This window comes from Streptomyces sp. BBFR2, from assembly GCF_044497305.1.
In the GTDB taxonomy this organism is placed as follows: domain Bacteria; phylum Actinomycetota; class Actinomycetes; order Streptomycetales; family Streptomycetaceae; genus Streptomyces.
The window spans coordinates 687736-744856 of the sequence record NZ_CP172415.1; the positions used below are offsets into that span (position 1 = coordinate 687736).

The window sequence follows — 57121 nt, forward strand, 5'->3', positions numbered from 1 at the left end:
GAACGCCTCGGCGACGCCTGCTACGACATCACGGCGGGCAATCCGCTCCAGGTCCACGGGCTGATCGCCGACAACCGGCGGACGGACCCGGCGGACGGCGCACCGGCCGTCGACTCCGGCTACACCGCGGCCGTCCTGTCGTGCCTGCACCGCTGCGGCGACGAGGCGCAGACGCTGGCCCGGTACGTCGCCCTGCTCGACGACCCGGCGAGCACCCGGCTGCTGACCCAGCTCACCGGCGTCGACACCACCACGCTGATGCGGACGGTCAACACCCTCAACAACGCGGGGGTGCTCTCGGGCAGCCGCTTCCGACACCCGAAGGCACGCGCAGCGGTGCTCGACAACACCGCGCCGGCGGTACGGGCCGCGCTGCGCGGCCGGGTCGCGGAGGTGCTGTACCGCAGCGGCGCGGCGCCCGTCACCATCGCCCGTCAGCTCCTGGCCGCCTCGCCCGTACCGGACGGCGACTGGACGGCGGAGATCCTCGACGAGGCGGCCCGGACGGCGCTGCGCGGCGGCGAGCCGGAGCTGGCCCACGACTGCCTGGTGCGGGCCAGGGAGCTGGAGCCGTCCGACGAGAAGCTGCGGGCCTCCATCACGGCCACGCTGTTCGACATCGAGTGGCGGACCGATCCGTGTGCCGCCGTCCGCGGTCTCCCGGCGCTGGCGCCCGCCCCCGGCGCCCCGGCGGGAACGGACGAGGGCGCCCCGGCCACCGCCCCGCTCTGGCTGGGCGATGTGGAGTCGGCCGTCGCCGGGCTCCAGCGGATCAACGCCGCGCCGGAGGTGTACGCACCGGGCGCGGCGGCCCACGTCCAGGCGTCGCTGCAGTGGCTGCGGCTGGGCTATCCGACCGCGACGGGCCGGTGGGAGCCGGTCGACGTACCGGAGGGCACGGCCCCCGCGACGCCCTTCAGCGATCCGCTGAGCCCGGAGGTCCAGGGAGCGGTGCTGCTGAGCCGGCTCAGCGGTACCGGCCCCGACGCCGCCCTCGCCGACGAGGCCGAACGGCTGCTGCGCCGCTACCGGCTGACCGAACGCAGCTTCCCGGTCCTGCTCTCCGCGCTGATCACGCTGCTCTACTCGGACCGGCTGGAGGCGGCCGACGCCGCCTGCCGCCGGCTGACCGCCGAGGCACCGCTGATCCCGGCGCAGAACTGGCAGGCGCTCTTCACCTCCGTACGCGCCGAACTCGCCCTGCGGCGCGGCGCGCTGGCGGAGGCCATCCAGCTCGCGCACACCGCGCTGTCGGCGACCTCGCAGGACAACTGGGGCGTGGGCATCGGGATGCCGCTGGGCACCCTGATCACCGCGGGGGTCGCGTCGGGACAACTGGAGATCGCGCGGCGGGCGCTGCGCGTCACGGTGCCGGACACGCTCTTCGAGACGCCGATCGGGCTGCACTACCTGTGTGCCCGTGGCCGGTACCAGCTCGCGGCGGGGCAGCCGCAGGCCGCGCTGGACGAGTTCTCCTCCATCGGCGCGCTGATGGAGGAGTGGGAGATGGACGTACCGGCGCTGGTGCCGTGGCGCAGCGAGGCCGCCTGGGCGTGCCTGGCCCTCGGCGACCGGGCACGCGCCCGCACCCTGGCGCAGGCGCAGTTGGAGCGGTGCACCCCGCTCCAGGTCCGGGCGCGCGGCGCCGCCCTGCGGGTTCTCGCCGCCTGCGCCCCGCAGGAGCGGCGGGCCGCGCTGCTGGAGGAGGCCGCGGCGGCGTTCACGGAGTGCGGGGCGCTGCGGGACCGGGCGGCCGTACGGAAACAACTGAACGGAATCGGGCCGCACACGGAGCTGCGGACGTCGGGAGAGAGGTACACGGTGATGGAGCGTCAGGAAACCGGAGCGAAGGACTCGGCGGAGGCGGCGGCGCGCGGCCGGTCCGCGGCGCCGCCCGCACAGCGCGGCGGTGCGCGCCCGGGGCAGACCGTGCCCCAGCCCCGGACCGCCGCCGACGCCTCGCGCACCGCGCGGCAGCAGCCGTACGTACCGGCCGCGCGGCCGGCGCACGGCGGCCGGCCGGACGGGGAGTGCCGGTTGCGGGCGAGTCTGAGCGACGCGGAGCGCCGGGTGGCCGAACTCGCGGCCCGCGGCCACAGCAACCGGCAGATCGCGGCCCGGCTGTACATCACCGTCAGCACCGTCGAGCAGCATCTGACCCGCGTCTACCGCAAGCTCCACGTCAAGCGCCGCACCGACCTCACGGCGATGCTGCGCCCCCGCCCCGCCCCCCTCGCCCACGCGGCGAACGGCGTGGCGCCGCAGGGCCAGGACTCCGCCGCGCGGTGAACGGCACACCGGTGGCGCGGGCCGGAGGGGGCACCGCCGCGCGGCGGGTGCCACCGCCGCTCGCGGCGGCCCGGGACGCCACCGGCCGCCCCCTTTCGAGCGCCGGGCGCCCCGCGCGGCGCGGCCCGTCGGCGGCCCCGGCCGCACCGTCCGCTCCCGGGCCCGCGCCGAACCCCTAGGGGCCCCTGAAAAAAGAATTCACGGCACCTCGCCCGCATGGCTTCCAGGTACACCGGAAATCATTCGTCCGCGACCACACAGCGGTATGACGGACCTCCGGCCCCACCTCCCGTTCCGACCGAACGACGGAAGAAAAGAAAAGCGGACGACGGCCACTCCCCGCGCACCGAACAGCGGGTGAACACTTTCCGTCATCTCTCGCCTTCCCCCCGGCCGGATCGGCACCCTTCATTCCGTCCGGGCCCCGCACACCTGATCCGGTCACCCATGCCGGAATTCCGGAGCACGACATATCGCGGACCGCACACCACCACGACGCGGTATTTGACGAACAAGCAGGAAAGAGAGCCGGATGAACATCGCAGTGATAGGCGGCGGTCCGGCCGCCGTACTCCTCCTGGACGCCCTCGCCCAGGCCGTGGGTTCCCTGCCCGAGGGGGAGGTCACGGTCTTCGACTGCGGACGCCACCTCTGGCGCGGCCGGGCCTACCAGCGCGACACCGACGAGGTGCTGGTCAACCACGTCCCGCAGGACATGTCGGTACGCATCGGCGACCCGGACCACTTCCCCCGCTGGCTGAACGCCCACGGGAACACCGGCGACGCGGACACCGCCGACGGCTGGTACCCCTCCCGCACCCTCGCCGGCGACTACTTCGCGGACTCCGCCCGGGAGGCCATCGCCCGCCTCACCGCACACGGCCGGCCCGTCCGCGTCATCGCGGACCAGGTCACCGGCGTGGAACTCGCCGGTGACACCACCTACCTGCTCACCCGCTCCGGTGGCCGCCACGCCGCCGACCGCGTCGTGCTGACCCCCGGCGGCGGCACCCCGCCCGACGCCTACGGCCTCGCCGCGGCGCCGCACTACATCGCGGACCCGTACCCGCTGTCGGACACCCTCGCCGCACTGGACCCCACCGCGCACGTCGCCGTGGTCGGCAGCGGTCTGACCGGCGTCGACGTGGCCCTCGCCCTCCGGGCGCGCGACCACCGGGGACCGGTCACCTTCCTCTCCCGCTCCGGCGCGCTGCCGGCCGTCCGCCAGCGCCGCGCCCGCCTCACGCTCACCCACCTCACCGCCGAGAAGGCGGACGAACGCGCCGCGGGCGGCACCCTGACCCTGACCGATATCGTCGAACTGGCCCGCGCCGAACTCGGCCTGAGCACGGAGGAATTCGAGGAATTCGGCCGGCAGCTCACTCTCGCCGCCTCCCCGCTCACCGATCTCAAGAGCCAGCTTGACGCGGCGGATTCCCCCGACACCCGGCTGCGGACACTGCAATTCGCCGCCCGCGCGGTCGGCCAGGACCTGTGGTATCTCCTCGACGACGAGGGAAAGGCCGCTCTGCTGGCCTCGCATCAGCGGCTGCTGCTTTCCCGATGTTGTCCCATGCCGCCCGCCAACGCCCGTAAACTCCTCGCCATGCACGAGAGCGGCCATCTCCACATCCGCGACCGCCTCGTCGATATCACTCCGCTTTCCGGCGGCACTTTCTCCGTCGAAACCGCCGACGACTCCTTCACCGTCGACGCCGTCATCAACGCGATGAACACTCCGGTGAAGCGCTCCTCGGGCGCGGCCCGGGAAATCACCGACGCCCTGGTGGCCGCGGGCGTCGCCGAGCCCCATCCGTCCGGCGGCCTGCGCATCGAACGGCACAGCAGCAGGCTGCAACGCGACGGCCGCGCCGACCGCCGTTTCTTCGCCTTCGGCGACATCACCAGCGGCGCCGTCTTCTTCACCTTCGGCATCCCGGTCATGCAGCTCCAGGTCGAGCGGATCCTCGCCGCCCTCGTCGCCGAGTGCCGCACGGCCGGCCCCCGCACCTGACCGCACCCCGCCCCGCCCCGCCCCGCCCCGGACGGCTTCCCGCCGCCCCATCCGGCGCATCCCCCCGGTGACCGGTGAACGTCCGCAGCGCACAGATCGGAAAAAGATGTACGACACACCCAGTTCCCACCCGGCCGGCGAGCAGGTCCTCACGGAAGCCGTCGCCGCCTACCGGGAACGCTTCGGCCCGCGCCTGCTCGCCGCCTACGCCCTGGGCAGCCTCGCCCACGGCGGCTTCAGCGAGCTGGTCAGCGACGTCGACCTCGGACTCGTCCTGGCCGACCCGCACACCCCCGCGGACGCGGCGGAGGTGGACGCGGTCACCGACACCGTCAAGAACGGCGGCTCCCCGCTGCACAAGCGGCTGTCGGTCTTCTGGGGCACGCCGTCGACCCTGTCCGGCGCGAGCGACGGCGGCCGCTTCCCGCCCTACGACCGCCTCGACCTCCTCGAACACGGCCGCCTCCTGGCCGGCACCGAGTCCCGCCGGGGCATCCCCCGCCCCGCACCGGACGAACTCCTCGCCATCGGCGCCGAACTGGCCCTCACCTTCCTCGCCGGCCGCTCGTACGACCCGACGACCACCGCCACCGGTCTCGGCCCGATGCCCGCCGCCGACCGCACGGCCCTGGCGGAGATCCGCGACCCCCGGCTCCTCCTCGACCACGGCCCGCGGCGCCTGACCAAGGTCGTCCTCTTCCCCGTCCGCTTCCTCTACACCGCCGCCACCGGCTTGGTCGGCACGAACCAGGGAGCCGCCGAACACCACGCCGCCGACCCCCAGAACCCCGGCGCCGCCCTCGTCACCGCGGCCCTCACCTGGCGCGACGCACCCCCCGAGGACCCCGCGGCGGCGCTCGCCCTCCTGGAGAAGGAACTGCTCCCGCTGTACCTGCACTACGTCGACGACCACATGGCGCGCCTGACCGCCGCCGGCCGCCCCGATCTCGCCGACGGCTTCCGCGAGTGGCGCGGTCAGCTCCTGAGCTGAGCACACCGTGCGGCCCGGCCGGCACCACGGCCGGGCCGCACGGCACGCCCGCGGCTCCGGGACATACGGAAAAGAGTCCGCCGATCCAGGTTTCCCCGGACCGGCGGACTCTTCCGACAACTGTCGGGACGACAGGATTTGAACCTGCGACCCCTTGACCCCCAGTCAAGTGCGCTACCAAGCTGCGCCACGTCCCGATCGCTCGCCCGGCCGGTTCCCCGGCTGACCGCGCACGAGAACAATACCGCATGTCAGAGGGTGCGTGTTGCCGGATTCCGGACGGCACCGCGCCCCGCCCGGCGGCCGCCGGACCAGGCCGCTTCCGGGCCCGGCGGCACGTGGCGCCCCGGGCGCTTCAGACGCGGGCGTCGAGCCAGGCCAGCAGGTCGCGCTGGACCTCGTCACGGTTGATCTCGTTGAGGAGCTCGTGGCGGGCCTCCGGGTACGCGCGCCAGGTCAGGTCCTGGACGCCGTGGTAGCGGTAGTCCTCCAGCATCTCGCTGACGTGCGTCAACCGCTGGTTGCAGGGGTCCTCGGCGCCGACGACGAGGTGGACCGGCAGATCGCGGGGCATCCGGGCGAGGTGCGCCGGATCGTTGATCTTGCGGACCGCGCGGACCCAGTCCAGGCAGAGCCCGGCACAGAACGGGAATCCGCAGTCCTCGTCGGCCACGTACCGGTCGACCTCGGCGGTGTCGCGGGAGAGCCATTCGAAGCCGGTGCGGTGCGGGAAGGCGTCGTTGAAGGCGCCGAAGGCGCGGGGGATGAAGGCGGACGGGGCGGTGCGTCCCCGCTCGGCGATCTCCGCCTCCAACTCCTCGATGACGGAGTCGAGTTCCATGCCGGGCAGGGTGCGGAACGTGCCGGAGAGGATCAGTCCGGCGAGGTCGGCGCCGTACTCCTGGGCGTAGTCGCGGGCGAGCATCGAGCCCAGGCTGTGGCCGAGCAGCACCAGCGGGACGCCGGGGTGCGCGGCGGCGGCGTGGTCGCCGACGCGCTTGAGGTCGGTGACGATCGCCCGCCAGGCGTCCTCGCCCACCACGCCGCGGCCGCCGGTGGACGCGGCGGTGGCGCCGTGGCCCCGGTGGTCGGAGGCGAGGACACCGAAGCCGCGGGCGGTCAGGAAGCGGGCGAACCGGTCGTAGCGCCGGGCGTGCTCCGCCGCGCCGTGCGCGATCTGGACCAGGGCCCGGGGTTGCCCGGCCTCCGGCAGCCAGGTGTACGCGGCGATCCGGGCGCCGTCGGGGGCCTCGTGGAACTCCGGCTGGGGGACCTGCATGGGGCATCGTCTCCTGACTGCGGGGCGGGGCCGCCCGGACGGCGGCGGGTCCGGCGGGGCACCCGCACCGGACCGCACCGGATCCCGGCCACCGGACCGGCGCCCCGCCGCACGCCACTCTCCCTCCCGCGCGGCGCCCCGCCAAGAGCCACGCCCCGGCGCGTGTTCCGGGATGTTCGGGGCACCGCGCCGCAAGCGGGACACCGCGGGCGCCCCGGGGTCAGAAGGTGTCGCTCAGCCCGTCCTCCCGGCGGTGGATCCGGGTGACCAGACCGGCCGCCGCCTCCTTGATCGCCTCCAGACCCTCCCGGCCCCACGGCCGCGGTTCGAGGTCCACCACGCAGACCGTGCCGAGCGCCAGGCCCGTCCGGTCGATCAGCGGGGCGCCGAGGTAGGCGCGGATTCCGGACTCGTCGACGACCGGGTTCCCGGCGAACCGCGGGTAGTCGCGGACGTCCTCCAGCGCCAGGGCCTTGCGGCGGACGACGACGTGCGGGCAGTAGCCGTGGTCGCGGGCGATCACCCGCAGGTCCCCGCCGAGGGCGCGCGGCGCGCCCGGCACCCGGCCGCGCGGCGGGGTGTACAGCCCGGCGAAGTACTGCCGTCGCTCGCCGAGGAGGTTCACCACGCCGTACGGCGTCCTCAGCGCGCGGGCCACCTCGCGGGCGTACGCGTCGAAGGCGGGCACCGGGGCGTCGCCGAGGCCCAGCTCCCGCAGCCGGGCCGCGCGCTCCGTCGCCCCGGTGTCCACCGGCGTGCGCAGCAGATGCCGGTTCGGGTCGTACGCCGCGGACCGGCTCACGGCAGCTCCCAGGCAGCGGCGGCGGGTACGGGCGCGAGCAGATGCTGGACGAGGGCGACCAGGACGTGGGTGGCCGAGGCGCAGCGCCGGGCGTCGCAGACCACGACGGGCACGTCCGGGCCGAGGTCGACGGCGGTGCGTACCTCCTCGGGGGCGTAGTGGTGGGAGCCGTCGAACTCGTTGACGGCGACGATGAAGGGGATGTCGCGGCGTTCGAAGAAGTCGACGGCGGCGAAGCAGTGGTCCAGGCGCCGGGTGTCGGCGAGGACCACCGCGCCGAGCGCGCCGTGCGACAGCTCATCCCACATGAACCAGAAGCGTTCCTGGCCGGGGGTGCCGAAGAGGTAGAGGATGTGCGACCGGTCGAGGGTGATCCGGCCGAAGTCCATGGCGACGGTGGTGGTGTCCTTGTCCTCGACGCCGAGCAGGTCGTCGTGGCCCACGCTGATCTGGGTGAGCAGCTCCTCGGTGGAGAGCGGTTCGATCTCGCTGACCGCTCCGACGAAGGTGGTCTTGCCGACTCCGAAGCCGCCCGCGACCAGGACTTTCACGGCGGTCGGAAAGACGGCCCCGTCGTCCGGCGGGGTCAGGGGATCACAGCCGGGTGCGCAGTCCATGCAGCACCGCCTCCAGAAGTGCTCGGTCGGTCCGGGGTGCGCCTCCCGCGGGCGCGGGGGCGTGGGCGGTGAGCGCACCGCAGTCGACGAGGTCGGCGAGGAGCACCTTGGTGACCACGACGGGCAGCCGCAGGTGGCCGGCGACCTCGGCGACGGAGACCGGCACCCGGCACAGCGCGAGCGCACGGGTGTGCTCCGGCCCCTGCTCGTCGGCCCGCCGCCCGGTCGCCCTGACCAGCGTCAGGAGGTCGAACGGGGCGGTGGGCCGGGTCCGCCCGTTGCTGACGGTGTACGGGCGGACCAGACGGCCCGCCGCGTCGTCGTACCACGCGGGCTCCCGGCCGCCGTCCCGGCTGCGGTGGCGCAGCGCCATCGTCAGCGTCCACCCGCCGGCATCTGCCGCCGCGCGGGGGTGATCAGGTACGGGCGGACGCTCTTGACCAGCATCCCCATCTCGTAGCCGAGCACCGCCACGTCGGCTTCGCGGCCGGCGATGACGGCCAGGCAGGTGCCCGATCCGGCGGTGGAGACGAAGAGGAAGGTGGACTCCAGCTCGACGACGACCTGGAGGACGTCGTCGCCCTCGCCGAAGCGGACCCCGGCGCTGCGGGCCAGGGAGTAGAGGCCGCAGGAGAGGGCCGCGAGGTGGTCGGCGCTGTCGGGGTCGAAGCCGTGGGCGGCTTTGACCAGACCGTCGGAGGACAGCAGGAGCGCGCTGCGGGCGTGCGGGACGCGCTGGACGAGGCCGGTCAGCAGCCAGGAGAGGTCAGGTTGCGGACCGGTGTGCAGCGGGGTGTGCGCCTGGGGGTGCGCCGGGGTGTGGACCGGTGTGTGCAGATCACTCACCATGATGGGGCTCGTCTCCTCGGGGGCGGGCCGTCGGGGCCTCGGGGTCGGTGGGGCGGGGGTCGGTGGTGTCCGGCCCGTCGAAGGCCGGGCTCAGGGTGGGGCGGAAGGCGTCGCCCCCGGCCGAGTGCCCGGCTTCGAAGGCGTCGTCGGAGAGGCTGATGCCGCGCCGGAAGGCGGCCATCAGCCCCGGGTCGTGCTCCGGTTGGGATCCGGCGCGGTCCGCGGTGGGCCGCAGGATCGGTTCACCGCGCAATTCGGGCACCAGGTGTTCCTGACGCCGGCGGCGCGGCAGGGACGGCCGGGGCCCGGCGGCCCGCGCCTCGGACGGCTCACCGGCGGCATGCTCCGGCGGGGCCGCGCCGGTGGTGGGCCGCGCGCCGCTCCCGTCGGCCGGGGCGTCCTCCGGCGACGCGGCCGGGCCCGGCGCGCCCGTACGGGGGGCCGTCCCCGGCGTGGGGAGGGGTCCGCGTGCCGCCGGGATGGCCGGGAACTCCGCGGCCGGTCCGGACGCCGTGCCCGGTGGGGCGTACGGCCCCTCCGGGGCGGTCGCGCCGTACCCGCGGTCGGGTCCGGGAGCACGGTCCGGTCCGCGGACGCGGTCAGGCCCCGGCAGACGGTCCGGTCCGGTCACGGCGGGGAGTTCGCCGGTGGACGGGCCGGGCGTGTGGCCGTCGCGGGCGCCGGGCACGGCGCCGTCGAGCGCCCCGGCGTCCTGGCACTCCGGTCCGAGCAGGTCGCGCGGGAGGACCAGAACGGCCTGCACGCCACCGTAGATGTTGCTCTCCAGGCGGACCGCGATGCCGTGGCGCCGGGCGAGCGAGGAGACGACGAACAGTCCGATCCGGCCGTCGGCCAGCAGTTCGTCCATGTCGACGTGGTCGGGGTCGGCGAGCAGCCCGTTCATCCGGGTCCGCTCCTCCGGTGTCATGCCCAGGCCCCGGTCCTCGACCTCGACGGCGAGCCCCGCGGTGACGAGCTGGGCGCGCAGCAGGACGTGGGTCTGCGGGTCGGAGTAGACCGAGGCGTTCTCGACGAGTTCGGCGAGCAGGTGGATGACGTCGGCGACGGCGTGGCCGCGCAGCGTCCCCTCGATCTGCGGGACGAGCTTGATCCGCGGGTACTGCTCGACCTCCGCGATGGCCGACCGCAGCACCTCCGTCATGGCGACCGGGCGGCTCCACTGACGGCGGGAGAGGGCGCCGCCGAGGACGGCGAGATTCTCCGCGTGCCGCCGGGTGCGGGTGGCGAGGTGGTCGACGTGGAAGAGGCCCTTGAGCAGGTCCGGGTCCTCGACCTGGTTCTCCAGGTCGTCCAGCAGCTCGATCTCGCGGTGCACCAGGGACTGCAGGCGCCGGGCGAGGTTGACGAAGACCTCGACCTTCTGCTCCCCGGCGGCGGTGCTCCGGGTGAGTTCGACGGCCTCGGCGACGGCCGCCGAGGCGGCGTCCCCGGCCGCCGCCATCTCGTGGGCGAGCAGGTCGAGGGCGTCCCCGTCGGGCGCCGCCGCCGGTTCGGCCGCGTGGTGTGCGGGGCGTTCGCCCTGGCGCACCCGGTCCACGAGGGCCTGGAGTTCCGCCCGGTCGCGTGCGCAGCGGCGGCGCAGCGCGGTGCAGCGGTCGGCGGTGGCGCGCGCCTCGGAGGTGGCCGCGGCGCCCGCCGCGACCGCGACCGCGCAGATCAGCACCAGTGCGGCGAGCAGCACCGGCCAGGCGCGGCCGGAGAGGGCGGCGGCGCCGGTCTGGAGGAGGCAGACGACGGCCGCCGCGCAGACCGCGGTGGCGACGGCGCAGGGGACGACGGCGATGCGGACCAGCCTGGCCCGTATCACCGCATCGGCGGCCGAGCCGGGGAAGGCGGCCCGTCCGTGTCGGCCGCCCTCGCGGTCCCGCCGCCGCACCCCGGCGGGTACGGCGGCGGCCCCCGGGGAAGGCTCGGGTCCGTGGGACCCCGTTTCCTGGGACGTCTGGCGCCCCTGGGGAAGTGCGGTAGGCATCGTGCCCTCCGGATCGGCCATCGGCAGTTCGCAAAGCACGCACGGTAGTTGTTACCGGGGTGGGGTCCGGACCACCTTGCACCTTTCGCCACCCTCCGCCACCTCCGTACGGGGGCACCGACCGGACGCCCGCTCGAAGGGGTACGAATCGCCGTTCCCATAAGGGGTGCGGAAACATTCCTTACGGTGACCGGTGCCGGAGGGGGCTCAGGGCGGGTGCCGGGAGAGCGGCGACTGTCCGCGCACGCCACGCCGCCGGGAGGACCGGACAGGGGGCGGGGGGCGGACCCGCAAGCGCACTCACCCATTCAGAAGTGGCGTGTGGAGAAGGAGGATTGACGTAGCGTCACACACGCCCCGTACCCGGGTGCGTGACGCCCGCGCGCCCGTTCAGGTGACGGAGAGTCAGAAGTCGGGGAAGCGGTGCCGGGGTCTACGGGCCGGGGTCGAAGTTCACCCGGACGTGGCGGTTGCCGGTGCGGATGAGCAGGCCGTCGCGGAGGGTGGACGGGTCGGCGCCGCTGGTCAGCCAGAGGTTCACGGCGGCGCCCAGCAGCAGCGGGTCGAGCCGGGGGCGCGGGGTGCCCCAGGGGCGTTCGGCCACCGCCTCCAGCAGCAGTCCGTTCCGCAGCCGCACCAGGCACCGGTCCTCGGCCAGCGCGGCGGCGAGCACCCCGAGGCCCGGGAGCCGCTCGGCCTGCTGCGCGGCCCAGTCCAGGGGGCCGAGTTCGGCGTCGGCGGTGGCGCGGGCCAGTACCTCCGCGCTCTGCCGCCAGCGCAGGTTGGTCTCCTCCGCCGCGACGGCGTAGAAGCCGCGGGCGGCCTCGTGGTGCCGGGCGACGACCGGATGGCGCCGCAGATCCACCGCGCCGTCCGGATGGGCCGTCCCCGTCACGTCGAACGTGGTCGGCGGAGGGTGCTCGACCGGCTCCGGCGCGGGCACCGGCTCGGGCGCGGGCGTATGGCTCGGCCCCGCGATGCCCCGGTGGGCGAGGAAGCCGTACATCTGGCGTTGCAGCAGCTCGCCGGAGCGGTGCGGGGCGCCCAACTGCCGCTCGATGACGGGCTCCAGCAGCGCCGGGTCGTAGCTCTCCGCGGCCTCGCGCAACTGGGCGAGGAGGTCACCGGCGGGGTCGAGGCGGACGGCGCTGCGGCCGAACTCGGCGGTCGGGGAGTCCGGGTCCAGCTCGTCCAGACCGGTGGCGGCGAGGAGGACGGCGCGTTCCGCGGCCGCGGAGTACAGGGAGGTGCTGCCGTGGTCCCCGACGACGAGATCGCTGGCGACGATCGTCGCGCGCCAGCCCTCCTGCGGCGGGATGACGAGGAGTCCGGCGGCCATCGCCGGGCCGAGGTGTTCCAGGACGCCCGCGGGGCTGTGCCGGGCCCAGACGTTGGGGTGCAGTACGGCGGCGACGGCGAACTCGTCCGCCGGGAGCGCGGTGACCAGCCGGAGCGGGAGGTCGGGGTGGCGGCCCAGCAGGGAGTGCTCGCTCCAGGTGGAGTGCAGGGCGACCAGCCGGCGGCCGCCGCTGACGCCGAGCCGGGCGCGGTAGTGGTCCCGCAGCGGGAGGCTGCGGCGGATGCGGTCCATGCAGCGGTCGCCGATGACGGCGGCGCGCGGCACCGCCTCGGGGCAGATGCGGGCCAGGCGGGTCAACTGCTCCTCGTGGGAGACGCCGATCGCGGCGGGGACGAGCTTGCCGCGGGCCATGAGTTCGTACCGGGAGAGGCCGACGGGCGCGGCGTCGTCGCCGGTCGACTCCGTCACCAGGCGGTTGTACCCGGCGCCGTGCGGCATCACCATCAGCGGGGCGTGGAGATGGCGCATGGAGCGGTGCAGGGAGCAGGCAACTGCCAGGTCGAAGGGGCGGCGCAGCGCCTCCTGCCAGGTCAGCAGGCGGTCGCCGAGGCCGAGGGTGTCGAGGTAGGTGTCGAGTCCGGCGTCGAAGGCGGAGCCGGGGTTGACGGTGTAGTAGGTCTCGATGCCGTCCTCGCGCAGCAGCAGCGGGAGGACGTCCAGCAGCCGGGTCGCGGAGGTGAGGGTGCGGGCGACGCCGAGGACGTGGGCGCGGGCCGGGGACAGCGTGTTCCAGCGGGGCAGCAGACGCCGTGCGTGCTGCCGGGACCGGTGCGCGGGCACGGGCAGCAGTCGTCTGGGCAGCAGGGACAACGGTCACTCCGGGGCTACGGCGGGCGGGCGCGGGGATCACGCCGGGGCGGGACGGGGCGGGCGGCGGGTCAGCCGGTCGGCGGGCGGTCGTCCGCCCGGCGGTGCAGCCGTGCCATCTGGTCGCGGCAGGCGGTCCCGAGCCGGGTGTCACCGGTCCGCGCGGCGAGGTGGGCGAGCCGTTCCAGCGCGTCGTGGAGCTTGGCGGTGCGCCGTACCTCCAGGGCCTTCTCGGCGGCGAGCACCGCGTCGTCCACCGCCCGGTCGAGCTGCCCGAGACCTTCCCGCGCCCGGGAGCGGACGAGCGCGAGGCCGGGCAGCATCGGGGCGTCATCGGTGCCCACGGCGGTCTCCCAGGCCGGCGCGAGGACGTCGAGGGCCCGCTGCCACTGCTCGCCCGCGAGGTGCGCCTGGGCGAGGTTGTAGCGCTGGACGACGGTGCCGTGCGGGTCACCGGCGTTGGCCGTCAGGGCCTCACCGAAGAGGCCGAGGGCCGCCTCCCACCGGCCGCGGGCGAGCGCCACCAGCCCCTGGCTCTCCAGGATCACACCGCGCACCCGGGTGTCGGGGTCGGCGTCGGCCAGCGGCAGGGCACGGGCCAGCTCCCGCTCCGCCTCCTCGTACTCCCCCAACTCGTGGTGGGCGCGCGCGAGTTGGTTGCGCATCCGGACCTCGACGCCGGGCCGCTGCTCCCACTGGGCGGCCTCGATGCCCAGGTGGTGCGCCTCGATGGAGTCGGCGTGGTGCTTGCGGTCGTGGTAGAGCGGCCAGAGCGATTCGCACAGCCGCCAGACGGCGTCGTACCAGCGCTCCCGCTCGGCCATCCGCATCACGGCCAGCAGATTGCCTCGCTCGGCGTCCAGCCAGTCCAGGGCCTGCGCCTTGCCGGTGAACAGCGGTTCGCCGGCGGTCAGTTCCTCCGGGGTCCGGCCGGGGGCCTCCTGGATACGGAAGCGGCCGGGCGAGACGGCGCGGTCGGCGTGGGAGGCGGCGGCCACGTAGAAGTCGGTCACCGCCCGGCGGACCGTGCGGACCTCTTCGGTGGGCAACTCCCCGGCCAGCCCGCGGGCGTGGCTGCGGGCCAGGTCGTGCATGCGGAAGCGGCGCGGTCCGGCGGCGCGGCCGTCCGGGTCGGCGGGGACGACGAGGTGGGAGGTGAGGAGGTCGCCCAGCGCGTCGTCGACGCCGGGGGCGCCGGTGGCGGTGACGACGGCGCGGACGAAGGTGGTGCCCGGCAGGGCGCCGAGCAGCCGGTAGACCCGCCGGGTGTCGTCGGACAGTTCACCCAGTACGGAGTCGAACACTCTGTTCACCGTCCTCGTCAGGTCTCCGGCCGCGGATCCGCCGTCGTCGCCGCCCGGTCCGGTGGGCGGCTGCTGTCCGGCGCCGAGGCGGCGTACGGCGTCGCCGACCTGGAGGTGGGGGCGGCCCGCCAGCCACTCCCCCGCGGCGCGCAGGGCGAGCGGCAGTCCGCCGCACCGGCGCACCAGTTCGGCGGCGGCACTCTCAGAGGCGGCGATCCGCCAGCCGTGGATCAGTTGGATGCCGGCCGCCTCGTCCAGCGGATCCACGACGACGTGCGCGGCGCCGTCCATCTGGAGGCCCGGCATCCGGGCGCGGCTGGTGACCACGGCCAGTCCGGAGGTGGGCACGAGGGGGCGGACCTCGGCGGCGTGCTGCGCGTTGTCGATCACCACCAGCACCCGGCCCCCGGCGGTGGCGCTGCGGAACAGCGCCGTACGGGGGCCGAGCCCGGCGGGGATGAAGTCGGGCGGGACACCGAGCGCGTGCAGGAAGCCGCCGAGGACGTCCGCGACGTGGACGCCGCCGTCCCGCCGCAGATCCGCGAGGTCGACGTAGAGCTGCGGGCCGGGGCAGCGTTCGCCGAGGTCGCGGGCGACCCACTGGGAGACGAGCTGGGTCTTGCCGACGCCGCCCAGGCCCGTCACCACGATCACCGGCGCGGGCTCCGCCGGCCGTCCCGCGTCGTTCTCCCGGACGGCCGCGGCGCGGCGCAGCTCCGCCAGCTCGCTGCGGCGGTTGACGAAGCCCTGATGGGGCGGTGGCACCTGGCGGGGCACCCAGGACGGTGCGGCGGGCGCCACTTCGAGCCGTTCGATCCGGCCCGCCTGGATGACCGGCCCGGTGACCACCGCGCCGGTCGCCACCGTGTTGTGTACGTCCGCGGGCTCCCGCGTCCGGCGGTCGTTCACCGGCGTTCCCTCCTGCCGCTCCCACACCCCTGTGACCCCAGCGTATTCCCTCCGGGGAGGCGGGCGGGGGTTTCCCGGGAAGCCCGCGGCGGGCGGGGCGGGCGACGGAGCGCGGCGTCAACTCCCGTGCCGGTGGAGCGAGTCGGGGCACGGGCGGACACCGGGATGTACCGCGGGTCGGCGGCCGGTCACCGGTGGGCGAGGACGGTGCGGGGCGGGGCGGCGGATTCCTCGGGGGCACCGTCGCCGGGTGCGTCCGGGGCGTCCGGGGCGGCGGGGCGCGGCCGGTGGTCCGGGGCCGGGAGCGCATCCGAGGGCGGCGCCTCCTCGCAGGCGCGGCGGCAGGCCCGTTCGAGGAGGGCGGACCGCGGGGTGTCGTGGTCCGCCGCGGGCCGGGCGAGGCCGAACGTGCACGGCACCAGGTCGGTGACGGGGAGGTAGCGGACGTCGGGGCGGGGGTACAGCTCGGCGGCGACGGCGGGGAGGAAGGCGCAGGCGCCGTCGAAGGACACCGCGGAGAGGAGGGATTCGACGCGGGTGACGTGATGGTCGGTGTAGCGCACCGGGGCGCCGTCGGGGCGCGGGTCCGCCGCCCAGAAGGCGCGGCCGGTCCGGGAGGTCTCCGGGGTCAGGCTCACCATGGGGCGGTCGGCGAGGTCCGCGAGGGTGAGCGAGGCGCGCCCGGCCAGCGGGTCGGCGCTCGATAAACACGCCACGCGTGGCTCCGTGGTGAGCGGGTGGACGTGGAAGCCGTCGTCGACCGGCAGATAGACGAAGGCCGCGTCGATCCGGCCGGTGGCCAGCCCGGTCGCCTGCTCGACCAGGTCCACCACGCGCAGGTCGATCTCCAGGCCGGGGTACAGGGCGGTGAGGGCGGCGATCACCCGGCGGGTGGGGGCGAGCGCGGTGGCGCAGTCGGTCAGGCCCACCCGCAGCCGCAGCGTGTCGCCCGCGGCAGCCGAGGAGAGCGCCGCGTCGCGGAGTTCGTCGGTCGCACCGACGATGTTCCGCACCAGGGGCAGCAGCGCCCGGCCCACGGGGGTCACCTCCACCCGGCGGCTGGTGCGGGCGAACAGCCGGACGCCCAGCCGGCGCTCCAGTGTCCGGATCTGGAGGCTGAGGGCGGGCTGGGTGAGGTAGAGCCGCGCCGCGGCCCGGCCGAAGTGCAGCTCTTCGGCCAGCGTCAGCAGTGACCGCAGTTGCTGGACCGTCGGATCGTAGACACCAGCCATGGACGAATTCCCTCTCATTGATCAATGGGCGGCCCGCCGTCATCCATCAGGGATGTTAATCGATGAATGCTTGCGTGGCGCCGCGCCGGAGGGAGAAGCTGACTTCGCTTCAGCGTGCTGCGGGGGAAAGAAGCCGCTGAGTGAGAGGGTTCCGGAATTCTTGCGTCCTGCCCTCCTCTTGACCGAATCTGCCCGCAGGTCTGCGGAAGTGCTCCCGGGCACCTCATCCGGGAGCAATCGTCGAGCCGAACGCGGGGGATTTCCGTTGCCGTAGAGAAGCTCCGCCGAACTGGTGGAATCTTTGCGTCCAGAACGTCGGGGGAACGCAGCACCGCGCCTGGCGCGCGAAGTACGGGTCCTGCCCCTCCGTTGCCCTCCTCGCGTCCTGCTCCGTACCAGTGGCCGGCAGCGGTCACGGGGATGCCGGAACGCATCCCCTCCAGAGAGTGTCGGACGAATTCGCTCTGCCCGGCGCCCGGCCGTGACCGGGCGCGGACCGAGCCATCCAGATTTCTCGGAGGAACGGTGAACGACACCACGATGGAGGCGCCGACTTCCACGCAGGTTTCCCAGCGGGTCCTGGAACTCCTGTACCGGTACCGGCGTATGGACGAATCCCTGGTCGAAGCGGAAGGCGACTCCGCGGACGAGCCCTGTCTGGCGTGTTGCGAGGTACATCGGAGAAGAATGGAGTATTTCATCGGACGCGATGAGCCGATCCACTTCGTGGTCCCGGCTTTCCCGGCGAAATCTCCGAACCGCAGCAAGGTGCTCGGTGCCCTCCCGGACCTCGGTGAGCATCTGGCGCTGGGATTCCTGCAGTCGCTGTGCGACTACGTCGGCCACTTCTACCGTCCCGGCGCCCGGGTCACGATCTGCTCGGACGGCCATGTCTTCGGCGATGTGGTCGGCGTCGGCGACACCACGGTGACCGAATACCGGGAATCGCTGACGGAGATGATCGGCACCGCCCGCTGTTCCGGGATCGAGATGTTCGGACTGAACGACGCGCTCGGCGGCATGGACTATCCAGGGATGCGGAAGGTCCTGGAGGACGACTACTCCGCCCCTCTCGAAGAGTTGCACCAGAAGGTCCGCAGCGACCGCAGGACCCGCTCACTGTTCAACGGGATCCACCGGTTCATGTTCGAGGACGCGGTGGCCCGGCGCGGCGAATCGGCGTCCCGGACGAAACTCCGCAACGACTCGAAGGAGACGGCGTACCGGACCATTCTCCGCAGTAACGCGTGGAGCCGGTTGGTGGCCGAGAAGTTTCCCCGGGCGATACGCCTGTCGATACACCCGCAGCCGCCGCACTCGGAAAAGCTCGGGCTCCAGCTCATGCCGACCAGGGACGGCTGGCTCACCCCCTGGCACGGCGTGGTCCTCGACGACGGGGTGACCTGTTCCCTCGTCAAACGCTGGGACGCCGAGAAACTCAACGCCACCGTCGTGTGGCGGGACGGCCGGCCGAGCCACTTCATCGCCCCGCATCTCTCCGCGGGCACACCGGAAAGGGCTTCGTGACATGACACATCCGACGGCATCGCACAGCGGGTTGGTCCACACTCCGCTGCGGCCCTTCGGCCGGGTCGTGGAATCTCCCGGCGGTGTGCGCCTCGGCGACATTCCGGTCGAGGTGCTCGCCAGGTGGACCGAGGAATCGCGCGTACTGGTACTGCGCGGTTTCGACCTTCTGGAGAGAGAGGAATTCGCGGCGTACTGCCGCCGCTGGGGCGAGGTACTGAAATGGGAGCCGGGCGAGGTCATCGACCTGGTCGTCGAGGAGAATCCGAAGAACTACCTCTTCGCCAGCGGCGATGTGCCGTTCCATTGGGACGGCGCCTTCGTGGACGCCGATCCGCGGTACTTCTTCTTCCAGTGCCTGGACGCCACACCCGGCGCCGGCGGGGAGACGGTCTTCTCGGACACCACCGCGGCGTACCGGGACGCCGATCCGGAACTGCGCGCGCAGTGGGGCACCCTCAGCCTGACCTACACCACCGAGAAACTCGCCCATTACGGCGGTGAGGTCACCGAACGGCTCGTCTCCCAGCATCCGGCGACCGGTGTGCCGGTACTGCGCTTCGCCGAACCCCTGGACCCGGAGCTGTACAAGAATCCGGTCCGGGTCCGGGTCGACGGATTCGATTCGGCGGACGCCGAGGAATTCCTCGCCTCGATGGCGGAGCGGCTGCACCGCCCCGAGTACTGCTACGCCCACGACTGGCAGGCGGGGGACATCGTGATCGCCGACAACTACGCGCTGGTCCACGGCCGTAACGCGTTCACCGGCCCGACGAACCGGCACCTTCAGCGGGTCGAAGTCATCTGAAGACGCGCACAGGACCTTTTCCCGTCCCCGCACCGGTGGAGCGAAAGAATGAGCATTGGCATTGTGGGTGCCGGAATCTCCGGCCTGCACCTGGCACTTCGGCTGCAGCAGTTCGGTATCGCGACCACGCTGTACACGGCCCAGGAGCCGGACGGAATACGCAGCGGTCCGCCGCTGAATTTCGTCACCCGTTTCGACTCCACCAGGAGGCGGGAGAAGGCCCTCGGCGTCACCCGGTGGCTGTCCGCCGCGTACGACAACGCCTGGATGCACATGAGCGTCGAGGGTCCCGGCGGGTTCGTGCTGCGGGGCCGGCTGCCCGCACCGGCCAGTTCCGTCGATTTCCGGATGTACCTGGCCGAACTGCTGGAGACGTACACCGGGCGTGGCGGTGACACCGTGCTGCGGCGGCTCGGGGGCGGGACGGAGCTGGCGCGGACGGCCGGCGACCACGATCTGCTGGTGGTCGCGGCCGGCCGGTCCGCTCCGGCCGAGGTGTTCGGCCGGGACCCGGACCGCTCCCCGTACCGCACCGCACCGCGGCTGCTGGCGGGCGGGCTCTTCCACGGCATCGCGCCGGCCGATCCGCCGGGGATGACGATGCACATGGTCCCGGGCGCGGGCGAGATCCACGCCCCGGCCTACCACTCGTTCTCCGGTCCGGTGACCGCCGTGCTGATCGAGGCGGTGCCCGAGGGGCCGTTCGCCGCGGTCACCGACGGCCACCGGAACGATCCGGAGGGGTTCACCCGGGAGGTGCTGAAGCTGATCACCCGGCATGCGCCGCTGCTGCGGGAGCGCGTCGACGCGCGGACGTTCGCCCTGGCCCGGCCGGTGGACATGCTCCAGGGCGCTCTCACCCCGGTCGTCCGGCGCGGCTGGGCCGAGCTGGACGGCGGCGGCCACGCACTGGCGATCGGCGACGCGTGGATCACCAACGATCCGCTGACGGCACAGGGCGCCAATCTCGGCTCGAAGCTGGCCTTCCAGCTCGCGGACGAGCTGCGCGACCATCGGGGCGCGTACGACGGGGAGTTCTGCCGCGCGGTCTCGGAGCGGATGTGGGCCACGGCCCGGCCCGTCGTCGACTGGACGAATCTCTTCATCGGTACCCCGCAGCCCCAGGTGGCGGCGTTGCTGACGGCGGCGGCGGGCGATCAGCGGGTGGCGGACGCGTTCGTCGCCAACCTCGACCGGCCGGACGCCATGTGGCGGGTGGTCAGCGCACCCGAGCGGGTCGAGGAGTTCATCGCACGGTCACAGTCGCGGACAGTGAGGAGCGGGGTATGAACGTCGAGGTCGGCCTGGTCTGGGACGCGGTCGGGGACATCGCCGGCGGTCGCGGGCTCCTGGAGGTCGCGCGCGGCGCCGGACTGGACACCTTCCTGGTCTTCGACCACCTGATCAACGTCTTCCCCCGGCAGGCGTGGGACACCGGTTTCAGCTACCAGGCGGAGGCGATGCCGACCCCGGACCGGTGCCTGGACTTCGCCACCGTGCTGGGCAACTTCGCGCCCCAGGCCGGGCCGGTGCGGCTCGCGGTCGGCGTCACCGACCCGCACCGCCGCCACCCGGCGGTACTGGCCCAGACCGCGCTGACCCTGGCCCAGCTCACCGACCGCGCCCCGGTCCTGGGCATCGGCGCGGGCGCCGAGGAGAACCTCGCGCCGTACGGCGTGCCGCGCGAGCGGAAGGTGAGCCGGGTCGAGGAGGCGCTGCAGATCCTGCGGATGTTCTTCGGCGGCGAGGGGCCGCACGACTTCCGGGGCGAGTTCTTCACCCTGGACCAGGCGCTGATGGGGCTGCCCGCGCCCGAGGGCAGGACCCCGCGGATCTGGCTCGGCGGCAACCGCGACCGGATGCTGCGGCTCGCCGGCCGCTACGCGGACGGGTGGCTCCCCTCGGAGCTGATGTCCCCGGACGCGTACGCCCGGCAGCTGGCCGTGGTGCGGGCCGCGGCCACGGCGGCGGGCCGCGATCCGGACGCGATCGTGCCCGCCGGCGGGGTGCCCGTCGTGGTGGCGGAGACCGACGCGGCGGCACACGCCCTGCTGCGCGCCGCGCCGCTGCGGTTCATGGCGCTGCACGCGGGCGCGGCGGCCTGGCGGGCGCACGGCGCCGCGCACCCCTTCGGGGACGGCTACCGGGGGCTGGCCGAGCTGCTGCCGCACCGGCTGACCCGGGCCGAGGTGGCGAGCGCGATGGCCGCCGTCCCGGACGAGATCGTCGCCGCGCAGGCGCTCGTGGGCAGCCGGGAGACGGTGCTGAAGCGGATCCGGGAACTCCTCGACGCCGGGATGCGGCACCCCATGCTGATCCCGGCGTCGGCGCTGGCCTCCCCGGAGGCCGCCGGGTACACGGTGGAGTCCGTGGGCTGGCTCGCGGAACGGCTGCGGACGGCGGCCGCGCCCGAGGGGAGCGCGGTATGACACGGGTCGGCATCATCGGCGCTGGCATCTCCGGCCTCCAGCTCGCCCTACGGCTCCAGCAGCTGGGGGTGGCGGCGACCGTCTACTCCCCGCAGGACGCCGACGGGCTGCGGGGAGGCCGGCCGCGCAGCTTCCCGGCCCGGTTCGCCCCCACCCAGGAGCGCGAACGCCGGCTGGGCGTGGCCGCCTGGGACTTCCCGGACGCGCAGGTGCACCACTGGTCGGTCACGCTGCACGACGCCGGGCCCCGGCCGGCGTTCTCCGGCCGGCTCGTCCCGCCGTCCAGCGTGGTGGACTTCCGCCTGTACCTGCCGCATCTGCTGAACGCGTTCACCGACCGCGGCGGTGCGCTGGAGGTGGGCGAGCCGACGGTCGCGGAGGTCTCCCGGCGGCACGAGCTGACGGTGGTGGCGAACGGCAGCCGCTCCGTACGGGAGTTGTTCCCGCCGGTGCCCGAGCGCTCGCCGTACACCACGCCGCAGCGTGTGCTGTGCAGCGGTGTGTACTTCGGGTTCGCGGAGCCGCTGCCGCACTCGCTGGACATCCACTTCCTGCCGGGGGCCGGGGAGATCCTGCGGATGCCGTTCCACACCCCGGCCGGGCGGGCCGACGTCCTCGGTATCGAGGCGGTGCCCGGCGGGCCACTGGAGGCGATCAGCCGGGTGGACCCGGAGGCCGATCCGAAGGCGTTCCACCGGCAGGTGCTGGACCTCGTCGCGCAGTACGCGCCCTCGCTGCGGGAGCAGGCCGACACCGGTGCCTTCTCGCTGATCGGGCCCGGGGAGGTGGCCCGGGGCGGGATCACGCCGGTGGTCCGCCGCGGGTGGGTGCCGCTCGGCGACGACCGCTGCGCGCTGGCGATCGGCGATGCCTGGATCACCAACGATCCGCTCACCGCGCAGGGCGCCAACCTCGGTTCGCGCTCGGCGTTCACGCTGGCGGAGCTGATCGCTGCGGCGCCGGGGCCGCTCGGCGAGGAGTTCTGCCGGTCCGCCTCCGCCGCGCTCTGGGACCACGCCCGGCACGTCGTGGCGTGGAGCAACGCCTTCCTCGCCGAGCCCGAGCCGCAGGTGACGGAGGTGTTCGCGGAGGCGGCGCGGGACCCGCGGGTGGCCGACGCCTTCATCAGCTCGCTCCACGACCCGGTCGGGATGTGGCGCACGCTCGCCACCCCGGAGGGCGCGGCGGCCTTCCTCGCCCGGCACCGGGGGCCCGGCCCCGCGCCCGAACCCCCGGCGGCCCGGCCACACCCGGCCGAGTCCCGGCCGGGGTGACAGCAGCCCGGCTCCCGGCCCGTACCCGTACCCGATCCGTCAGAAGGAGAGCGATGACATTCCCGGACATGGTCCACGACGAGCACGGCCGGCTGATCCCCGAGTCCGAGCAGACCGCGGTCTGGCTGCTCGGCGGGCTGGCGCAGATACGGGTGCCGGGCGCGGCGACGGGGAACGCCTTCACCGTCGTGCAGCACACGGGCAACCGCGGCTACACCACGCCGGTGCACGTCCACGACTTCGAGGACGAGGTCTTCGTCGTCCTCGACGGCACGCTGCGGATGGTCTGCGGCGGCAAGGAGCAGGTCGCCGAGGCCGGTTCGACAATGATCGTGCCGCGCACCGTCCCCCACGGCTTCGTGACGACCTCGCCGAACGCCCGCTTCCTGACCATCCACTCCACCCCGCAGGCCGACCGCAGACCGCAGTTCGACCTGTTCCTGGACGCCGAGATGCCGCACGCGACGGCGCTGACCCTGCCCACCGAGGACGTGGGCGGCCCGGACCTGGAGCACATCATCGCGCTCGGCTCCCGCTACGGGTACGGCTACGCGGGCCCGCCGATGACCCCGTAGCGGCCCCGCGCGGCACCGCAGCGGCAGAACTATCCCCCCGACAGAAGAGACACCATGTCGTTGAAGCTCATGACCCTGATGCTGTGCGTGTTCGGCATCACGACCGGCGAGTTCGTCATCGCCGGCATCCTGCCGGACATCGCCCATGACCTGGACGTGTCCATCCCCTCCGCCGGGCTGCTGGTCACGGCGTACGCCATCGGCATGATCGTCGGCGGTCCGGTGATGACGGCGCTGACCGCGCGCTACGCGCGCAAACCGCTGATCGTGGCGCTCCTCGTGATCGTGGTCGTCGGCAACCTCGCGTCGGGCCTTGCCCCGGCCTATCCGGTGCTGTTCGTGGCCCGGGTGGTGACCGCGCTGGTGACAGCCACCTTCTTCGCCAACGCGATCGTCATCGCGGCGTCGACGGCGCCGGAGGGCAAACAGGCGTCCACCGTCTCCAAGCTCGTCTTCGGGATGAACCTGTCGATGATGCTGGGGGCGCCGATCGGCACCTACATCGGCAACAACTTCGGCTGGCGGGCCACGTTCTACGCGATCGCGGCGGTCTGTCTGCTGGGGCTGGCGCTCGTGCTGCGGCTCGTCCCGGACGTGGACGCCGGTGCCCAGGGGTCCGCCGTCGCCGAACTGCGGGTGTTCGGCAACCCGAGCCTGCAACTCGCCATCGTCATCACGGCGGTCGCCAACATGGGGCTGCTGATCGTCTTCACCTACTTCGCCCCGCTCCTGACCGACCTCACCGGCTTCGCCGCCGGGACCGTCGCGGTCTTGCTGCTCGTCTACGGCGTGGGCGCGGCGGTCGGCAACTTCGTCGGCGGCTGGCTGTCCGACCGGGCGCTGATGCCGTCGCAGGTGGGGCTGTTGGGGCTGCTCACGCTGGCGCTGGTGGCCATGTGGGCGGTCAGCGGCAACACCGTGCTGACCGCGGTGATGGTCTTCGTGGTCGGCGCGCTGGGCTTCTCCGTCATCCCCGGTATGCAGACCCGCGTCCTGAACACCGCCAGTGCCGCGCCCACCCTCGCCATCGCCGTGAACGCCTCCGCCTATCAGCTCGCCGCGGCCCTCGCCGGCTGGCTCGGCGGCCGGGTCATCGACAGCGGGCTGGGCCTGAAGTCCGTCTACCTCACCAGCGCCGCCGTCACCGTCCTGGGCATCCTCCTCAGCTGCTACGCGTGGTTCCGGGACCGTTCGGGCACCCGGTCCGGCGTGTCCGGGGAGGCGGCCGAGGCCGGCGCGCCGTCGGCCTGAGCACCACCGGCGGGCCGGGCGCCCCTCGGCACCCGCGCCCGGCCCGCCGGCCCACCCACACCGGTCACCACGGGAGGAAACATGACGCGTCGCACCGCCCTGGTCACGGCGGAATGGGCCGAGGAACACCTCGGGTCCGACGAGGTGGTCCTCGTCGAGACCGGTAACGAGGACGCGGCGTACCGCGAGGGGCATCCGCCGGGCACCGTCTGGATCAACTGGAGCGCCTTCCAGGACGAACTGCGGCTCGGCGTCGTCGGCCGGACGGAGTTCGAGGCGCTGATGCGGCGCACCGGCATCCGTGAGCAGGACACCGTCGTCCTGTTCTCCGCCGACGCCAATCTGCTGGCCGCGCTCGCGTACTGGTACTTCACGCTCTACGGGCACCGGTCGGTGAAACTGCTGGACGGCGGGCGCCGCAGATGGGAGCTGGACGGCCGCCCGATGACGACGCGGGTGCCGCGGCGCCCGGTCTCCGCGTACCGGGCCCGGGAGCAGGACGCCTCCGTCCGGGCGCTGCGCGACGACGTGATCGCCGCCATCGGGGTCCGCAACATCCTCGACGTCCGGGCTCCTCAGGAGTACGCGGGTACGGTCTTCGCGCCCGGCTTCGCCGGTGCGGCGTTCGCGCCGGGCAACAACCCCCACGAGGTGGCGCAGCGGTCCGGGCACGTACCCGGCGCGGTCAACCTCCCCTGGGAGGGGGTCGTCCGCGACGACGGCACCTTCCGCTCCGAGGAGGAACTCCTCGCCCGCTACACCGGTCTGGACCCGGCCCGCGGCACCCTCACCTACTGCTGGGTCGGCGCCCGCTCGGCGCACACCTGGTTCGTGCTGCGGGAACTGCTGGGCTGGCCGGACGTGCGGAACTACGACGGCTCCTGGGCCGAGTACGGCTCACTGATCGGGGTGCCGGTCGCCCGCGGGACGGACGGCTGAGCCCGCCCGAGCACCGCGCCGACCGGCATCGCCCACCACTTGGGAAGGAGACGGGCCCTCCGCCCGGACGGCCCACGACCTCGATGAACGCAGACAGCAGCGCCACGACGGCCGCCGGCCGGCTGCACGGCAAGGTCGCCCTGGTGACCGGGGCCAGCTCCGGGATCGGCGAGGCCACGGCGCGCACCCTCGCCGCCCAGGGCGCGTCCGTCGTCCTCGCCGCGCGGCGGCAGAGCGAACTCGACCGGGTCGCCGCCGAGATCACCGACGCCGGCGGGACGGCGACGGCCGTACGGGCCGATGTGACCGCCGACGAGGAGGTGGCCGCCGCGGTACGGGCCGCGGAGGAGCGCTTCGGCGGGCTGGACATCGCCTTCAACAACGCCGGTGCGATGGGCACCATGGGCCGGGTCACCGACCAGGATCCCGAGGTCTGGGCCGCCGATGTCGCGACCGTGCTGAACAGCGTCTTCCTGTGCATGCGGCACGAGATCCGGGCCATGGAGCGGCGCGGCGGCGGCACCGTCGTCAACAACGCCTCGCAGCTGGGCGTCGTCGGATTCGGCGCCGGCATCAGCTCCTACGTCGCCGGTAAGCACGGCGTCATCGGCCTGACCAAGGCCGCCGCGCTGGAGTACGCGCCCCGCAACATCCGGGTCAACGCGCTGGCCCTGGCCACCGTCGACACCCCGATGTACCGCTCGTCGGTGGGCGGCAGCGCGGAGATGGAGCAGATGTTCATCGGGCTGCATCCGCTCGGCCGGATCGCCAGCCCCGAGGAGGCGGCGTCCGCCGTGGCCTATCTGGCCGGTGACGAGGCGGGGTTCTTCACCGGCTCGGTGCTGGTCATGGACGGCGGATGGACCGCCCAGTGACCGGGCGCCGCCCGGCCACCGACTGAGAGGAGGAGCGGGACATGCTGACCGAACACCCGGCCACCGGACCCGACCGCCTCCACGGCCGTCTCCCGCAGGTCGTCGGCGCCGGTCTGACGGTCCCGCTGGTGACCGGCCGTCAGGTGCCGTACGCCAACCTCGACCACGCCGCGTCCACCCCCTGCCTGGCCGAGGTGGGCCGGGAAGTGGCACGGCTGCTCCCGTGGTACGCCAGCGTCCACCGCGGCGCCGGGTTCGCGTCCCAGGTGACGACCCGCGCGTACGAGCAGGCCAGGGACGCGGTCCGCCGTTTCGTCGGCGCGGGCCCGGACGCGGCGGTGCTCTTCACCCGGAACACCACGGACGCGCTCAACCTCCTGGGGCGGGCGCTGCCGCCCCGGACCACGGTGTTCCGGTTCGCCTCCGACCACCATGCGGCGCTGCTCGCCTGGCGCGGCTCCGCCCTGCGCCGGCTGGGCGTGCCGTCCGGCCCCGGGCACGCGGCCGAACTGCTGGCCGGGGCCCTGGCGGACGCCCCGCCCGGCCCGAGGCTGGTGGTGCTCACCGGCGCCTCCAACGTCACCGGGGAGCTGTGGCCGGTGGCCGAACTGACGGAGGTGGCGGCCGCCCACGGTGCCCGTACGGTGCTGGACGCCGCCCAGTTGGCGGCGCACGGGCCGCTGGACACGACCGCGTGCGGGGTGGACTGGGTGGCGCTGTCCGGCCACAAGATGTACGCGCCGTTCGGGGCGGGCGCGCTGGTCGGGGCCGCCGACTGGCTGGCCGGCGCGGAGCCGTACCTGGGCGGCGGCGGCGCGACCGCCCAGGTCACCGAGGACGAGGGACGGGAGAGCGTCGTCTGGTCCGGTCTGCCGCACCGGCACGAGGCGGGCTCCCCGAACGTGCTCGGCGCCCATGCGATGGCGGTGGCCTGCCAGGCGCTGTCGGCGGTCGGCTGGGAGACGGTCACCGCCCACGAGCGGGGGCTCGCGGCCCGGCTGCGGGAGGGGCTGGCGCGGATACCGGGCGTCTGCCGGCTCGGGATGTGGGACGCCGCCGCACCGTCGGTCGGCGTGGTCTCGTTCGGCGTCGCCCACTGGGGCGGCCGGCCGGCCGATCAGCGTCTGGTGGCGACGGCGCTGTCCGCGGAGTACGGCATCGGCGTCCGGGACGGCGCCTTCTGCGCCCACCAGGCCGTCCGCGCGCTGCTGTGCCGGGACCATCGGCACCAGCCGGGCCGGGCCCTGCGCACCAGCATCGGCCTGGGGACCACCACGGAACACATCGACCGTCTCCTGGCGGCCCTGACGGAGCTGGTCGCCGACGGGCCGCGCTGGACCTACCGCGAGACCCCGGACGGCTGGTCCCCGGTGCCCGACCCCCGCCCGCTGCCGGATGTCCTGACACACCACGGCGCTACGGGGGACGGGCCGCTCCGGCGGGAAGAGTGGCCGTCATGAGCGCGGACGCGGAAGCCGTCCCGGGCCCCGCCCCGCGACCGGCACACGGAACAGGCACAGCACACGGCCGAGCGCCGCCGCACCGGGCACCCGTCCCGGCGGCCCGCCGGCCCCACCCCATCGAGCACGAGGTCAGGAACGAAACCCGCATGACACCCCGTACACAGCCCCGTAAGCGGCCCGGCATGAGCTTCGGTGTCATGCTCTACCCCGACCAGCCCTTCCCGGTGCTCACCGCACGCCTGCGCCGGCTGGAGGAGCTGGGCTTCGACCGTGTGTACCTGCCCGACCACAGCGCCGACCTCCGCGATCCGCGCCACACCTGGTTCGACAGCTGGACGGTCCTCGCCGCGGCCGCGTCCGCCACGGAACGCATCCGGCTCGGCACCCTGGTCGCCAACCAGATCCTGCGCCCGCCCGCGCAACTGGCCAAGCAGGCCATCGCCCTCGACCACCTCTCGTCAGGCCGCTTCGAACTGGGCATCGGCGCCGGGATCTTCCCCTGGGACCACCACAGCGTCGGCGAACTGCCCTGGTCGCCCCGGGAACGGGCGCAGCGGTTCGCCGACTACGTGGCCATCGTGGACGGGGTGCTGCGCGGCGGCGCGTTCAGCCACTCCGGCGACCGGCTGTGGGTCCGTGACGTGGTGACCGTCCCGGGCTCGCTGCAGCGCCCGCGCCTGCCGCTCACCGTCGGCGGCCAGTCGCCGACCCTGCTGCGGACCGCCGCCGAGCGCGCGGACGCCTGGAACACCCACGGCCCGCCCGGCGCCAGCGCCGAGGAAGTACTGGCCCTCACGGCGGAGCAGAACGCCAGGATCGACCGGCTGGCCGCGGCGGCCGGCCGGGACCCGTCGGACATCCGGCGGGCGTACACGATCTTCGGCCCGTGGGACCCGAGGGCCGGCCGCCACGGCTACGAGGAGATCTTCGAACGCTTCGGCGCGGCCGGTGTGACGGAATTCGTCCTGGACTGGCCGGGGGAACGGCACACCGAGGAGTTCGAACGCGTCGCCCGCGAGGTGATCCCACCACTGCGCGGCGACTGACACACATCAACGGGGGCGTGCGCCCATCCACGGCGTGACGAAGGTGACAGCGATGACAGCTCGGAAAGCAGCCATACCCGGCGGCAGCACGTCCGCCGGACCCTCCGCGGGCCGGCACCGGCCCGCGGAGGCGGTCACGGTGACGGACACCGACCGGCAGTACCCGGACCTGATCAGCGGGTTCAACCAGCGCTACACCGCCGCTCCGGAGGCGGTACGGCTGGTCACCTCCACCGAGGAGGTGATCGCCGCCGTCCAGGACGCGGTACACCACGGCAAACGGCTCTCCGTCCGGTCCAGCGGACACTGCTACGAGAACTTCGTCCACCATCCGCAGGTGCGGGTGCTCCTCGACATGTCCCAGATGCACGACATCCGCTACGACCCGGAGCTGAACGCCATCGCCATCGGGGCGGGCGCCACCAACCTCCAGGCGTACCGGACCACCTACCCCAAGTGGGGTGTCGTCGCGCCGACCGGCTTCTGCTACTCCGTCGCCATGGGCGGCCACGTCAGCGGCGGCGCCTGGGGGCCGCTGTGCCGGACACACGGTCTCGTCGTCGACCACCTCTACGCGGTGGAGGTCGTGGTGGTGGACGCCGCGGGGCGGGCCCGCGCGGTCCTCGCCACCCGAGAGGCGGACGATCCGCACCGGGACCTGTGGTGGGCCCACACCGGGGGCGGCGGCGGCAACTTCGGTGTCGTCACCCGCTACTGGTTCCGCTCCCCCGGGGCCACCGGCCGCGATCCGCGCGAGCTGCTGCCGCGCCCGCCCGCCGAACTGCTGGTGAACGCCGTGAGCTGGCCCTGGGCGGAGCTGAGCCGGGAGGAGTTCTGTCGGCTCGTGCAGAACTACGCCCGCTGGCACGTCGCCCACTCCGCGCCCGACAGCCCGCAGCGGGCCCTGATGAGCCAGTTGGTGCTCAACCACCGGGCGGCCGGACAGATCGGCATGGTCGCCCTCGTGGACGCCTCCGCCCCCGGCGCCGAACAGATCCTGGCGGACTACCTCAAGGAACTGGGCGACGGGATCGACGTGACCCCGGGCGCGATGACCGCGGACATGGGCGAACTCCCCGCCCTGCCGCAGTTCGCACAGGCCCGCAGACTGCCGTGGCTGCACGCCGTCCGGATGCTCGGCACCACCAACGGCGTCCTCAACGACCCCACCCTGCGCGCCGAGTACAAGTCCTCCTACATGCGCGCGCCCTTCCCCCGCAGCCATCTCGCGGCGCTCCACACCCACCTGACCCGCGACGACCTGCACAACCCGAACCTCAATGTGCTGCTGACCTCGTACGGCGGCCGGATCAACGCCGTCGACCCGGCCGCCACGGCCATCCCCCACCGCCGCGCCGCCTTCAAGATGCTCTGGCAGGCGTTCTGGAACGACCCGGCCGACGACGACACGTACATCGGCTGGGCCCGGGACAGCTACCGCGAGGTCTACGCGGACACCGGCGGCGTCCCGGTACCCGGCGAGGTGACCGACGGGTGCTACGTCAACTACCCGGACATCGACCTCGGCGACCCGCGGTTCAACACCTCGGGGGTGCCCTGGCACGACCTCTACTACAAGGCGAACTACCCGCGCCTCCAGCAGATCAAGAAGAGGTGGGACCCGCGCGACGTCTTCCGGCACGCCCAGTCCGTCACCCTGCCCGGCAACTGATCCGCCGCCCGCCGAGGAGCCCGTGAGATGACATCCCTGCTCGCCGTGTCCGGGAGCCCCGCCGCCGGTTCCCGTACGGCCCTGCTGACCGGCCACCTCGTGCGGCGGCTCGCCCTGGCCGGGCTGCCCGCCGACCACCTGCGGGTACGGGACCTGCCCGCCGCCGACCTGCTGGCCGGGCGGAGCGGCCGGCCGGAGTTGCGGCGGGCCCTGGACTCGGTAGGGGCCGCGTCCGGGATCGTCGTGGCGACCCCGGTGTACAACGCCGCCTACAGCGGTCTGCTCAAGGTCTTCCTCGACCTGCTGCCGCGCGCCGGTCTGACCGGCAAGGCGGTACTGCCGCTGATGACCGGCGGCAGCACCGCGCACGCCCTGGCCATCGACTACGCCCTGCGCCCGGTGCTCTGCGCCCTGGGCGCCCGGCAGATCGTCCGCGGCGTCTTCGTACCCGACAGCGCGATCGAGTCCGGACCCGACGGCGTCCTGCGGCTCCCCGCGGACACCGCCCCACGCGTCGACCGGGCCCTGGAGGAGTTCCGCGCCGCGCTCACCGCGGGGACCGCGCTCTCCGCCCTGAGCGGCGGCTGAGGCGGAACCGAAGCGGTGCCCCGGGCTCCGCCGTCACCCGCGCGGGCGTCCGGGGCGGAGGACGCAGGCCGGGTCTCCGGGGCTGTCCCGGAAAGGCGCCGCTCCCCCGGCCCGGCTCAGCTCAGGAGGCCGACGACCGTCTGGGCCAGCGTGGCCAGCGACGCCCCTCCGGCACCGGCGGTGGCGACCAGTTCGAGCCGCTCCCGCAGGAGTTGGCGCCGGGTGGGGGCGAGCGTGCCGGAGCTGCGGATCTCCTCCTGGGCGCTCGCGACATCGGCGCCGAGCACCACGGCGCCGAGATCGGAGCCCCCGCCCTCCGGCCGGAGCGCGGCGTGCAGCGCGGTCAGCGCGGGCAGCAGCCGTTCCACGTCGAGCGGTTGCGGCGCCCGGTAGTCGATCCGGGCGTCCGCACCGGTGCTGAGCACTCCGCCGGAGACGGAACCCCCGACGGTGATGTCACCGGCCCGCCGGCCCGCGGCCCCGGCGCCGTCATCGGGGCTGTGGTGGTGCGGTGCGCCGTTCGCCGCTGTGTGTGCCATGGCGGTTTCCGTCTCCCGAGGTGTAGTGGATCTCCGTACGCTCTCCGGTGGCGGCGACGCCACCGCTCATCCGGCCGACGTAGATCGCGCCCCGGCCGATGTTGACGGTCTGCTGCTCGAACTCCTGGGTGTCGTACCCCTTCGCCCGCAGCGCCTCCAGCACACCGTTCTTGACCCGGTCCTGCACGGTCTTCACATAGCGGCTGATGTCCATCTCCTGGAAGAACGTCACCTGCTCCGCGGCGGCCAGCTCCCGTACCGCGAGCTGGGGGCCGCCGGGCCGGGAGCTGGGCGAGCGGCGCAGCCAGGTCCGGGACACGGCGACGGCCGTGCGCAGCAGCGAGACGACGGCCGCTGTGGAGGCGGCCGGGCTGGCGAACAGCGCCCGCAGGGTGTTGCGCAGCATCAGCCGGTCGTGCTCGGACGCCGCGTCGGCGGCCACCGCGAAGTCGTCGCGGACCGGCGGCAGGACGTGCGGGGACACCTCCAGCACCAGCATCCCGCCCTGGGTGTGCACCCGGACCAGGACGGTCACCACCAACTGCCCGTCCCAGGCGGTGATCCGCACCCGCAGGAAGTGCCGGCTCCGCTCACCGTCGCCGTCCACGGCCTCCCGCAGGCTCTCCCGCAGCCGGTCCGTCGCGTAGGGCAGTTCCCGGCGCGGTCCGTCCACCGGGCGGCAGACGCACTCGTCGACCTTCAGCCGCCGGAGCCGGTCGCGGCCGGTGCCCTGGCCGGACAGGCGCAGCGACGCGACCTGCGGGCGGATCAGGTCGAGGACGTCGCGGTTGGTCAGCCGGCCGCCGACCGCCGCGCCGTCCGCCACCGGCCGCAGCTCCAGCGCGAACGACCAGGCGTCGTAGGGCAGTCCGAAGCCGATCAGCGGCCGGACGGGCGGATACGGGGCGAGGGGGGAGAACTGTTCGCGGGCGATCGCCTCGCCGATGCGGCGGTAGCGGCCGGAGCCCGGCAGCTTCAGCGGCGGCCCGGCCGCGAAGCCCTCCCGGCTCAGCTCCCGCCGCATCAGCACCACCTGCCGCGTCCGGTGCGCCCACACGGGCACGGCCAGCAGCAGCGGGAAGAGCACCCAGTGCCAGACCGGCATACGGTCCAGCCCCGCCCACTTCACGAGGAAGAAGACGACAGCGTTGAGCGCGCTCACGAGGAACAGCGCCCCGAACGCGATGGCCTGCAGGGGGAGTTCCTTGCTCTCCGCCCGTCCGGGGTCGAAGACGTTCGGGGTACGGCGGTTCCACAGCAGGCGCGCGCCCCACAGCAGCACCCATGCCGCCGCGAACGGCACCGCCTCCCGGCCGCCGACCAGCGCGAAGGCCGTCCACACCAGCAGTACGGCCACCCCGGTGACGGCCTCCCAGCGGCGGGCCCGCAGCGCGTGCGCCAGGACCGGCAGCACATCGCAGCCGAGCGAGGGCGCCACCGGCCGCTCCTCGTGCTCCACCAACTCCTCGATGACCCGGCGCCGGAACCGGTAGTCCGCGTACACCCCGGCGCACAGCAGCCGGGTCGCCTCCTGATCGCCGGGTTCCACCGCGGCGCGTCCGCTCATGTCCGCTCCTTCCGCCGTGCCGTCAGGAGCCCTGGGAGGGCTGGTATTCGGTGGTGACGGATGTGCCGTCGACCGGCCGGATCGTGCAGATCACCTTCCGGAACCCTTCGTTCCAGGAGTCCTCCGCGACGATGCGGCCGACCAGCTCGGCATCGTCGCCGGTCAGCCAGGAGCTGCCGAACTTGTTCTCGCACAGCTTCCCGGACCGGTCCAGGGCCGCGTCGGAGTCCATGCCCGGCGGCGGTGTCACGAAGCCCACCACCTGGTCGGTGTGCGGCTCGGTGCACGAGGCGACCAGCAACGCCTTGTACGACTCCGCCGTGTCCTCGTACGTCCAGCAGTCCCCGGTCCTCATCTGCTGGAGAGTCAGGTCGATGCCGCTGTCACGGAAGCGGCCCACCTCGCCGTTGAGGGAGATGTGCCGCGAGACGACCAGGCACGCCGCGCGCCGGCCCGCCTTGGCGAAGCCCTTGGCCGTGGGCACCAGGGCGTAGGTCCCGGCGTCCGCCATCCGCCCGGCGATCTCCCCGGCCTGCCGCGTGCACCGCTCGGCGGCCTGTGCGCGCGCCGCCTCGACGTCCGGGAAGTCCACGACCGCGACGGTCTGCGCGTCGGTGCCGTTCCCGCAGTCCGTGAGGCCCAGATTCGGGACCCCCTGCAGCGGCTGCCGCGGCCACACCGCCTGTACGCAATCGCCCACGCCGAGGGGCTTGGTGAGTCCGACCGGCTCCCCGTAGGGGTAGGCCGTCCCGCGCCCGGGACCGGCGGATGCGGTGTTCCCCTTCTCCCCGCCCTTCGCGTCCCCGGACGTGATCCCGCCGGTGGTCAGCATCAGAGTGACACCGACGGCAAGCGCCACCGCGAGGGCCAGGACCGCGGTCACCTTCAGGGGCTCCGGCCACCGGAAATCCCCGCGGCGCGGCGCCTCGTCCGGCCGGCCGGTCGCGTCCGGTGGTACGGCGCCGCTGTCGCCCCGCCCGTCCGGCTCTTCCCGCCGTTCGTCCTCCCGGGCCGCCCGCTCCAAGGCCGCGCGCACCGTGTCGGCCGACGGCCGCTCGCCCGGCGAACCGGACAGCATTTTCAGGATGATCTCCGTCAGCTCCCCGGCGTGCTCCGGGGCGGCGGGACGTACCGGCCGTTCACCGGCGGTGAAGGGCGCGCGGCCCTCGACCGCCGCGTACAGCGTCGCACCCAGCGCGTAGAGGTCGGCCGCCGGTGTCGCGGGCGTGCCCGGGTCCTGTGCCTGCTCCGGGGCGAGGTACTCCGCCGCCGGGGGGACGCCGGATTCGCCGGGGCCGTAGTCGCTCAGCAGTACCCGGGGCGGCGCGGCGGCGTTCCCTTCCTCCGGTCCTTCCGGTCCTTCCGGCACCAGCAGGACGGCGGACGGGGAGACCCTGCCGTGCGTCACGCCCAGGAAGTGGCCGGCGGTCAGCGTGTCGAGCACGGCGAGTCCGATGCCCGCCGCCTCCCCCACGGGGACCGGGGTGCCCGCCGCGACGCGGGAGGCGAGGGAGGTCGCCTCGGGGTGGTACCCGGAGACGATCCAGGGGTTACCCGCGTGCTCCACCACGTCGTACACGCCGACCGTCCGGGCGCGCGGGCCCAGTTGCCGCACCCGCTCGACGCGCTCGCGCACCCTGCGGAGCCGGGCCGCCGCGTCCTCGCCGGGCACCAGCGGCAGCTCCGTGAGGACGACGTCCGCCCCCAGATCCTCGTCGTGGGCGAGCCAGCGCGCGCCGCCCGATGTCTCCTGCCCCGTCCGCCGGACCAGCCGGTACCGGCCGCCGACCATCTCCCGCTCGCTCAGCCTGAACACCCCCGTACGCCGCAGTTGCCGTCCGGACGTCAACTCACCACAGGTACACGGGAGTTGTCCGCCCGCCGTCGGTACCGGAACCCTACTGCGCCCGCCGGGACGGCGTTGCCCCTCCCGCCGGCCGGCGCACCGGGACCGGCCGCCCCGGGCCCTGGCACCCGCTCCCCTCATGCCCCCGGGGCCGGGCCGCCGAACTTCCCTCCCTCGTACGGGAGTCCGGCGGCGGCGGGGAGGACTCCCGGCGGCCGGAGGCGGAACCCACGGCGGCCCCGCCGGGAGGAGCGGGGCCGCCGGGTGTGCACTCGAAGGGGGGAACTCTCACGCTCCGGCGCGCCACCGTGAACGGCCGCGCCGCGCCGGAGCGGCCGGTGTCACCGCTCGCCCGCGACGTCCAGATCGCCGCGGCGGACCTCGGCCCCGGCACCCCGGGAGCGGCGCCACGGGTGGTCCATCGGCTGGGACACCGCCCGCCACCACGGCGCCTCGGGCAGCTTCCCGGCGGGCTCGAACGGCTCACCGGGACGCGGGAACGCGACCGTCTGACCGGCCTCCTCCGCCGCGTCCTTCGTCCACTCCGCCGGCTCCGCCCACGGGTGCGGGGCGAGGTTGAAGGTGCCCCAGTGGATCGGCAGCAGCACACCGTACGAGGCGTCGCCCCGCTGGAGATCTCGGTGGGCCCGGACACCCTCCTCGGGCGTCATGTGGATGTCCGGCCAGAACTCGCTGTACGCACCGATCTGGATCATGGTCAGGTCGAACGGCCCGTGGCGCTCGCCGATCTCGGCGAAGCCGGGGAAGTAGCCGGTGTCGCCGCTGTGGTGGATACGGTGCTCGGGCCCGGCGACGGCCCAGGAGGCCCACAGGGTGTGCTGGGGTCCGCGCAGCCCCCGGCCGCAGAAGTGCTGGGCGGGGGTGGCGGTGAGGGTCAGCGCGCCGACGCGGGTGGATTCGTGCCAGTCCAGCTCCGTGACGCGGGACGGCGGTACACCCCAGAACTCCAGGTCGGCGCCGATGCCCAGGGGCACCACGAAGGCGGCTCCGGTGGCGCTCAGGTGCCGGATCGTCGCCATGTCGAGGTGGTCGTAGTGGTCGTGGGAGATCACCACCACATCGACGGGCTCCAGCGCGGGCAGCGCGACGGGCGCCGGGTGCAGCCGCTTGGGCCCGGCCCAGGTGAAGGGGGAGCAGCGCTCGCCCCACACCGGGTCGAAGAGCACCCGGTGGCCGTCGATCTCGGCGAGCACGCTGGAGTGGCCCATCCAGGTGATGCGCAGTCCGCTCGGCGGCGGTCCGGCGGTCTCCCCCGGGGCCGGGCGGTGCACCGGTATGGGGTGGGCGGGCGCGCGGTGCAGCCGTCCTTCGCGGCTGAACTGTGTACGGGCCATCCGCAGCGCGGAGCCGGGCAGCAGTTGCCGGGTCGGCACCGGGTTGCGGAACTGGCCGTCCACGAACTGCGGCGACCGGCGCATCCTGGCCAGTCGCTCACCGGTGGGCGCGGCGCCGAAGCCGGCGGGGCGCAGCGCGCGCCACGGCGTGCGGCGGGGGCGGGAACCGGTCACGCATCCTCCAATGTCGGGGTGATCGCCACGTTGAACGGACCGGGCGGGCCACAGGTTCCGGCACCCCGGCCCGCCCCGGCCCCGCGACACCCGGGCACTCCCCACAGCCTCTCCCCGCACCCGCCACGGCGCGACCTGCGGGGGTGACGCGGGGGCAGGAGACACCGCGCCTTGCCTGGGCCGGAGCCTGCCCGAAGCCGGAGCCTGCCCGAAGCCGGAGCCTGCCCGAAGCCGGAGCCTGCCCGAAGCCGGAGCCTGCCCGAGGCCAGGCCCCGGGCCGCCGGGTGCGCTGCCGGGGTGCACGCCGCCGGGCCCCGGCCGGTACCGGCCCCGGGCCCCTGCCCCTGCCCCTGCTTCTGGGGCACGCATGCGCTCCCCGGTACCGGACGAGGCGGCGCCCGCGGTCTCCCGCCACCCGCCCGCCCGGTGGACACCCGGCACCGGACGGGTCGGCACCTCGGGAAACCGCAGGTCACACACTGCCGGACGGTACGGAACCGGGCCGGGCCGCCGGGCGCCGCTCAGACACGGGCCGCTTCCCGCCCCGCCCCGGTGAACTCCAGGACCACCCGCTCCTGGACCGGTTCGTAGCCCAGCCGCTGGTAGAGAGCGTTCGCGGTGGGGTTGCCGAGGTCGGTGAAGAGCAGCACCTCGCGGGCGCCCGCGTCGCGGGCCGCGCGGGACAGGGCCGCGGTCACCGCACCGGCATAACCGCGTCCGCGCCGCTCGGGCGGGGTGTAGACGGGGGCGACGCGGGTCACGCCGTCCTCCGTGCCGGTGCGGGCCGCCATCGCCACGGGCCGTCCGCCGTCCTCCCAGAGCAGCACCCGGCCGTGCGCGATCCGGTCGTCGACCGTGCGGGCGTCCCGGGGCGGGGCGACACCGGCGTCGGCGGCGAAGGCCGTGAACCACTCCAGGACGAGGTGGCGGTCGGCGGCGGTGGCCGGGCGGGCCGCGCCCGGCGGGCCGGGGTCCGGCGGTGTGAGCGTGCCGAGGCGGTACAGGCGGTTGCGTTCGCCGGTGTGTGCGGCGCCGCCGTGGTGGCGCAGCCAGGTGGCGGCGAAGGCGTCGGCGGCCGCGGGGTCACCGGCGACGCCCGGGACGTGCCACCCCCGCGCGGTCAGCGCGCCGGCCAGGGCGCTCGCGGCCCGCTCGGTCATGGCCGAGAGCAGCACCGGGCGCGGCGGCGTCCAGAGGAAGGCGGCGCCGGTCTCCGTGCCCTCGCGCCACCAGCCGTACCGGGGCGGGTCGTCGCCGTACGCGTCGGCACCCGTGGTGCGGAGGGTCGCGGCGACGGAGAGGAGCATCGTGTGGGGCACCGGCCGGGCTCTGAGGAAGGCACCGGCGGCTGCTTCGAAGGCGGCGGGATCCGCCGTATCGGTCCAGGTCATGCCCCATCCTCCGGCCCCGGCCACCGGCGCCGCACCACATTTTTTCCGCGCCGCCGGGCCCCGGCCCGGCCCGCCCTTCGCGTACGGAGCCGGGGCGTACGGCCGGGGCGCGTGCACCGTCGCGTACGCCCCGGGCGCGTGACCCCCGGAGGCGTGGTCGCCCCGGGCGCGTGGCCCCCATGAACAGCGAGCGGACCGGCCCGGCACCGGCCCGGCACCGGACCGGCCTCGGGACCCGCCCGGCGTCAGACCGCCTCGACCGACTCCGGCGGGGCGGGCAGCGCGGGGCGGCGGGGCAGGAGGACGGTGCGGGCGGCGATGCGGGGGCCGAAGAGGCGCGGCAGCGGGGCCGTCAGGCAGAAGACGTCGCGGAAGACGGCGCCGACGACCGGGTCGAGGGCCGCGCGGGCCGCCAGCCGGTCGAGGTACCAGGCCGTCAGCCGCTCCCCCGCCGACCGCTTCTCGTCGGCGGCACGGAGATAGGGCAGATCGGCGCCGACCGCGGCGGTCCACGCCGGGTCGGTGACGGCGGCGACCTCCCGCTGGACCGCGGCGGCGGTGTCCGGCAGCGGGCCAACGGCGCGCGCCAGGGTGTCGCGCAGGGCCCGGGCGCCCAGGGCGGCGACCGACATGCCCTGGCCGTAGACGGGGTTGAAGGTGCAGTGCGCGTCCCCGAGGGCGAGGAAGCCCCGCGGCGAGGCGCCGGAACGCTCGTAGCGGCGACGGCGGTTACGGGTGTCCTGGAAACCGTGCACGGGGGTGAGCGGTTCGGCGCCGGCGACCAGGGAGTGGAGGTAGGGGTCGCCGACGGTGGCGCTGTAGGCGAGGAAGCCGTCGGGATCGGTGGGCGGATGGTCGCCGCGCATCCCGGCGAGGGTCAGCATCCAGATGCCGTCCTCGACGGGGAGATAGCAGCCGCCGCGCGGGGAGCCCGGCCAGTTGGGCACATTGACGCCGGTGTCCGGGACGCCCCCGGGTCCGGGCCGGTACTGCCGGGTGGCGTAGCCCAGGCCGGTGTCGACGCTCTCCTCCTGCGGGGCGGGCAGGCCCAGTTCGGCGTACCAGCGGGGCGCGCGGGAGCCCCGCCCGGAGGCGTCCACGACGAGCCCGGCGGTCAGGGTGTCCGGCGCGCCGCCCCCGCGCGGGCGGGCCCGGACGCCGGTGACCCGGTCCGCGTCGCCGGTGAGTCCGACGACCTCGGTGGCCTCCCGCACCTCCACACGGGTGGCGGAGTCCGCGAACGCGGCCCGGGCCCGTTCGCGGACGACCGCGTCGAGCACCGGACGGGTCACGCTGAGGGTGTGGTGGCGGCCCTCGTCGAACCGGAGCGGCCAACCGGTGGGGGTGCGGGTGAGGAGGTCGCGCGGCAGGTCCAGGCGGTGGGCGCCCGCCTCGGTGAGGGCGGCCGAGGTGCCGGGCAGCAGGTCCTCCAGGGCGCGTTGGCCGCCGGTGATGAGGATGTGGAGGTGCCGCGCCTGGGGCACGCCCTTACGGAAGGCGCGGCCCTCGGGGTAGCGGTCGCGTTCGATGACCGTGACGGTGCCGGCGTGGCCCAACAGGGCGGTGGCCGCGAGCATTCCGGCCAGCCCTCCGCCGATCACGATCGCGTCCCCTGCGCCGCCGGTGTGCCGCTGTGCCATGCCCGCTCCCCTCGGCCGGCCACCGGCCGTCCGCCCGCCACGAATGATCAACTACCGTCCCGGCAGACAGACTTCAGCGCCCGCCGCCCCGTGTCAACGCCGTCCCGTGTCAACGCCGTCCCGGCATCACCGGGCGGCGCCCCCGCCGGCCCCGGGGCCCCCGGCGGACACCGCCGTCCGCCCCGCCGTCGCACACCTTTTCCCCACCCTCACCCCTCCTTCTCACCTCTGTACCTGACGCCCTGATTTGCGGCGTCTTGGGGGCTAGACTCCGGCCTGCGGACGCGGCCCGTCCGCACACCGCCGCCACCAGTCAGGGATGTACCTGTGACACATCAGCCGGGAACCGAGCCCTACGACGTCCTGGTCATCGGCGGATCGGGGGTGGACACCGTCGTACGGGTCCCCACCCTGCCGGTCCCCGCCGCCGACTCCGTACCGGTCCCACCGGTCCGGGAGTACGCGGGCCACACCGGTACCGGCGTCGCTCTGGGCTGCGCCGCGCTCGGACTGCGCACCGGATTCGTGGACTTCATCGGTGACGATCCGCAGGGCGCGCTGATCCGGGAGCGGCTGGCCGGCAGCGGCGTCGACTTCCGGCCGCTGATCTCCCCGCACGGCACCCGCCGTTCGGTGAACCTCGTCGCCCCGGACGGCCGCCGCACCTCGCTCCACGACGCCCGCGACCCGCTCGATCTGCGGATGCCGCCCGAGCACTACCTCCCCGCACTGCGCCGCGCCCGGCACGTCCATCTGTCGATCACCCACTTCGCGCGGTTCCTGTACGACGACATCGCCGCGCTGGGGCTGCCGGTCTCCACCGACCTGCACGACTGGGACGGACTCACCTGCCACCACAAGGAGTTCGCGTTCCGCTCCGACCTGGTGTTCCTGAGCACCGCCGGGGCGGGTGAGCGGATCGGATCGGTGATGCGGGAGATCCTGCGGGAGGGCCGGGCGTCGGCGGTGATCGCGACGGCGGGCGCCGGGGGCGCGTATCTGCTCACCCCGGAGGACCGCACCCCGCGCCACGTCCCGGCGGCCGTACCACCCGGCCCGGTGGTGGACAGCAACGGCGCCGGCGATGCGTTCACCAGCGGGTTCCTCCACGGGCACCTCGCCGGGCTGGAGTTCGGGGAGTGCGCGCGCCGGGGCGCGCTCGCGGGCGCGCACGCCTGCGTCGCCCCGGGGACGCACACCGCGCCCCTGGACGCGGAGGCACTGGCCTCGGCCGACGGGGAGCCGCGGAGCGGAGCGGCGGACACCGTCTTGGCCTGAGCCCGGCGGCCGTCCGGCCCGGCCGCCGCCCGTGGCCTTCAGTCCTTCCGGCCCACCGCCCCGTAGAAGATGGTGTTGTTCAGCTCCTCGGCGTTCGGGATCTCACCGTCCGGGCGCCACAGGGGGACGCGGACGACGCCGGGCTCCAGCGGGGTGAACGGGCCGAACAGTTCGGTGATCCGGGCCCGGGAGCGGATGGTGAGGGTGGCGGTGGCGTTCTTGTAGACGTTGACGACGCCGTCGCGGGCGGTGGCGTCGACGCGGCCGCCGGCGAACTCCTCGTAAGGCTCGTCGGTGGCGTGCGAGAGCACCAGATGGCTGCCGGCGGGCAGCGCGTCGGCGAGGGCGGCGACGATGCCCGCCGGATCCTCGTCCTCCCGGACGAAGTGCAGCACCGCGAGGAGCAGGACGGCCACCGGCCGGTCGAAGTCGATGAGCCGCCGCACGGTCGGGTGCGCCAGGATCGCCGGGATGTCGCGGACGTCGCCGAGGACGAAGCCGGTGCGGTCGGCGTCGGTGAGCCGCGCCCCGGCGTGGGTGGCCACGATCGGGTCGTTGTCGACGTAGACGACCCGGGTGTCCGGGGCGCTCGCGCGGGCCACCTCGTGGGTGTTGGGCGAGGTGGGGATGCCGGTGCCGAGGTCGAGGATCTGGCGGATGCCGCCGTCGACCAGGGTGCCAACCGCGCGCCCGAGGAACGCGCGGTTGGCGCGGGCGCTGAGCCGGACCTGCGGATGCACCTCGATGACGCGGTCCGCGGCGATCCGGTCGACCTCGTAGTTGTCGCGGCCGCCGAGGTAGTAGTCGTACATCCGGGCCGGGTGCGGGGTGCCGGTGTCGATCTCGTCGGCGCGGAATCCGCCGTGGCCGGTGCCGTCGGGCAGCGGCGGGCTCAGCGGCCCCCGGGCGATCTCCGGATCCCTCATGCCGTCCTCCGTTCGGGGTGGCGGTGCGGTCCGCCGGTGAGCAGGAAGTCGGCGTGCCCGGCCTTGGCGCCCTCGATGAAGCTGACGATCTCGTGGTGGGTGTAGATCAGCGCGGGGCCGTCGGGGTCGGTGGACTGGCGCAGCGCGACGCGGCCGTCGCCCAGCCGCATCGCCTCGACGCATTCGCCGCCGTTGCCGCCGCTCCACGGCTTGTGCCAGCCGTCGGTGCCCAGTTCCTTGGCGGGCATGCCGTTGTAGATGCGTATGCGATCCATGGTTCAGATCTCCTTGCGAAAGCCACCCAGGATGTCCTCGGTGGCGTGTGCCGGTGCGGCCTGCGCGCACATCCGGTCGAGGGCCTCCAGGAACTGCGAGACGTCGTTGCGCTGGTCGAAGTACTGGGCCCCGACGAGGCTCTCCGCGTACGCGATGTCCGGCAGCTCCGGAATCGGGAAGCGGAAGATGTGGAACGGCCCGTACATCGCGGGGTGCGGGCCCGCGGCGAACGGGATGATCTGCAGCCGGACGTTGGGCAGGGCGGTGGCCTCCACGAGGCGGCCGAGCTGGTCGCGCATCACGCGCGGATCGTCGCCGATCGGGCGGCGGAGCACGGTTTCGTCCATGACCACCCAGAGCGTCGGCGCGTTCTCACGGGTGAGCAGGGACTGCCGCTCCATGCGCAGGGCGACGGCGCGGTCGATGTCGTCGTCGGCGGCGTGCGGCATCCCGGCGCGCAGCACCGCCCGCGCGTACTCCTCGGTCTGCAGCAGCCCGGGGACGTAGGCGGGCTGGTAGCCGCGGATGAGGGTGGCCTCGCTCTCCAGGCTGACGTAGGCGCTGAACCAGTCGGGCAGCACATCGCGGAACCGGTGCCACCAGCCGGGACGGTTGGCCTCGCGGGCCAGCCGGACGAAGCCCTCGACCTCGGTGGAGTCGGTGACGCCGTAGGTGGCCAGCAGTTTCTCCACGTACGGGATCTTGAGGCCGACCTCGGCCTTCTCCATCCGCCGTACCGTCGCGTGGGTGACGTCGAGGGCCTCGGCGGCCTGCTCGAAGGAGAGACCGGCTCTCTCGCGCAGGTCCTGCAACCGCTTCCCGAGCACCACCCGCAGGACGGTCGGCGCCCCGCCCGACCGTGCTTCCACCACGTCCGATCCCTTCTGCCTGCTTCCGGGCAGCAGTGTGTCATGCCGTCAGTTACGCCAACAGACTGCATAATCTGATTCTGTAATTTGCAGATTGATCCTTGCCATCGATCACCGGCATCGCACATAGTTGCGTAGTGGCTTCCTCCAGCAACGCCCCCTCGTTGGCGCTCCGCGGCCCCGCCGCCGGGCGCCGGGACGCGTTCCACCTGCCGGCCCGCCGCACCTCCGTCCCCGAGGCGCGGCGGCGTGTCACCGCGCTCCTGCACGCGTGGGGCACCGGCCAACCCGTCTGCGACGACGTGGAACTGGTGGTCTGCGAGCTGTTCACCAACGCCGTACGGCACACCGCCAGCGAGCGGGTCGGCTGCGAGCTGTCGCTGCACGCCGGGCACGTACGGATAGCCGTCACCGACGAGGGCGGGGCCGACGCACCGGCGCCGCGGGCCCGCCCGGACAGCGTGGACCAGGAGTGCGGCCGCGGCCTCTTCCTGGTCGGCGCGCTCTCCCGGAGCTGGGGCACCCGCGACGGCGCGCACGGCGGCCGGACGGTGTGGGCCGAGGTCGCGCGCGAGGGCGCCCCCCGCTGACTCCGGGCGGCGCAGGCCCGGACACGGCGACGGCCCCGGATCCCTTCACGGGATTCCGGGGCCGTCGCACTGTGCCCCGCACAGCAGCCCTACAGGGGCAGGAGATCCGGGCGCTTGGGTTCGACGTGGTCGCCGGAGGACTCGCCGCGCAGCCGGCGGCCGATCCAGGGCACGAGGTGTTCGCGCGCCCAGTGGATGTTGTCGCGGCGCGCGTCGGCGGCCGACCGCTCCGCCTCCGGGGGCCAGGGCTGGTCCGGGTCGGCCGGAACCGTCAGGCCGAGCACCTGACCGGCGCGGAGCGCGACCCGGGTGTGACCGTCGGCGGACAGGTGCAGCCGGTCGTCGCTCCAGGCGCGCCGGTCCTGGACGGACTTCAGCGACCAGAGGTCGAGGACCGGGCAGCCGTGCCGGTCGGCGATGGCGCGGACATGTGCGGTGTACGTCGCGATCTTGCCGCGCAGATGCTTGAGCACGGGGATGCCGCGGGTGTCGAAGCCGGTGCAGAGCAGGACCGTGCCGACGGTCTCGCACAGATCCACCACGGCCGCCTCGTACCGCTCGGCGACGGCGTCCGGGTCGGAGCCGGGCCGCAGGATGTCGTTACCGCCCGCGCAGAAGGTCACCAGCTCCGGGGCCAGCTCCTTGGCGCGGGGTACCTGCTCCTCGACGATCTGGTCCAGGAGCCGGCCGCGGACCGCGAGGTTGGCGTAGCGGAAATCGCCCTCCGCACGCTGGTCCGACAACAGGACCGCGAGGCGGTCCGCCCAACCGATGTACGCCCCGTCACGACCCGGATCCCCGACTCCCTCGGTGAAGCTGTCCCCGACGGCTGCGTACGACCCGATGGCGCGCACGGCGCCGCTGCTGATGTTTTTCGAATCGTCTCCCACGTCAGGACATACTTCACCGTAAGAAGTGACCTACGCCACCGTAACCAGGGGTTGACGAGGGGTGATTAATACCACCCGGTCAAATTCTCTCCAAGTTGGAATAGGGAGCGGTCACCCGGTGTCGCCACATGGCGTCCGTCTGTGCCGGAAGTGTGCGTACCCGGACCGGAAGTGGTGCTTCCCACCATGGTTGCCTGCGGCATCCGTGTCGTATCGTCGGGAACGGCCACGTCTCGCCGGCGATCGCGCCGGCGGCCGAACCGAGGAGCGCCCGTGACGCAGACGCCGCAGGTCCCACCGGCCGATTCCCCTCTCGTGGAGGTCCGCAACTTCCGCGACGTGGGCGGATTGCCGACCGTGGACGGGCGGCGGGTGCGAACGGGCCGGCTCTTCCGCAGCGGTCACCTCGCGCACGCCACCGAGGCGGACGCCGCCTTCCTCGCCGGCCTCGGCCTCCACACCGTCTTCGACTTCCGCAACGCCGCGGACATCGCCCTCGAAGGCCCGGACGTCACCCTCCCCGGCGTACGGAACGTCAACATCCCGCTGACCGACCCGGCCGACGGCGCGGAGTTCTGGACGATGGTCCGCGACGGCGAGCTGGACCAACTCCGGCGCATACTCGGCGACGGCAAGGCCGCCGCCCGGATGGCCAGGAGCTACCGCCACATCATCACCACCCGCACCGCCGACCACAGCCGGCTGCTGCACGCGCTCGCCGAGGACAGCACGCCCGCCCTGCTGCACTGCGCGGCGGGCAAGGACCGCGCCGGGCTCTCCGTCGCCGTGACACTGCTCGCCGTCGGCGTCGAGCAGGACGCCATCGAGGCCGACTACCTCAAGTCCAACGACCCGCACCGGCGCTACAAGATCCGCCGCTCGGACAACTCCCCCGCCGCGATGTCCCCCGAGGTCATGGAGCTGCTGTCGCCGCTGTTCGGCGCCGACACCGCCTACCTCACGGCCGCCTACGACGCGATCGCCGCCACCTGGGGCTCGACCGAGACCTACCTCACCGAGGGGCTGGGCCTGACCCCCGCCGTCCGCGAGCGGCTGCGCGACCGGCTCCTGGAGGGCTGACACCCGCTCCGTATCCGGCCCTCACACCGCCGGATACGGAGCGGGGTCGGTGACCCACCCGGCGACCGGCACCAGACCGCTCGCCCGGTGTACCGCCAGAAAGCCGAACGGCCGCGTGAAGTGCGCCGTCACCAGCGGGGAGCGGCGCGGCGGCGGCAGCGCCATGCCTGCGGCGCGCATCCCGATCGCGGTGACCGCCGCCGCCCGGAAGCCGAGCGGCCCGAACACCGCCGTCGCCGTCTGCCGCGCCGCGGACACCGCCAGCGGCCGCGCGGCGAGCCCCGGGAAGTGCCCGGCGGACGCCGAAGCCGCGGCGCCGAGCCCGAACACCTCGGGCCACCGCAGCAGATCGTGGTCGGCGTCGACGGTGAAGCGCGCCGTGCTCAGCTCGGTCAGCGGACGGCCGTGGTGGGACGGGACCGAGGAGAGCGTGAGCCCCGGCCCGTTCCCGTCCGCCCCCGGCGCCACCGGATACGTCCCCGCCAACGCCGCGACACCGTGCGCCAGCACCGCGCCGCCCGGCACCCCCTCCGGGCCGAGCAGCAGATGGACGTCTATACCCGCCGTGCCCGTGACCCGCGCCTCGGTCAGCGGCCCGTCCGGGGTGGTGTGCACCCGCAGCCCCGCGCCGTCCTCGGTCCTGCGGTACAGCTCCGCGAGCGTCCGCCCGGCCCACGGGCCCTCGGCGGGGCGCAGCGGACGCTCGGCGAACGGCGTCTCCCAGGTGGTGCGCAGCAGCAGCGCGCTCGCCAGGACCAGCAGCGTTCCGGGACCCGTCGCCACCGGCATCCGCTCGATCAGCCCGCCGGTGCCGCGGCTCGCCCAGGCGTCCAGCGCGGCGCGGTCGGCCGCCGCGTCGCCGGTCAGCTCGCCGAGGGCGCCGTCCGGCAGCCGCGCCCGCCACTCCGGGCGCAGCTCCACGGAGCGGGCCGCCCACACCCCGGCGGCCGCCGCCGCGCCGTCCATCGCGTCCACCGTGGCGAGCAGCGCGCGGGCCTCGTCCATCGCGTGCTCCGGGGCGGTGCCGAGGGCGGCGGACAGTTCGGCGCGGGCCTGCCCCGCCGCCGGGGTGGCGAGCAGGGCGAGCAGCGGCCATACCCCGGCGGCGGCCAGGACGGTGCCCCGCTCCCCCACCGCGGCCCGCGCCCAGCGCGCCGTCATCGCGTTGACGGCCCGCACCGTGGCCTCGCCGGTCGTCGGTGTCATGCCTCCCCCTCCCGTCAGCGGTGGGCGACCGCCTGTTTGACCAGTGTCCGGCCGAAGTCCCACAGCAGCCCGGAGCCCGCGTGGGCCTCGTCCATGACGGAGGTGAACGCGTCGACGAACCGGTCCACCTCCCGCTCGCCGATGATCAGCGGCGGGATCAGCTTGATGACCTCCAGATGATCACCGGAGACCTGGGTGAGGATCCGGTGGCGTCGCAGCAGCGGCACCACGACCATCTGCGCGAACAGGCCCTTACGGGCCGCCTGGAGCATCGTCCAGCGGCCGCGCAGCCCCAGCGATCTCGGGCGGCCGAACTCGATGCCGATCATCAGGCCGCGGCCGCGCACCTCGTGCAGCAGCTCGTACCGGTCGGTGAGCGCGGCCAGCCGGGTGCGCAGCAGATCGCCGGTGCGCCGGGCGTGGGCGACGAGGTCCTCGTCCTCCAGCACGGCGAGCACCGCCAGGCCCGCCGCCATCGCCTGGGCGTTGGCGCCGAAGCTGGCGGAGTGCACCAGCACCCGGTCCATGGACGAGTAGACCTTCTTGAAGATCCAGTCCTTGCCGAGCGTCGCGCCGACGGGGACGTAGCCGCCGGAGAGCGTCTTGGCGACGCAGACCAGGTCCGGCTCGACGCCCGCCTCGTGCTGGTACGCGAAGAAGTCGCCGGTGCGGCCGAGGCCGGTCTGCACCTCGTCGGCGATCAGCAGGGCCTTGTGGCGGTGGAGCAGCTCCTGCGCGGCGGCGAGGAAGCCGGGCGGCGCCGGAAGCACGCCCTTGCCCTGGATCGGCTCGATGACCAGCGCCGCCACGTCCCCGCGGCGCAGCTCGCGCTCCAGGGCCGACAGGTCGCCGAGGGGGACGGCGGTGTCCGGCAGCAGCGGGGCGAAGCCGTCGCGGAAGCCGTCCTCGCCGTTGACCGACAGGGCGCCCGTCGTCAGGCCGTGGAAGGCGTGATCGCAGTACAGGACGCGGGGTCTGCCGGTGGCGTAACGGGCGAACTTCAGGGCCGTCTCGACGGCTTCGGCGCCGCTGTTGCCGAAGAACACCCGGTCCAGGTGGGGCGCGTGGGCGAGCAGCTTCTCGGCGAGCAGTCCGGGCAGCGGCTGGCAGTCGAAGCGGGTGAGGTCGGCCAGTTGCGCGTCGAGGACGTCGTGCAGCGCCTGCCGGACGACCGGGTGGTGGCGGCCCAGCCCCATCACCCCGAACCCGGCGAGCATGTCGAGGTAGTCCTGCCCGTCGGCGTCCCAGAAGTACGCGCCCTCGGCCCGCTCGTAGACCTTGTCGAAGCCGAGGGTGTGCAGCATCCGCGGGAGCTGGTGGTTGAGATGGCGGCTGTGCAGGTCGTAGCGTTCGCCGCCGCGCTCGGCGAGCAGCGCGCCCAGATCGAAACCGGTCACCGGTGGCTCCCCTCACTGCGGTGCGCGGTCCCTTCCCGTACGGCCGCCGGGCCCGGTACGGCCCGGGGGACGTGCGCCCCCCGGGCCGTACCGGCGCGACCGCGCGACTCAGTCACGGTTGCTCGCGACGGTCTCGCGCGCCGCGCGCAGCGACTCCTTGAGCGACCCCATGGTGGCGAGCACCGCGGTCGGCTCGTAGCCGCAGTGCGCCATGCAGTTGGCGCACCGCGGGTCCTTGCCGCGGCCGTACTTCTCCCAGTCGGTCTCCTCGATCAGCTCCCGGTACGTGGGGACGTAGCCGTCGCTCATCAGGTAGCAGGGGCGCTGCCAGCCGAAGAGGGAGTAGTTGGGGATCGCCCACGCGGTGCACGGGAAGTCCGCCTTGCCCTCCAGGAAGTCGAGGAAGAGCGGGCTGTGGTTGAGGCGCCAGCGGCGGCGGTTGCCCCCGGCGAACGCCTTCTTGAACAGCTCCCGGGTCTGCTCGACGCCGAGGAAGTGCTCCTGGTCGGGCGCCTTCTCGTAGGCGTAGGCGGGCGACAGCATCATCTCGTCGACCTGGAGGTCGTCGTTGAGGAAGTTCAGTACCTCGATGATGGTCTGCGGGGTGTCGGTGTTGAAGAAGGTGGAGTTGGTGGTGACCCGGAAGCCGCGCCGCTTGGCCTCCTTGATCGCGGCGACCGCCTCGTCGAAGACGCCCTCCTTCGCGACGGACTCGTCGTGGCGCTCGCGCATGCCGTCGATGTGCACCGCGAAGGCGAAGTACCGCGAGGGCGTGAACTTCTCCAGCTTCTTGCGGAGCAGCATCGCGTTGGTGCAGAGGAAGACGTATTTCCGCTTGGCCACCAACTGCCGGACGATCTCATCGATCTGAGGGTGCATCAGGGGTTCGCCGCCGGCGATGGAGACCATCGGGGCGCCCGATTCCAGCACCGCCCCCACCGCCTGCGCCACCGGCATCCGCTGTTTGAGCACGCCCGCCGGGTGCTGGATCTTCCCGCACCCCTCGCATTTGAGATTGCAGGCGAACAGCGGCTCCAATTCGACGATCAGCGGAAACTTGTCGCGCTTCCGCAGCTTCTGTTCAAAGAGATAGGTCCCGACCCGGACGGACTGGCGGAGCGGCATGGCCATCTGGCTCACCTCCAGGGGAGCAGCAAAGAACGGTGCCATTCGAAGAACACAGGAAGGACTGACCGCAGGACGCGGAAGGCCGATATTCCTCCGCGCAGGGTCGCCAGGCGCAGCAGTTCATGTTCTGGAGCGTCCACGACCACCCGGACGGCCGCAACCGGACGGTCACCCGCCGCCCGCGCCGCACGCAGCGTCGCGGCGGACTCCATGTCCACCGCGACCGCGCCCGCGGCGTGCAGCGCCGCCCGCTCCGCACCGCGTACCACGTGGTCACTGCCCTGCAGCAGCCCCGTGTGGACGGTCAGCCCGCGCGAGCGCAGCGCCTCGGCCAGCGGACCGCCGTGACAGGCCACGTCGGATGCGTCCGGTCGGTGGTCGCGGGTCCGCTCGGCCACCACCACGTCGCCGGGGCGCATGCCCGGGGCGAGCCCGGCGCAGAAGCCGCTGGCGATCACCGGGGAGTGCGCGGTGGGCGCGCCCGGGGCGAGCGCCCGTGCCATGGCGCGTTCGGCGGCGTGCGGCCCCATGCCGGTACGGAGCGTGACCCGCGCGGGCGCGCCGGCGCCGCGGCCCCCGCCGCGCAGCGCGAACCGCTCGATGCCGAGCGCACAGGCGACCAGCAGCGGCGGTCCGCCCTCCGGCGGGGGCCGTCGGGGCATCAGGCCCCCAGGGACGCGGGGGCCGGTCCGCCGCCCAGGTAGCGGCCCAGCGCCGTCAGCGGGAAGACCTGGCGGTAGAGGTGGTAGTTGATGGAGAAGTCCCAGGGGAAGCCGGTACCGGTGAAGTGCGGCTCGTCCCAGGACCCGTCCTCCCGCTGGGTCCGGACCAGCCAGGACACACCGCGCCGGACGGCCTCGCTCTCCCGCTCCCCGGCGGCCAGCAGCGCCATCAGCGCCCAGGCGGTCTGCGAGGCGGTGGAGGCGCCGCGGCCCGCCCACGCCTCCTTGTCCTGGTAGGAGCGCTGGTCCTCGCCCCAGCCGCCGTCGGTGTTCTGCACCCGTTCCAGCCAGGCGACGGCGCGCCGGATCGCCGGATGCGAGGCGGGCAGGCCCGCCGCGGCGAGCGCGGGCACCACCGAGCCGGTGCCGTAGAGGTAGTTGGTGCCCCAGCGGCCGAACCAGGCGCCGTCCGGCTCCTGCTCCGCCAGCAGCCAGGCCAGGCCCCGGCGGGCGCGCGGATGACCGGCGCGGCCCAGGTCGGCGAGCATCTCGACGACATGGGCGGTGACGTCCGCCGACGGCGGGTCGATGACCTCCCCGAAGTCGCAGAACGGCAGGCGATTGGGGAACGGGCTGGTGTTGTCGGCGTCGAACGCGCCCCACGCGCCGTTCTTCGACTGCATCCCGGCGCTCCACCGCGCCCCGCGCGCCACGGCCTCCTCGACCCGCCGCGGGTCCGGGTGGACGACGCGGCGCAGCGCGAGGACCACCTCGGCGGTGTCGTCGATGTCCGGGTAGTTGTCGTTCTCGAACTCGAAGCCCCAGCCGCCGGACGGGAGGTGCGGGCGGCGGACCGTCCAGTCGCCGGGGCGGTCGATCTGCTCGGCGAGCATCCAGTCCGCGGCCTTGACCAACTGCGGGTGGTCGGCGGGCAGTCCGGCGTCGGCGAGGGCGATGGTGGCCAGGCAGGTGTCCCAGACCGGCGACTGGCACGCCTCGATCATCCGGGAGCCGTCCTCACGCCACACGGCGAAGCGGTCCAGGGAGGCCAGGCCCGCCTTGAGGACCGGGTGGCCGAGGTCGTAGCCGAGCAGGTGCAGGGCGATGACGGAGTAGACGGCGGGCGGCTGGATGCCGCCCCAGCAGCCGTCGTTCTCCTGGCGTTCGATGATCCAGCGGGCCGCGGAGCGCATCGCGGCGGCGCGCACCGGGCGGACGGCGACCTTGCGGTAGAGGTGCAGCGCCCTGTCCAGGCGCTGGAAGAGGCCGTCCCAGCTCGTCGGCGGCGCGAGCGGGCGCGGCGGGTTCGGGACGGCCGGGTCGGTGTGCAGCTCGTCGAGGGCGAACGGCGCGGGGCGCACCGGGCGCTTGGCCGAGACGATGGTGAGCGGCACGATCGTCTGCCGCGCCCAGCACCCGAAGTCGTAGATGTTGAGCGGGAACCACTTCGGGAGGTGGATCAGCTCCGGGGGGAGTTCGGGGAGGTCGTCCCACTTCCACCAGCCGAAGAGGGCCAGCCAGATGCGGGTGAAGACGCGGGTGGCGGCGATCCCGCCCGCCTGGCGGACCCAGGCTGCGGCGCGCGCCATGTGCGGGGCGTCGGGGGCGTCCCCGGCGAGCCGCAGCGCGACGTACGCCTCGACGGTGGCGGAGAGATCGCCGGGCCCGCCGTGGAAGGTGGCCCAGGTGCCGTCCTCGCCCTGCTGACCACGGATGTGGCGGGCGGCGGCGTCGGTGGTGTGCGCGTCCCGGATACCGAGGAACTGACGGAGCATCAGGTCCTCGGCGTCCATGGTGACGTTGGTCTCCAGGTCGCCCTTCCACCATCCGGCGGGGTCCTGGACGGAGAGGAGGTACGCGGTGGCGCGCTCCGTGGCGCGCCGGGCCCGCTGTGCGATGCCCGCCGGTTCTTCGGTGCGGTCGGCGGCATCACCGGCCGAGGGGGCCCGGGGCGGCAGGGCCCCGGTGCTTCCGTCGGTCGTCGCTGTCATGGCTTCCCCTTCTGCAGTGAACTGTGAAGCGTGCTCAGGGATTCCGTCGGCCGGCGCCCGGCTGGCACCGGCCGGCGACTGCGATCAGTTCGTGTCGATAGTGCTCATCTCTGTCGGACGACGACGAAGTCCGCGAGCGCGACGAGCTGCGCGCGGACCTTCTCGGGCATCTCGATCTCGTCGAGCGCGGCGATCGCGGTGGCGTGCTGGCGGCGGGCCTCCTCCGAGGTCCACGCCCGGCCGCCGGCCTCCTCGATCAGCGCGGCGCGGGAGGCGAACTCCTCCTCGGTGAAGTCCGCGATCTCGTTCTCGGTCTTCTTCGCGTCGGCCGCCAAGATCTCGGCGAGGCGGCGCGAGGCCGGGCCGCCGTCGTCCAGCGCGGCGACGACCGGCAGCGACTTCTTGCGCTGCCGCAGATCGCTCCAGGTCTGTTTGCCGGTGGACTCCGGGTCGCCCCAGATGCCGAGCAGGTCGTCGATCGCCTGGAAGGCGAGGCCGAGGTGGTAGCCGTACTTCTCCAGGGTGTCGGCGGTGTGGTCGTCGGCGCCGCCGAGCACCGCGCCGATGGAGACCGCGCAGGCCAGCAGCGCGCCGGTCTTGTTGCCCTCCATCTCCAGGCACTCCGCGACGGTGACCCGCTCCCGGTGCTCGTACGAGATGTCCTGCGCCTGCCCGTCGATCAGCTTGCGGGTGGCGGAGGTCAGCCGGCGGGTGGCGCGGCCGGCCTCGACGGTGCCCAGCTCCAGCAGGAGTTCGTTGGCGAGGGCGAAGAGGGCGTCGCCGACCAGGATCGCCTGGGCGGGACCGTGCACCTTCCAGACCGTGTCGCGGTGGCGGCGCTGCTCGTCGCCGTCCATCAGGTCGTCGTGGAGCAGCGAGAAGTTGTGCACCAGCTCGACGGCGACCGCGCCGGGGATGCCGACCTCCGGCGCCGCGCCCGCGGCCTCGGCGGACAGCAGGGAGAGCGCGGGACGTACCGCTTTGCCGCCGTCGCCCGCCGAGGGGTGGCCCGCGGCGTCGATCCACCCGAAGTGGTAGGCGGCGACGGTGTCCATGGGAGGAGCGAGTCTGTCCACGGCGGCACGCAGCACGGGAGTGGCGAGCGTGCGCCCGCGCTCCAGCAGCGCGGTGACGCTCTCGGTGTCGATAGCTGGGGAAGCCGGATTCACGGTTTCTCCTCTGTTTCCGATGCTCGTGCTCATGCGAGCGCTGGTGCTCGTTGTCATGCTGCCTCCCGGGGCAGCCGGCCCTGGGGGAAGCCGAGGTCGGTGAGCGCGTGGCGCGCGGCCGCGTGGCCGCTGCGGACAGCGCCTTCCATGGTCGCGGGCCACCCGGTGGCGGTCCACGCACCGGCCAGGAACAGGCCGGGAGTACGGGTACGGGCGGCGGGGCGGAGCCTGCCGACGCCCGGGGTGGGCGCGAACGTCGCGGTGCGTTCGCGGGTGACGAAGAAGTCGCGGACGCGGGCGCCGCGCGCCGCGGGCAGCAGCCGTTCCAGCTCCGGCAGGTAGCGGGCGCGCAGCTTGGCGACCGGCTCCCCGATCTCCTGCTGCGCGGCCGACTGCGACACCGCGAGGTACTGGCAGCCCGCGCCCTCGGGCAGCTCGGCGAGGCCGGAGGTGTCGGTGCGGTCGAAGACCCACTGGACGGGCGAGCCGATGGCCGCGAAGAACGGGCGGCGCAGCACCTTGCGGTCGTAGACGACGTGGAGGTTGAGGATCGGCGCGGTGCCGATGCCGAGCAGCCGGTCCTGGTCGTCGAGGGTGCCCTCGGGCAGCAGGGCGTGGGTCTCGCGCTGCGGCAGGGCCGTGACGACGGTCCCGGCGTCGAGCGCCGCGTCGGCGTCCGGCCCGTCGGCGACGGCGACCCGCCAGCCGGACTCCGTACGGGTGAGGCCGGTGGCGCGGGTGCGCAGCAGGACGCGGACCCCGGCCTTCTCCAGAGCGGTACGGGCGAGGGTGTCGTGGACGTCGCCGAGCGGGACGCGGGCCCAGCCGATGTCGGCGGCGCCGGGCGCGGAGAGCAGCCCGGTCCTGAAGACCTTGGCGGCGAGGCCGAGGGAGGCGTCCGGCGCGACGGCGTTGAGGGTGGCGACGCCGACGAGGTCCCACAGCGCCTCGACGGTACGGGCGGACTGGCCGTGGCGCCGCAGCCAGCCACCGAAGTCGACCGCGTCGAGCGCCGGGTCGTCCGGGTCGAGCGCCTTGAGCGCGAGGGTGGCGCGGACCACCGCGGCGCGCTCGGCGAGGGTCAGGTGCGGGTAGCGGGCGAGGCTGCCCGCGAGGTGCAGCGGGACGGGCAGCGCGGTGCGCCGCAGCCGGCCGAGACGCATCCGGTCGGCGTCGAGGACGGGCACGTCCATCCGGTCCTGGAGCGGCACCAGGGCGGTGGCGCCGAGCCGTTCCAGGAAGGTGCTGTAGGCGGTGCAGCAGCGCAGGAAGACGTGCTGGCCGTTGTCGACGCTCAGCTCACCGCCGCCGAACTCGCGGCGGAAGGAGAAGACCAGACCGCCCAGCCGCGGCCGGCCCTCGACGAGGGTGACGGGCACCCCGGCGTCGGCGAGCGCCAGCGCGGCGGCGGTACCGGCCAGCCCGCCGCCGATCACCACCGCACCACTCGCGGGCCGTGCTCCGGCCGTCGTCATACGTCCTCCTCCGCTGCCGTCCGCGGGGACGCGGTGCGTACCGGGAGGGTTGTCCCGGGAGCGGCCGTCACCGGGCGACCGGTGGTGCGGGGGCCCATCAGCGCCTCCCGGCGGTACGGCGGCCCACCGCGCGCGCGTCCAGCCCGGACAGCCCGCGCACCGCGACGAACGCCTTCTCCCGGCCCGGCAGCGACACCCGGCCGCGGAGCACGGCCTCCGGGTCGTCGGCGATACGGGTCAGCAGCCGGTGGTAGATCCCGGCCATCGCCGCGACGCAGGCGCCGCTGCGGCGGTCGAGCATCGGCAGCAGCCGGAAACCCTCGGCGAACAGGGCGCGGGCGCGTTCGGCCTCGAAGTGCACCAGCCCGGCGAAGTCCGCGCCGGGCGGCGCCACGGGCGCGTCGAACCCGGCCGAGCAGCCGAACGCGGCGAGGTCGTCGGAGGGCAGGTAGGTGCGGCCGTTGGCGGCGTCCTCGCGGACGTCGCGCAGGATGTTGGTGAGCTGGAGGGCGAGGCCGAGGGTGTCGGCGTACTCGGGGGCGCGCGCGGCGTCCGGCGCGCCGGGCACCGTGCCGAACACACCGAGCGAGAGCCGGCCGATCGCCCCGGCGACGCAGCGGCAGTAGAGCTTCAGCTCGTCCCACGTGCGGTAGGTCTCGCCGCGGACGTCCATCAGGACGCCGTCGATCAGCTCGTCGAGCCCGCCCAGCGGCAGCGGGAAGCGCCGGGCGGCGTCGGCGAGGGCGACGGCCACCGGATCGGTGTCGTCCTCCTCGACCGTGCCGTCCTTGATCCGGTCCAGCAGCGCCCGGGTGTCCTCCAGCCGGACGCGCTTGGCCTCCGGCTCCAGGGAGCCGTCGCCGATGTCGTCGACGCGGCGGGAGAAGGCGTAGAGCGCCGACATGGCCTGCCGCTTGGCGACCGGCAGCAGCCGGATGCCGTAGGCGAAGTTCCGGGCCTGATGCCCGGTGACGGCCTCGCAGTAGCGGTACGCGGCGAGCACCGGCGCGGATGTCTGTGCGGTTTCCTCCACGGTCCGACTCACCCCTCTCTTCGCAATGTCGCCCCCACCGCGCGCAGCAGGCTGAGCTTGGTCGGCTTGGGCGGTCCGGGGAGTACGTCGTGGTCGGCGCCGGCGATGGCCCGCAGCGCGGCGCGCCCGCCGCCGACGAAACCGGCCAGCAGCAGCCGCAGCCGGCCGTGCACGCTGTGCACCAGGGGCGCTCCGGCGTCCAGCAGCCGCGCGGCGCGGTCCGCCTCGTGGGCGATGAGCGCGCGCACGGCGGGCGAGGCGTGCGGCGCGGCCAGGTCCGCCTCGGTGACGCCGAAGCGCCGCCGGGTCTCCTCGGGGAGGTAGATCCGGTCGCGGGCCAGGTCCTCGGCGACGTCCTGGAGATGTTCGACGATCTGCAGCGCGGTGCAGATCTCGTCGGAGCGCCGGACGCGTTCGGGGCTGGTGGTACCGGTGATGCCCAGGACGAGACGGCCGACGGGGTTGGCGGACAGCTCGCAGTACGCGTCGAGCTCCGCGGCGGTCGCGTAGCGCGAGACCCGCTGGTCCTGGCGGTTCGCCTCGATCAGGCCGAGGAAGGGCCCGGGGGTCAGCCCGCAGCGGCGGACGGTCGGGCCCAGCCGGCGCAGCAGCGGGTGGCGGGGGCCGGGGGCGCGGTCGCTGAAGACGCGGTGCAGGTCCGCCTCCAGGGCGTCGAGCAGTGCGAGGCGGTCGTCGGCCTGTGCGCGCCCCAGTCCGAGGAGGACGGCGTCGCCGCCGCCGGGGGCGAGGTCGCCGTCGCCGATGTCGTCGACCAGCCGGGCGTAGCCGTAGACCGCCATCAGGTCTCCGCGCCAGGCGCGGGGCAGGAAGAAGGGCGCGACCGGGAAGTTCTCATGGGCGGCCTGGTCGAGGACGGCGCGCGAGGGGTCGTCCACCGGCCGGCCTGCGGGGGCCTGGGCCGTTTCTCGGCTCACCGAAGTCTGCCCGGCGCGTTTCGGAGCCGGAGCGGTCCAGTAGCCATTGCCGTCACGTCTCCCGTTCTACACCGCCAAGCTAAAACATCCCATTTCGGACACGCTACGCCCGAAGGGACCGTTCGATGCTCAGAAATGGCGAGCATTGCCCGACTTATACCACTTATTCTGATCAGTACCCGTACAGCTTACGCCGTAGATCTTCACGGCGGGTAACCGGGTCCGGAGCCCTCGGCCCCCGCCCGGCTCAACGGCGCGCGGGGCCCAACCGTTCCGGGAACGGCCGGAGTTGACCGGCCCGTGACGACCGCAGGGCCCCCGCGAGCGCGCTCGCGGGGGCCCGGGCCGGAGGCGGACTACTTGCCCGACTCCTTTTCGTACGCCTTGATGACCTCGTCGGTCGGGCCGTCCATCAGCAGCTCGCCCTTCTCCAGCCACAGCACACGGTCACAGGTGTCCCTGATCGACTTGTTGTTGTGGCTGACCAGGAAGACCGTACCGGCCTCCTTGCGCAGCTCACGGATGCGGGCCTCGGAGCGCTTCTGGAACTTCCGGTCGCCGGTGGCCAGCGCCTCGTCGATCATCAGCACGTCGTGGTCCTTCGCCGCGGCGATGGAGAACCGCAGGCGGGCCGCCATACCGGACGAGTAGGTACGCATCGGCAGCGAGATGAAGTCGCCCTTCTCGTTGATGCCCGAGAAGTCGACGATGCCCTGGTAGCGCTCGCGAATCTGGTCGCGGGACATGCCCATCGCCAGGCCGCCCAGCACCACGTTCTTCTCGCCGGTCAGGTCGTTCATCAGCGCGGCGT

48 protein-coding genes and 1 tRNA gene (2 of these 49 running past the window's edge) are annotated in these 57121 nt (G+C 74.0%); 19 read left to right on the forward strand and 30 right to left on the reverse strand.

What is annotated here, in order from left to right; all coding sequences use genetic code 11:
- From ACGH2B_RS02390 to ACGH2B_RS02400, 3 genes are all read left to right on the forward strand, one after another.
- Positions 1-2289, forward strand: the 3' portion of a protein-coding gene (locus ACGH2B_RS02390) for an AAA family ATPase (RefSeq protein WP_399083275.1). It extends 681 nt beyond the left edge of the window; the window shows 2289 of its 2970 coding nt (coding positions 682-2970); its start codon lies beyond the left edge, outside the window; its stop codon occupies positions 2287-2289.
- 532 nt (positions 2290-2821) lie between these two features.
- Positions 2822-4303: an FAD/NAD(P)-binding protein gene (locus tag ACGH2B_RS02395; RefSeq protein WP_399083277.1), complete on the forward strand. Its 1482-nt coding sequence runs from the start codon at positions 2822-2824 to the stop codon at positions 4301-4303.
- Between the two features lie 106 nt (positions 4304-4409).
- Positions 4410-5294 (forward strand): hypothetical protein, encoded by an 885-nt coding sequence (locus ACGH2B_RS02400; protein WP_399083279.1) that lies wholly within the window; start codon positions 4410-4412, stop codon positions 5292-5294.
- Positions 5295-5417: 123 nt separating this feature from the next.
- On the opposite strand, the gene ACGH2B_RS02405 is transcribed toward ACGH2B_RS02400, so the two are convergent.
- The 10 genes from ACGH2B_RS02405 to ACGH2B_RS02450 all read right to left on the reverse strand — a co-directional run bounded on the left by ACGH2B_RS02405 (position 5418) and on the right by ACGH2B_RS02450 (position 16446).
- A tRNA-Pro gene (locus ACGH2B_RS02405) sits at positions 5418-5491 on the reverse strand.
- 158 nt (positions 5492-5649) lie between these two features.
- A complete protein-coding gene (locus ACGH2B_RS02410) occupies positions 5650-6573 on the reverse strand; it encodes an alpha/beta fold hydrolase (RefSeq protein WP_399083282.1) in 924 nt (307 codons plus the stop codon).
- 220 nt (positions 6574-6793) lie between these two features.
- Complete coding sequence (locus tag ACGH2B_RS02415) at positions 6794-7375, reverse strand: GAF domain-containing protein (RefSeq protein WP_399083285.1); 582 nt, start codon at positions 7373-7375, stop codon at positions 6794-6796.
- On the reverse strand, positions 7372-7992 hold the full coding sequence (locus tag ACGH2B_RS02420; protein WP_399083288.1) for a GTP-binding protein: 621 nt from the start codon (positions 7990-7992) through the stop codon (positions 7372-7374). Before ACGH2B_RS02420 ends, ACGH2B_RS02415 begins: the two co-directional genes overlap by 4 nt.
- The gene (locus ACGH2B_RS02425) at positions 7970-8365 is read right to left on the reverse strand and encodes a DUF742 domain-containing protein (protein ID WP_399083291.1); all 396 of its coding nucleotides are present in this window, start codon (positions 8363-8365) and stop codon (positions 7970-7972) included. Before ACGH2B_RS02425 ends, ACGH2B_RS02420 begins: the two co-directional genes overlap by 23 nt.
- Positions 8366-8367: 2 nt before the next feature.
- Positions 8368-8841, reverse strand: a complete 474-nt coding sequence (locus ACGH2B_RS02430; RefSeq protein WP_399083294.1) for a roadblock/LC7 domain-containing protein — start codon at positions 8839-8841, stop codon at positions 8368-8370.
- Entirely contained in the window at positions 8831-10834 is a 2004-nt protein-coding gene (locus ACGH2B_RS02435; protein ID WP_399083297.1) for an ATP-binding protein, read from the reverse strand. Before ACGH2B_RS02435 ends, ACGH2B_RS02430 begins: the two co-directional genes overlap by 11 nt.
- A 433-nt stretch (positions 10835-11267) precedes the next feature.
- Positions 11268-13004: a hypothetical protein gene (locus ACGH2B_RS02440; protein ID WP_399083300.1), complete on the reverse strand. Its 1737-nt coding sequence runs from the start codon at positions 13002-13004 to the stop codon at positions 11268-11270.
- A 68-nt stretch (positions 13005-13072) separates the two neighbouring features.
- A complete protein-coding gene (locus ACGH2B_RS02445) occupies positions 13073-15214 on the reverse strand; it encodes a tetratricopeptide repeat protein (protein ID WP_399083303.1) in 2142 nt (713 codons plus the stop codon).
- Positions 15215-15402: 188 nt separating this feature from the next.
- The gene (locus ACGH2B_RS02450) at positions 15403-16446 is read right to left on the reverse strand and encodes a LysR family transcriptional regulator (protein WP_399083306.1); all 1044 of its coding nucleotides are present in this window, start codon (positions 16444-16446) and stop codon (positions 15403-15405) included.
- A 687-nt stretch (positions 16447-17133) separates the two neighbouring features.
- Between ACGH2B_RS02450 and ACGH2B_RS02455 the strand changes: the two genes are divergently transcribed.
- The 13 genes from ACGH2B_RS02455 (at position 17134) to ssuE (ending at position 30893) form a co-directional block, all read left to right on the forward strand.
- Entirely contained in the window at positions 17134-17973 is an 840-nt protein-coding gene (locus tag ACGH2B_RS02455; protein ID WP_399083309.1) for an L-tyrosine/L-tryptophan isonitrile synthase family protein, read from the forward strand.
- Position 17974: 1 nt separating this feature from the next.
- On the forward strand, positions 17975-18781 hold the full coding sequence (locus ACGH2B_RS02460) for a TauD/TfdA dioxygenase family protein (protein ID WP_399083312.1): 807 nt from the start codon (positions 17975-17977) through the stop codon (positions 18779-18781).
- 48 nt (positions 18782-18829) lie between these two features.
- Positions 18830-20071 (forward strand): styrene monooxygenase/indole monooxygenase family protein, encoded by a 1242-nt coding sequence (locus tag ACGH2B_RS02465; RefSeq protein WP_399083315.1) that lies wholly within the window; start codon positions 18830-18832, stop codon positions 20069-20071.
- Positions 20068-21210, forward strand: coding sequence for an LLM class flavin-dependent oxidoreductase (locus ACGH2B_RS02470; protein ID WP_399083317.1), 1143 nt, complete (start codon positions 20068-20070; stop codon positions 21208-21210). The genes ACGH2B_RS02465 and ACGH2B_RS02470 overlap by 4 nt, the downstream gene beginning before the upstream one ends.
- Positions 21207-22484, forward strand: coding sequence for a styrene monooxygenase/indole monooxygenase family protein (locus ACGH2B_RS02475; RefSeq protein ID WP_399083320.1), 1278 nt, complete (start codon positions 21207-21209; stop codon positions 22482-22484). The genes ACGH2B_RS02470 and ACGH2B_RS02475 overlap by 4 nt, the downstream gene beginning before the upstream one ends.
- A 53-nt stretch (positions 22485-22537) precedes the next feature.
- Positions 22538-23059: a cupin domain-containing protein gene (locus ACGH2B_RS02480; RefSeq protein ID WP_399083323.1), complete on the forward strand. Its 522-nt coding sequence runs from the start codon at positions 22538-22540 to the stop codon at positions 23057-23059.
- A 54-nt stretch (positions 23060-23113) separates the two neighbouring features.
- Positions 23114-24310 carry an MFS transporter gene (locus tag ACGH2B_RS02485; RefSeq protein WP_399083326.1) on the forward strand — a complete coding sequence of 399 codons (1197 nt, stop codon included), beginning with the start codon at positions 23114-23116 and terminating at the stop codon, positions 24308-24310.
- 81 nt (positions 24311-24391) lie between these two features.
- Entirely contained in the window at positions 24392-25249 is an 858-nt protein-coding gene (locus ACGH2B_RS02490; protein ID WP_399083329.1) for a sulfurtransferase, read from the forward strand.
- Positions 25250-25332: 83 nt separating this feature from the next.
- The gene (locus ACGH2B_RS02495; protein WP_399083332.1) at positions 25333-26124 is read left to right on the forward strand and encodes an SDR family NAD(P)-dependent oxidoreductase; all 792 of its coding nucleotides are present in this window, start codon (positions 25333-25335) and stop codon (positions 26122-26124) included.
- 41 nt (positions 26125-26165) lie between these two features.
- On the forward strand, positions 26166-27584 hold the full coding sequence (locus tag ACGH2B_RS02500; protein ID WP_399083335.1) for an aminotransferase class V-fold PLP-dependent enzyme: 1419 nt from the start codon (positions 26166-26168) through the stop codon (positions 27582-27584).
- 149 nt (positions 27585-27733) lie between these two features.
- Positions 27734-28633, forward strand: coding sequence for an LLM class flavin-dependent oxidoreductase (locus ACGH2B_RS02505; protein WP_399083338.1), 900 nt, complete (start codon positions 27734-27736; stop codon positions 28631-28633).
- A gap of 52 nt (positions 28634-28685) precedes the next feature.
- Positions 28686-30305 carry an FAD-binding oxidoreductase gene (locus tag ACGH2B_RS02510; RefSeq protein WP_399083341.1) on the forward strand — a complete coding sequence of 540 codons (1620 nt, stop codon included), beginning with the start codon at positions 28686-28688 and terminating at the stop codon, positions 30303-30305.
- Between the two features lie 27 nt (positions 30306-30332).
- The gene (ssuE, locus tag ACGH2B_RS02515) at positions 30333-30893 is read left to right on the forward strand and encodes an NADPH-dependent FMN reductase (protein WP_399083344.1); all 561 of its coding nucleotides are present in this window, start codon (positions 30333-30335) and stop codon (positions 30891-30893) included.
- Between the two features lie 116 nt (positions 30894-31009).
- On the opposite strand, the gene ACGH2B_RS02520 is transcribed toward ssuE, so the two are convergent.
- The 6 genes from ACGH2B_RS02520 to ACGH2B_RS02545 all read right to left on the reverse strand — a co-directional run bounded on the left by ACGH2B_RS02520 (position 31010) and on the right by ACGH2B_RS02545 (position 39405).
- Entirely contained in the window at positions 31010-31432 is a 423-nt protein-coding gene (locus ACGH2B_RS02520) for a hypothetical protein (protein WP_399083347.1), read from the reverse strand.
- On the reverse strand, positions 31383-32999 hold the full coding sequence (locus ACGH2B_RS02525) for a hypothetical protein (protein WP_399083350.1): 1617 nt from the start codon (positions 32997-32999) through the stop codon (positions 31383-31385). Before ACGH2B_RS02525 ends, ACGH2B_RS02520 begins: the two co-directional genes overlap by 50 nt.
- A gap of 22 nt (positions 33000-33021) precedes the next feature.
- Positions 33022-34848 carry a septum formation family protein gene (locus ACGH2B_RS02530; protein WP_399083353.1) on the reverse strand — a complete coding sequence of 609 codons (1827 nt, stop codon included), beginning with the start codon at positions 34846-34848 and terminating at the stop codon, positions 33022-33024.
- 338 nt (positions 34849-35186) lie between these two features.
- The gene (locus tag ACGH2B_RS02535; protein WP_399083356.1) at positions 35187-36374 is read right to left on the reverse strand and encodes an MBL fold metallo-hydrolase; all 1188 of its coding nucleotides are present in this window, start codon (positions 36372-36374) and stop codon (positions 35187-35189) included.
- Positions 36375-36895: 521 nt separating this feature from the next.
- On the reverse strand, positions 36896-37765 hold the full coding sequence (locus ACGH2B_RS02540; RefSeq protein ID WP_399083359.1) for a GNAT family N-acetyltransferase: 870 nt from the start codon (positions 37763-37765) through the stop codon (positions 36896-36898).
- Between the two features lie 245 nt (positions 37766-38010).
- Positions 38011-39405, reverse strand: a complete 1395-nt coding sequence (locus ACGH2B_RS02545) for an NAD(P)/FAD-dependent oxidoreductase (protein WP_399083362.1) — start codon at positions 39403-39405, stop codon at positions 38011-38013.
- Positions 39406-39732: 327 nt separating this feature from the next.
- Here ACGH2B_RS02545 and ACGH2B_RS02550 point away from each other — a divergent pair, with 327 nt between their 5' ends.
- A complete protein-coding gene (locus tag ACGH2B_RS02550) occupies positions 39733-40683 on the forward strand; it encodes a carbohydrate kinase family protein (RefSeq protein WP_399083364.1) in 951 nt (316 codons plus the stop codon).
- Positions 40684-40721: 38 nt separating this feature from the next.
- Here the strand turns inward: ACGH2B_RS02550 and ACGH2B_RS02555 are convergent, their stop codons facing one another.
- The 3 genes from ACGH2B_RS02555 to ACGH2B_RS02565 are packed head-to-tail and all read right to left on the reverse strand — an operon-like array spanning position 40722 to position 42757.
- Positions 40722-41609: an SAM-dependent methyltransferase gene (locus tag ACGH2B_RS02555; RefSeq protein ID WP_399083367.1), complete on the reverse strand. Its 888-nt coding sequence runs from the start codon at positions 41607-41609 to the stop codon at positions 40722-40724.
- On the reverse strand, positions 41606-41884 hold the full coding sequence (locus ACGH2B_RS02560) for a DUF397 domain-containing protein (protein ID WP_399083370.1): 279 nt from the start codon (positions 41882-41884) through the stop codon (positions 41606-41608). Before ACGH2B_RS02560 ends, ACGH2B_RS02555 begins: the two co-directional genes overlap by 4 nt.
- A gap of 3 nt (positions 41885-41887) precedes the next feature.
- On the reverse strand, positions 41888-42757 hold the full coding sequence (locus ACGH2B_RS02565) for a helix-turn-helix domain-containing protein (RefSeq protein WP_399083373.1): 870 nt from the start codon (positions 42755-42757) through the stop codon (positions 41888-41890).
- A 134-nt stretch (positions 42758-42891) separates the two neighbouring features.
- Between ACGH2B_RS02565 and ACGH2B_RS02570 the strand changes: the two genes are divergently transcribed.
- Positions 42892-43344 (forward strand): ATP-binding protein, encoded by a 453-nt coding sequence (locus ACGH2B_RS02570; RefSeq protein ID WP_399083375.1) that lies wholly within the window; start codon positions 42892-42894, stop codon positions 43342-43344.
- Between the two features lie 89 nt (positions 43345-43433).
- Here ACGH2B_RS02570 and ACGH2B_RS02575 read toward each other — a convergent pair whose 3' ends face one another.
- The gene (locus ACGH2B_RS02575; RefSeq protein WP_399083377.1) at positions 43434-44234 is read right to left on the reverse strand and encodes an SGNH/GDSL hydrolase family protein; all 801 of its coding nucleotides are present in this window, start codon (positions 44232-44234) and stop codon (positions 43434-43436) included.
- 273 nt (positions 44235-44507) lie between these two features.
- Between ACGH2B_RS02575 and ACGH2B_RS02580 the strand changes: the two genes are divergently transcribed.
- Positions 44508-45314, forward strand: coding sequence for a tyrosine-protein phosphatase (locus ACGH2B_RS02580; RefSeq protein WP_399083380.1), 807 nt, complete (start codon positions 44508-44510; stop codon positions 45312-45314).
- Between the two features lie 21 nt (positions 45315-45335).
- Here ACGH2B_RS02580 and ACGH2B_RS02585 read toward each other — a convergent pair whose 3' ends face one another.
- The 10 genes from ACGH2B_RS02585 to ACGH2B_RS02630 form a co-directional block, all read right to left on the reverse strand.
- A complete protein-coding gene (locus tag ACGH2B_RS02585) occupies positions 45336-46520 on the reverse strand; it encodes a serpin family protein (protein ID WP_399083383.1) in 1185 nt (394 codons plus the stop codon).
- Between the two features lie 14 nt (positions 46521-46534).
- Positions 46535-47917 carry an aspartate aminotransferase family protein gene (locus tag ACGH2B_RS02590; protein ID WP_399083386.1) on the reverse strand — a complete coding sequence of 461 codons (1383 nt, stop codon included), beginning with the start codon at positions 47915-47917 and terminating at the stop codon, positions 46535-46537.
- A gap of 108 nt (positions 47918-48025) precedes the next feature.
- Positions 48026-49048: an adenosyl-hopene transferase HpnH gene (gene hpnH, locus ACGH2B_RS02595; RefSeq protein ID WP_399083389.1), complete on the reverse strand. Its 1023-nt coding sequence runs from the start codon at positions 49046-49048 to the stop codon at positions 48026-48028.
- Positions 49049-49053: 5 nt separating this feature from the next.
- Entirely contained in the window at positions 49054-49707 is a 654-nt protein-coding gene (locus tag ACGH2B_RS02600) for a 1-hydroxy-2-methyl-2-butenyl 4-diphosphate reductase (protein WP_399083392.1), read from the reverse strand.
- Positions 49707-51698: a squalene--hopene cyclase gene (gene shc, locus ACGH2B_RS02605; protein WP_399083395.1), complete on the reverse strand. Its 1992-nt coding sequence runs from the start codon at positions 51696-51698 to the stop codon at positions 49707-49709. The genes ACGH2B_RS02600 and shc overlap by 1 nt, the downstream gene beginning before the upstream one ends.
- Before the next feature lie 104 nt (positions 51699-51802).
- Positions 51803-52900 carry a polyprenyl synthetase family protein gene (locus ACGH2B_RS02610; RefSeq protein ID WP_399083397.1) on the reverse strand — a complete coding sequence of 366 codons (1098 nt, stop codon included), beginning with the start codon at positions 52898-52900 and terminating at the stop codon, positions 51803-51805.
- A 20-nt stretch (positions 52901-52920) separates the two neighbouring features.
- A complete protein-coding gene (gene hpnE, locus ACGH2B_RS02615) occupies positions 52921-54342 on the reverse strand; it encodes a hydroxysqualene dehydroxylase HpnE (RefSeq protein WP_399083400.1) in 1422 nt (473 codons plus the stop codon).
- 97 nt (positions 54343-54439) lie between these two features.
- Positions 54440-55387, reverse strand: coding sequence for a presqualene diphosphate synthase HpnD (gene hpnD / locus ACGH2B_RS02620; protein ID WP_399083403.1), 948 nt, complete (start codon positions 55385-55387; stop codon positions 54440-54442).
- Positions 55384-56310 (reverse strand): squalene synthase HpnC, encoded by a 927-nt coding sequence (gene hpnC / locus ACGH2B_RS02625; RefSeq protein ID WP_399083406.1) that lies wholly within the window; start codon positions 56308-56310, stop codon positions 55384-55386. The genes hpnD and hpnC overlap by 4 nt, the downstream gene beginning before the upstream one ends.
- 356 nt (positions 56311-56666) lie before the next feature.
- On the reverse strand, positions 56667-57121 hold the 3' portion of the coding sequence (locus ACGH2B_RS02630) for an ABC transporter ATP-binding protein (RefSeq protein WP_399083409.1). 349 nt of this gene lie beyond the right edge of the window; only the last 455 of its 804 coding nucleotides appear in the window; the start codon falls outside the window, past its right edge; it ends in the stop codon at positions 56667-56669.

Excerpts from the sequence above, each read along its gene's own strand:
- ACGH2B_RS02395 (WP_399083277.1), top strand. The coding sequence starts at position 2,822 with ATGAACATCGCAGTGATAGGCGGCGGTCCGGCCGCCGTACTCCTCCTG.
- ACGH2B_RS02400 (WP_399083279.1), top strand. The coding sequence starts at position 4,410 with ATGTACGACACACCCAGTTCCCACCCGGCCGGCGAGCAGGTCCTCACG.
- ACGH2B_RS02410 (WP_399083282.1), bottom strand. The coding sequence starts at position 6,573 with ATGCAGGTCCCCCAGCCGGAGTTCCACGAGGCCCCCGACGGCGCCCGG.
- ACGH2B_RS02420 (WP_399083288.1), bottom strand. The coding sequence starts at position 7,992 with ATGGACTGCGCACCCGGCTGTGATCCCCTGACCCCGCCGGACGACGGG.
- ACGH2B_RS02425 (WP_399083291.1), bottom strand. The coding sequence starts at position 8,365 with ATGGCGCTGCGCCACCGCAGCCGGGACGGCGGCCGGGAGCCCGCGTGG.
- ACGH2B_RS02430 (WP_399083294.1), bottom strand. The coding sequence starts at position 8,841 with ATGGTGAGTGATCTGCACACACCGGTCCACACCCCGGCGCACCCCCAG.
- ACGH2B_RS02435 (WP_399083297.1), bottom strand. The coding sequence starts at position 10,834 with ATGCCTACCGCACTTCCCCAGGGGCGCCAGACGTCCCAGGAAACGGGG.
- ACGH2B_RS02450 (WP_399083306.1), bottom strand. The coding sequence starts at position 16,446 with ATGGCTGGTGTCTACGATCCGACGGTCCAGCAACTGCGGTCACTGCTG.
- ACGH2B_RS02455 (WP_399083309.1), top strand. The coding sequence starts at position 17,134 with ATGGAGTATTTCATCGGACGCGATGAGCCGATCCACTTCGTGGTCCCG.
- ACGH2B_RS02460 (WP_399083312.1), top strand. The coding sequence starts at position 17,975 with ATGACACATCCGACGGCATCGCACAGCGGGTTGGTCCACACTCCGCTG.
- ACGH2B_RS02465 (WP_399083315.1), top strand. The coding sequence starts at position 18,830 with ATGAGCATTGGCATTGTGGGTGCCGGAATCTCCGGCCTGCACCTGGCA.
- ACGH2B_RS02470 (WP_399083317.1), top strand. The coding sequence starts at position 20,068 with ATGAACGTCGAGGTCGGCCTGGTCTGGGACGCGGTCGGGGACATCGCC.
- ACGH2B_RS02475 (WP_399083320.1), top strand. The coding sequence starts at position 21,207 with ATGACACGGGTCGGCATCATCGGCGCTGGCATCTCCGGCCTCCAGCTC.
- ACGH2B_RS02480 (WP_399083323.1), top strand. The coding sequence starts at position 22,538 with ATGACATTCCCGGACATGGTCCACGACGAGCACGGCCGGCTGATCCCC.
- ACGH2B_RS02485 (WP_399083326.1), top strand. The coding sequence starts at position 23,114 with ATGTCGTTGAAGCTCATGACCCTGATGCTGTGCGTGTTCGGCATCACG.
- ACGH2B_RS02490 (WP_399083329.1), top strand. The coding sequence starts at position 24,392 with ATGACGCGTCGCACCGCCCTGGTCACGGCGGAATGGGCCGAGGAACAC.
- ACGH2B_RS02495 (WP_399083332.1), top strand. The coding sequence starts at position 25,333 with ATGAACGCAGACAGCAGCGCCACGACGGCCGCCGGCCGGCTGCACGGC.
- ACGH2B_RS02500 (WP_399083335.1), top strand. The coding sequence starts at position 26,166 with ATGCTGACCGAACACCCGGCCACCGGACCCGACCGCCTCCACGGCCGT.
- ACGH2B_RS02505 (WP_399083338.1), top strand. The coding sequence starts at position 27,734 with ATGACACCCCGTACACAGCCCCGTAAGCGGCCCGGCATGAGCTTCGGT.
- ACGH2B_RS02510 (WP_399083341.1), top strand. The coding sequence starts at position 28,686 with ATGACAGCTCGGAAAGCAGCCATACCCGGCGGCAGCACGTCCGCCGGA.
- ssuE (WP_399083344.1), top strand. The coding sequence starts at position 30,333 with ATGACATCCCTGCTCGCCGTGTCCGGGAGCCCCGCCGCCGGTTCCCGT.
- ACGH2B_RS02520 (WP_399083347.1), bottom strand. The coding sequence starts at position 31,432 with ATGGCACACACAGCGGCGAACGGCGCACCGCACCACCACAGCCCCGAT.
- ACGH2B_RS02525 (WP_399083350.1), bottom strand. The coding sequence starts at position 32,999 with ATGAGCGGACGCGCCGCGGTGGAACCCGGCGATCAGGAGGCGACCCGG.
- ACGH2B_RS02540 (WP_399083359.1), bottom strand. The coding sequence starts at position 37,765 with ATGACCTGGACCGATACGGCGGATCCCGCCGCCTTCGAAGCAGCCGCC.
- ACGH2B_RS02545 (WP_399083362.1), bottom strand. The coding sequence starts at position 39,405 with ATGGCACAGCGGCACACCGGCGGCGCAGGGGACGCGATCGTGATCGGC.
- ACGH2B_RS02555 (WP_399083367.1), bottom strand. The coding sequence starts at position 41,609 with ATGAGGGATCCGGAGATCGCCCGGGGGCCGCTGAGCCCGCCGCTGCCC.
- ACGH2B_RS02560 (WP_399083370.1), bottom strand. The coding sequence starts at position 41,884 with ATGGATCGCATACGCATCTACAACGGCATGCCCGCCAAGGAACTGGGC.
- ACGH2B_RS02585 (WP_399083383.1), bottom strand. The coding sequence starts at position 46,520 with ATGACACCGACGACCGGCGAGGCCACGGTGCGGGCCGTCAACGCGATG.
- hpnH (WP_399083389.1), bottom strand. The coding sequence starts at position 49,048 with ATGGCCATGCCGCTCCGCCAGTCCGTCCGGGTCGGGACCTATCTCTTT.
- ACGH2B_RS02600 (WP_399083392.1), bottom strand. The coding sequence starts at position 49,707 with ATGCCCCGACGGCCCCCGCCGGAGGGCGGACCGCCGCTGCTGGTCGCC.
- shc (WP_399083395.1), bottom strand. The coding sequence starts at position 51,698 with ATGACAGCGACGACCGACGGAAGCACCGGGGCCCTGCCGCCCCGGGCC.
- ACGH2B_RS02610 (WP_399083397.1), bottom strand. The coding sequence starts at position 52,900 with ATGAGCACGAGCATCGGAAACAGAGGAGAAACCGTGAATCCGGCTTCC.
- hpnE (WP_399083400.1), bottom strand. The coding sequence starts at position 54,342 with ATGACGACGGCCGGAGCACGGCCCGCGAGTGGTGCGGTGGTGATCGGC.